General features: G+C 34.6%; 59 protein-coding genes, 3 pseudogenes and 3 other annotated features (2 of these 65 cut by a window edge). Of the genes and pseudogenes, 6 read left to right on the top strand and 56 right to left on the bottom strand.

Features of this window, described 5'->3' with window-relative positions:
* The 13 genes from sdhA to zapA form a co-directional block, all read right to left on the bottom strand.
* On the bottom strand, window positions 1-484 hold the 5' end (the start) of the coding sequence (sdhA, locus tag ACTWQB_RS02215; protein ID WP_443137552.1) for a succinate dehydrogenase flavoprotein subunit. Its footprint begins 1274 nt before the window's first position; the window shows 484 of its 1758 coding nt (coding positions 1-484); the start codon lies at window positions 482-484; its stop codon lies beyond the left edge, outside the window.
* 49 nt (window positions 485-533) lie between these two features.
* Window positions 534-1154, bottom strand: a complete 621-nt coding sequence (locus tag ACTWQB_RS02210; RefSeq protein ID WP_443137551.1) for a succinate dehydrogenase cytochrome b558 subunit — start codon at window positions 1152-1154, stop codon at window positions 534-536.
* 156 nt (window positions 1155-1310) lie between these two features.
* Complete coding sequence (gene uvrC / locus ACTWQB_RS02205) at window positions 1311-3107, bottom strand: excinuclease ABC subunit UvrC (RefSeq protein ID WP_443137550.1); 1797 nt, start codon at window positions 3105-3107, stop codon at window positions 1311-1313.
* A 94-nt stretch (window positions 3108-3201) separates the two neighbouring features.
* The gene (trxA, locus tag ACTWQB_RS02200) at window positions 3202-3516 is read right to left on the bottom strand and encodes a thioredoxin (protein ID WP_443137549.1); all 315 of its coding nucleotides are present in this window, start codon (window positions 3514-3516) and stop codon (window positions 3202-3204) included.
* Between the two features lie 320 nt (window positions 3517-3836).
* The gene (locus ACTWQB_RS02195) at window positions 3837-4799 is read right to left on the bottom strand and encodes an electron transfer flavoprotein subunit alpha/FixB family protein (protein ID WP_443137548.1); all 963 of its coding nucleotides are present in this window, start codon (window positions 4797-4799) and stop codon (window positions 3837-3839) included.
* A gap of 29 nt (window positions 4800-4828) precedes the next feature.
* On the bottom strand, window positions 4829-5602 hold the full coding sequence (locus ACTWQB_RS02190; RefSeq protein ID WP_443137547.1) for an electron transfer flavoprotein subunit beta/FixA family protein: 774 nt from the start codon (window positions 5600-5602) through the stop codon (window positions 4829-4831).
* Window positions 5603-5621: 19 nt separating this feature from the next.
* A complete protein-coding gene (locus ACTWQB_RS02185) occupies window positions 5622-6395 on the bottom strand; it encodes an enoyl-CoA hydratase (protein ID WP_443137546.1) in 774 nt (257 codons plus the stop codon).
* Between the two features lie 12 nt (window positions 6396-6407).
* The gene (locus ACTWQB_RS02180) at window positions 6408-6998 is read right to left on the bottom strand and encodes a TetR/AcrR family transcriptional regulator (RefSeq protein WP_443137545.1); all 591 of its coding nucleotides are present in this window, start codon (window positions 6996-6998) and stop codon (window positions 6408-6410) included.
* 72 nt (window positions 6999-7070) lie between these two features.
* On the bottom strand, window positions 7071-8780 hold the full coding sequence (locus ACTWQB_RS02175; protein ID WP_443137544.1) for a long-chain-fatty-acid--CoA ligase: 1710 nt from the start codon (window positions 8778-8780) through the stop codon (window positions 7071-7073).
* A 283-nt stretch (window positions 8781-9063) separates the two neighbouring features.
* Entirely contained in the window at window positions 9064-11406 is a 2343-nt protein-coding gene (locus ACTWQB_RS02170; RefSeq protein WP_443137543.1) for an endonuclease MutS2, read from the bottom strand.
* 1 nt (window position 11407) lies between these two features.
* Window positions 11408-13123: a DNA polymerase/3'-5' exonuclease PolX gene (gene polX / locus ACTWQB_RS02165; RefSeq protein WP_443137542.1), complete on the bottom strand. Its 1716-nt coding sequence runs from the start codon at window positions 13121-13123 to the stop codon at window positions 11408-11410.
* Window positions 13124-13201: 78 nt separating this feature from the next.
* Entirely contained in the window at window positions 13202-13741 is a 540-nt protein-coding gene (locus ACTWQB_RS02160; RefSeq protein ID WP_443137541.1) for a CvpA family protein, read from the bottom strand.
* A 1-nt stretch (window position 13742) separates the two neighbouring features.
* A complete protein-coding gene (zapA, locus tag ACTWQB_RS02155; protein WP_443137540.1) occupies window positions 13743-14006 on the bottom strand; it encodes a cell division protein ZapA in 264 nt (87 codons plus the stop codon).
* A gap of 134 nt (window positions 14007-14140) precedes the next feature.
* Between zapA and rnhC the strand changes: the two genes are divergently transcribed.
* Window positions 14141-15064, top strand: coding sequence for a ribonuclease HIII (rnhC, locus tag ACTWQB_RS02150; RefSeq protein ID WP_443137539.1), 924 nt, complete (start codon window positions 14141-14143; stop codon window positions 15062-15064).
* Between the two features lie 127 nt (window positions 15065-15191).
* Here rnhC and pheT read toward each other — a convergent pair whose 3' ends face one another.
* From pheT to ACTWQB_RS02135, 3 genes are all read right to left on the bottom strand, one after another.
* On the bottom strand, window positions 15192-17618 hold the full coding sequence (pheT, locus tag ACTWQB_RS02145; RefSeq protein ID WP_443137538.1) for a phenylalanine--tRNA ligase subunit beta: 2427 nt from the start codon (window positions 17616-17618) through the stop codon (window positions 15192-15194).
* Between the two features lie 18 nt (window positions 17619-17636).
* The gene (gene pheS / locus ACTWQB_RS02140) at window positions 17637-18671 is read right to left on the bottom strand and encodes a phenylalanine--tRNA ligase subunit alpha (protein ID WP_443137537.1); all 1035 of its coding nucleotides are present in this window, start codon (window positions 18669-18671) and stop codon (window positions 17637-17639) included.
* Window positions 18672-18721: 50 nt separating this feature from the next.
* Window positions 18722-18952, bottom strand: a binding site (T-box leader).
* Between the two features lie 48 nt (window positions 18953-19000).
* Window positions 19001-19747 carry a TrmH family RNA methyltransferase gene (locus tag ACTWQB_RS02135; RefSeq protein ID WP_443137536.1) on the bottom strand — a complete coding sequence of 249 codons (747 nt, stop codon included), beginning with the start codon at window positions 19745-19747 and terminating at the stop codon, window positions 19001-19003.
* Window positions 19748-19845: 98 nt separating this feature from the next.
* Between ACTWQB_RS02135 and sspI the strand changes: the two genes are divergently transcribed.
* The gene (sspI, locus tag ACTWQB_RS02130; RefSeq protein WP_443137535.1) at window positions 19846-20058 is read left to right on the top strand and encodes a small acid-soluble spore protein SspI; all 213 of its coding nucleotides are present in this window, start codon (window positions 19846-19848) and stop codon (window positions 20056-20058) included.
* Between the two features lie 267 nt (window positions 20059-20325).
* Here the strand turns inward: sspI and ACTWQB_RS02125 are convergent, their stop codons facing one another.
* From ACTWQB_RS02125 to ACTWQB_RS02015, 23 genes and pseudogenes are all read right to left on the bottom strand, one after another.
* Window positions 20326-21411, bottom strand: coding sequence for a M42 family metallopeptidase (locus ACTWQB_RS02125; protein ID WP_443137534.1), 1086 nt, complete (start codon window positions 21409-21411; stop codon window positions 20326-20328).
* 79 nt (window positions 21412-21490) lie between these two features.
* On the bottom strand, window positions 21491-21976 hold the full coding sequence (locus ACTWQB_RS02120) for a dUTP diphosphatase (protein ID WP_443137533.1): 486 nt from the start codon (window positions 21974-21976) through the stop codon (window positions 21491-21493).
* Between the two features lie 50 nt (window positions 21977-22026).
* Window positions 22027-22605 (bottom strand): TVP38/TMEM64 family protein, encoded by a 579-nt coding sequence (locus ACTWQB_RS02115; protein ID WP_443137532.1) that lies wholly within the window; start codon window positions 22603-22605, stop codon window positions 22027-22029.
* A 53-nt stretch (window positions 22606-22658) separates the two neighbouring features.
* Entirely contained in the window at window positions 22659-22919 is a 261-nt protein-coding gene (locus tag ACTWQB_RS02110; RefSeq protein WP_443137531.1) for a DUF1294 domain-containing protein, read from the bottom strand.
* 67 nt (window positions 22920-22986) lie between these two features.
* Complete coding sequence (gene rplT, locus ACTWQB_RS02105) at window positions 22987-23343, bottom strand: 50S ribosomal protein L20 (protein WP_443137530.1); 357 nt, start codon at window positions 23341-23343, stop codon at window positions 22987-22989.
* 34 nt (window positions 23344-23377) lie between these two features.
* On the bottom strand, window positions 23378-23575 hold the full coding sequence (gene rpmI / locus ACTWQB_RS02100) for a 50S ribosomal protein L35 (RefSeq protein ID WP_091774501.1): 198 nt from the start codon (window positions 23573-23575) through the stop codon (window positions 23378-23380).
* A gap of 27 nt (window positions 23576-23602) precedes the next feature.
* The gene (gene infC, locus ACTWQB_RS02095) at window positions 23603-24106 is read right to left on the bottom strand and encodes a translation initiation factor IF-3 (RefSeq protein WP_443137529.1); all 504 of its coding nucleotides are present in this window, start codon (window positions 24104-24106) and stop codon (window positions 23603-23605) included.
* A gap of 112 nt (window positions 24107-24218) precedes the next feature.
* Window positions 24219-24364: a sequence feature (ribosomal protein L20 leader region), on the bottom strand.
* 122 nt (window positions 24365-24486) lie between these two features.
* Window positions 24487-26427 carry a threonine--tRNA ligase gene (gene thrS / locus ACTWQB_RS02090; RefSeq protein ID WP_443137528.1) on the bottom strand — a complete coding sequence of 647 codons (1941 nt, stop codon included), beginning with the start codon at window positions 26425-26427 and terminating at the stop codon, window positions 24487-24489.
* A 249-nt stretch (window positions 26428-26676) separates the two neighbouring features.
* Window positions 26677-26899, bottom strand: a binding site (T-box leader).
* Window positions 26900-26947: 48 nt separating this feature from the next.
* Entirely contained in the window at window positions 26948-27760 is an 813-nt protein-coding gene (gene ytxC / locus ACTWQB_RS02085) for a sporulation protein YtxC (protein WP_443137527.1), read from the bottom strand.
* Window positions 27761-27877: 117 nt separating this feature from the next.
* On the bottom strand, window positions 27878-28810 hold the full coding sequence (gene dnaI / locus ACTWQB_RS02080; RefSeq protein ID WP_443137526.1) for a primosomal protein DnaI: 933 nt from the start codon (window positions 28808-28810) through the stop codon (window positions 27878-27880).
* A gap of 11 nt (window positions 28811-28821) precedes the next feature.
* Entirely contained in the window at window positions 28822-30201 is a 1380-nt protein-coding gene (locus tag ACTWQB_RS02075; protein ID WP_443137525.1) for a replication initiation and membrane attachment family protein, read from the bottom strand.
* Between the two features lie 22 nt (window positions 30202-30223).
* On the bottom strand, window positions 30224-30685 hold the full coding sequence (gene nrdR, locus ACTWQB_RS02070) for a transcriptional regulator NrdR (RefSeq protein WP_443137524.1): 462 nt from the start codon (window positions 30683-30685) through the stop codon (window positions 30224-30226).
* Window positions 30686-30776: 91 nt separating this feature from the next.
* A complete protein-coding gene (locus tag ACTWQB_RS02065) occupies window positions 30777-31517 on the bottom strand; it encodes a hypothetical protein (protein ID WP_443137523.1) in 741 nt (246 codons plus the stop codon).
* Between the two features lie 394 nt (window positions 31518-31911).
* The gene (locus tag ACTWQB_RS02060; RefSeq protein WP_443137522.1) at window positions 31912-32937 is read right to left on the bottom strand and encodes a glyceraldehyde-3-phosphate dehydrogenase; all 1026 of its coding nucleotides are present in this window, start codon (window positions 32935-32937) and stop codon (window positions 31912-31914) included.
* 112 nt (window positions 32938-33049) lie between these two features.
* Window positions 33050-33661: a dephospho-CoA kinase gene (gene coaE, locus ACTWQB_RS02055; RefSeq protein WP_443137521.1), complete on the bottom strand. Its 612-nt coding sequence runs from the start codon at window positions 33659-33661 to the stop codon at window positions 33050-33052.
* A gap of 9 nt (window positions 33662-33670) precedes the next feature.
* Window positions 33671-34303 carry a sporulation membrane protein YtaF gene (gene ytaF, locus ACTWQB_RS02050; RefSeq protein ID WP_443137520.1) on the bottom strand — a complete coding sequence of 211 codons (633 nt, stop codon included), beginning with the start codon at window positions 34301-34303 and terminating at the stop codon, window positions 33671-33673.
* A gap of 60 nt (window positions 34304-34363) precedes the next feature.
* Window positions 34364-35197 (bottom strand): DNA-formamidopyrimidine glycosylase, encoded by an 834-nt coding sequence (gene mutM / locus ACTWQB_RS02045; RefSeq protein ID WP_443137519.1) that lies wholly within the window; start codon window positions 35195-35197, stop codon window positions 34364-34366.
* A gap of 15 nt (window positions 35198-35212) precedes the next feature.
* On the bottom strand, window positions 35213-37843 hold the full coding sequence (gene polA / locus ACTWQB_RS02040) for a DNA polymerase I (RefSeq protein ID WP_443137518.1): 2631 nt from the start codon (window positions 37841-37843) through the stop codon (window positions 35213-35215).
* Window positions 37844-37885: 42 nt separating this feature from the next.
* Window positions 37886-39511, bottom strand: coding sequence for a two-component system histidine kinase PnpS (gene pnpS / locus ACTWQB_RS02035; RefSeq protein WP_443137517.1), 1626 nt, complete (start codon window positions 39509-39511; stop codon window positions 37886-37888).
* Window positions 39512-39591: 80 nt separating this feature from the next.
* Window positions 39592-40281 carry a response regulator transcription factor gene (locus tag ACTWQB_RS02030; RefSeq protein ID WP_443137516.1) on the bottom strand — a complete coding sequence of 230 codons (690 nt, stop codon included), beginning with the start codon at window positions 40279-40281 and terminating at the stop codon, window positions 39592-39594.
* 73 nt (window positions 40282-40354) lie between these two features.
* Window positions 40355-42433 (bottom strand): annotated as a pseudogene (locus ACTWQB_RS02025) (thioredoxin domain-containing protein).
* Between the two features lie 191 nt (window positions 42434-42624).
* Entirely contained in the window at window positions 42625-43212 is a 588-nt protein-coding gene (locus ACTWQB_RS02020; protein ID WP_443137515.1) for a BglII/BstYI family type II restriction endonuclease, read from the bottom strand.
* Window positions 43213-43314: 102 nt separating this feature from the next.
* Window positions 43315-44259, bottom strand: coding sequence for a DNA-methyltransferase (locus tag ACTWQB_RS02015; RefSeq protein ID WP_443137514.1), 945 nt, complete (start codon window positions 44257-44259; stop codon window positions 43315-43317).
* A 193-nt stretch (window positions 44260-44452) separates the two neighbouring features.
* Here ACTWQB_RS02015 and ACTWQB_RS02010 point away from each other — a divergent pair, with 193 nt between their 5' ends.
* Window positions 44453-44773, top strand: coding sequence for a hypothetical protein (locus ACTWQB_RS02010; protein WP_443137513.1), 321 nt, complete (start codon window positions 44453-44455; stop codon window positions 44771-44773).
* 29 nt (window positions 44774-44802) lie between these two features.
* On the opposite strand, the gene ACTWQB_RS02005 is transcribed toward ACTWQB_RS02010, so the two are convergent.
* The 10 genes from ACTWQB_RS02005 to ACTWQB_RS01960 all read right to left on the bottom strand — a co-directional run bounded on the left by ACTWQB_RS02005 (window position 44803) and on the right by ACTWQB_RS01960 (window position 51080).
* On the bottom strand, window positions 44803-45207 hold the full coding sequence (locus ACTWQB_RS02005; RefSeq protein ID WP_443137512.1) for a hypothetical protein: 405 nt from the start codon (window positions 45205-45207) through the stop codon (window positions 44803-44805).
* 99 nt (window positions 45208-45306) lie between these two features.
* Window positions 45307-46026: a hypothetical protein gene (locus ACTWQB_RS02000; RefSeq protein ID WP_443137511.1), complete on the bottom strand. Its 720-nt coding sequence runs from the start codon at window positions 46024-46026 to the stop codon at window positions 45307-45309.
* Window positions 46020-46250, bottom strand: coding sequence for a hypothetical protein (locus ACTWQB_RS01995; RefSeq protein ID WP_443137510.1), 231 nt, complete (start codon window positions 46248-46250; stop codon window positions 46020-46022). The genes ACTWQB_RS02000 and ACTWQB_RS01995 overlap by 7 nt, the downstream gene beginning before the upstream one ends.
* A 57-nt stretch (window positions 46251-46307) precedes the next feature.
* Complete coding sequence (locus tag ACTWQB_RS01990; protein ID WP_443137509.1) at window positions 46308-46568, bottom strand: hypothetical protein; 261 nt, start codon at window positions 46566-46568, stop codon at window positions 46308-46310.
* Window positions 46569-46641: 73 nt separating this feature from the next.
* On the bottom strand, window positions 46642-47304 hold the full coding sequence (locus ACTWQB_RS01985) for a hypothetical protein (RefSeq protein ID WP_443137508.1): 663 nt from the start codon (window positions 47302-47304) through the stop codon (window positions 46642-46644).
* Window positions 47304-47459, bottom strand: a complete 156-nt coding sequence (locus tag ACTWQB_RS01980) for a hypothetical protein (protein ID WP_443137507.1) — start codon at window positions 47457-47459, stop codon at window positions 47304-47306. The genes ACTWQB_RS01985 and ACTWQB_RS01980 overlap by 1 nt, the downstream gene beginning before the upstream one ends.
* 3 nt (window positions 47460-47462) lie before the next feature.
* Entirely contained in the window at window positions 47463-47966 is a 504-nt protein-coding gene (locus ACTWQB_RS01975; protein WP_443137506.1) for a phBC6A51 family helix-turn-helix protein, read from the bottom strand.
* Window positions 47967-47988: 22 nt separating this feature from the next.
* The gene (locus ACTWQB_RS01970; RefSeq protein ID WP_443137505.1) at window positions 47989-48390 is read right to left on the bottom strand and encodes a hypothetical protein; all 402 of its coding nucleotides are present in this window, start codon (window positions 48388-48390) and stop codon (window positions 47989-47991) included.
* A gap of 20 nt (window positions 48391-48410) precedes the next feature.
* Complete coding sequence (locus ACTWQB_RS01965) at window positions 48411-48626, bottom strand: helix-turn-helix domain-containing protein (protein ID WP_443137504.1); 216 nt, start codon at window positions 48624-48626, stop codon at window positions 48411-48413.
* A 1671-nt stretch (window positions 48627-50297) separates the two neighbouring features.
* Window positions 50298-51080, bottom strand: a complete 783-nt coding sequence (locus ACTWQB_RS01960; protein WP_443137503.1) for a hypothetical protein — start codon at window positions 51078-51080, stop codon at window positions 50298-50300.
* A gap of 339 nt (window positions 51081-51419) precedes the next feature.
* Here ACTWQB_RS01960 and ACTWQB_RS01955 point away from each other — a divergent pair, with 339 nt between their 5' ends.
* Entirely contained in the window at window positions 51420-52148 is a 729-nt protein-coding gene (locus ACTWQB_RS01955; RefSeq protein ID WP_443137502.1) for a hypothetical protein, read from the top strand.
* Window positions 52149-52368: 220 nt separating this feature from the next.
* Here the strand turns inward: ACTWQB_RS01955 and ACTWQB_RS01950 are convergent, their stop codons facing one another.
* Genes ACTWQB_RS01950 through ACTWQB_RS01940 form a run of 3 tightly spaced genes read right to left on the bottom strand, consistent with a single transcriptional unit; the run spans window position 52369 to window position 54031 of the window.
* Window positions 52369-52833 carry a hypothetical protein gene (locus ACTWQB_RS01950; RefSeq protein ID WP_443137501.1) on the bottom strand — a complete coding sequence of 155 codons (465 nt, stop codon included), beginning with the start codon at window positions 52831-52833 and terminating at the stop codon, window positions 52369-52371.
* A gap of 15 nt (window positions 52834-52848) precedes the next feature.
* Entirely contained in the window at window positions 52849-53148 is a 300-nt protein-coding gene (locus ACTWQB_RS01945) for a YjcQ family protein (RefSeq protein WP_443137500.1), read from the bottom strand.
* A gap of 19 nt (window positions 53149-53167) precedes the next feature.
* Complete coding sequence (locus ACTWQB_RS01940) at window positions 53168-54031, bottom strand: hypothetical protein (protein WP_443137499.1); 864 nt, start codon at window positions 54029-54031, stop codon at window positions 53168-53170.
* Between the two features lie 147 nt (window positions 54032-54178).
* On the opposite strand from ACTWQB_RS01940, the gene ACTWQB_RS01935 reads away from it, so the two are divergent.
* On the top strand, window positions 54179-54328 hold the full coding sequence (locus ACTWQB_RS01935; RefSeq protein ID WP_443137498.1) for a hypothetical protein: 150 nt from the start codon (window positions 54179-54181) through the stop codon (window positions 54326-54328).
* An 18-nt stretch (window positions 54329-54346) separates the two neighbouring features.
* Here the strand turns inward: ACTWQB_RS01935 and ACTWQB_RS01930 are convergent, their stop codons facing one another.
* From ACTWQB_RS01930 to ACTWQB_RS01920, 3 genes and pseudogenes are all read right to left on the bottom strand, one after another.
* Window positions 54347-55852: a recombinase family protein gene (locus ACTWQB_RS01930; protein WP_443137497.1), complete on the bottom strand. Its 1506-nt coding sequence runs from the start codon at window positions 55850-55852 to the stop codon at window positions 54347-54349.
* A gap of 78 nt (window positions 55853-55930) precedes the next feature.
* Window positions 55931-56098 (bottom strand): annotated as a pseudogene (locus tag ACTWQB_RS01925) (DUF255 domain-containing protein); the annotation flags it as partial.
* Between the two features lie 104 nt (window positions 56099-56202).
* The gene (locus ACTWQB_RS01920) at window positions 56203-56430 is read right to left on the bottom strand and encodes a DUF3892 domain-containing protein (protein ID WP_175614938.1); all 228 of its coding nucleotides are present in this window, start codon (window positions 56428-56430) and stop codon (window positions 56203-56205) included.
* Between the two features lie 115 nt (window positions 56431-56545).
* Between ACTWQB_RS01920 and ACTWQB_RS01915 the strand changes: the two genes are divergently transcribed.
* Window positions 56546-57391, top strand: a complete 846-nt coding sequence (locus tag ACTWQB_RS01915; protein ID WP_443137496.1) for a protein-glutamine gamma-glutamyltransferase — start codon at window positions 56546-56548, stop codon at window positions 57389-57391.
* Between the two features lie 27 nt (window positions 57392-57418).
* Here ACTWQB_RS01915 and splB read toward each other — a convergent pair.
* Window positions 57419-57671 (bottom strand): annotated as a pseudogene (gene splB / locus ACTWQB_RS01910) (spore photoproduct lyase); it runs 775 nt beyond the window's last position.

Raw genomic sequence — 57671 nt, 5'->3', positions numbered from 1 at the left:
TAAATTCCCAACCTTCATACTTTGTAACTAATCCGTTCGCTTCTTGACGACGAACTTGTTCGTCTAATGCATATAGAAGCTGCTGTCCAGTTGTTGCTCCGGCGAAAGCCGTACGGTGGTGTTGTGTACCTCCGAAACGACGGAAATCTAATAAACCTTCAGGTGTACGGTTAAACATAACACCCATTCGTTCTAACATATGAATAATGCCAGGAGCCGCTTCACACATAGCTTTAACTGGAGGTTGGTTAGCTAAGAAGTCTCCTCCATATACCGTATCATCAAAGTGTTCCCAAGGTGAGTCACCTTCACCTTTTGTATTAACGGCACCGTTAATACCACCCTGTGCACAAACGGAGTGAGAACGCTTAACTGGTACAAGTGAAATTAAATCGACGTGTACACCAGCTTGAGCAACCTCGATTGTTGCCATAAGACCAGCTAATCCGCCGCCCACAATCACGACATTTTTGTTACTACTCATTATGTTGTTTCACTCCCTTATCAATCCGAAATACATAATTAAATCATTATTATGATGCTGATACAAATGCGATTAACGATGCAATTCCCATGTAAGTGAAAATCGCAAATACACCAATAGTAATGTAAGTCATAATAACTTGTGATCTTGGTGTAACAGTAATACCCCAAGTTACAAAGAATGACCATAGACCATTAGCAAAGTGGAATACTGTAGAAATAACACCAACAATGTAGAACCAGAACATAAATGGTTCTTCTAAGATTGTTACCATTAAGTCAAAGTTGATTTCAGTTCCATAAATCGCATTAGCTAAACGGGTTTCCCATACGTGCCATACAACGAAAATTAGTGTAATAATACCTGTTATACGTTGTAATACGAACATCCAATTACGGAAATAACCAAATTTAAAAGAGTTTGGTGAAGCCGTAAAAGCGATATAAACCCCATAGATTGCGTGGAATAATAGAGGTAAATAAATTACAAAGATCTCTAATCCTAAACGCAATGGTAGGCTTTCCATAAAGTGTGCTGCAGCATTAAATGCTTCTGGACCATATGTAGAAAAGTGGTTTACAACCAGGTGCTGCATTAAAAATAAACCAATAGGTATGACACCTAATAGAGAATGTAGCCTACGATAAAAGAACTCACGGTTTTCCGCCATGTGTTACCCCCCTCGTTTTGTGTAAAATAAATCTTTCTTAAAGACATTCATAAAAAGTAAACATGACATGTTATATTGTACTTCTAACGGATTAAAGCGTCAAGAAATCCTTACCAACATCCTAGTTGTTTTTCTACATTTTTCTACAATTTTGCTTTAGTTTTCATCATCACTGTTCTTTTCATTCAAAAAATAAGCTTGAATATTCTCTGCAATATTTGCAGGGATCCCTAATTTAGCCATTTCATCTGGGCTAGCCTTTTGGATTTGTTCAATAGACCCAAAATGTTGTACTAATAACCTTTTTCTTTTTGGACCAATTCCTTCTATTTCATCTAAACTAGATTGAATAGCACTCTTACCTCTTAGTTGTCTATGAAAAGTAATAGCAAAACGGTGGACTTCATCTTGAATCCTTTGAATTAAGTAAAAGGATTGATCATTCCTTTTTAATGGGACGGGGTGTGGTGGGTCCCCATAAAGTAATTCACTTGTTTTATGTTTATCATCTTTAGCCAATCCACATATTGGTATATCTAAGCCTAATTCATTTTCCAAAACATCTTGAGCTGCTGACATTTGCCCTTTTGAACCATCCACCATAATCAAATCCGGTAATGGTTGTTGCTCTTTAAGTACCCTTTTATACCGCCTTCTAATCACTTCTCTCATCGTTTCGTAATCATCTGGAGATTCAACCGTTTTAATTTTATATTTTCGATAATCATTTTTCTTTGGTTTTCCATCTACAAATGTCACCATAGCTGATACAGGATGTGTTCCTTGAATATTGGAGTTGTCAAAAGCCTCTATACGGTGTGGTGTTTCAATATTTAGGATTTCACCTAATGTCTCAACCGCTTTTATAGTCCTTTCTTCATCTTGCTCAATTAATGAGAACTTTTCATTTAGAGAAATTTGAGCATTCTCCATTGCTAATTCAACAAGGTCTTTTTTCTTACCTCTTAATGGTGTCTTTACCCTTACATCTAATACTTCAGATAATATTTCACGGTCACTGCCTATAGGTATATAAATTTCTTTAGGTTTAATGTGGTTAGAATGCTGATAAAAACGGGCGATGTAACTCGTAAATGATTCTTGAGGATCGTTATAAAACGGAAATAACGACACATCCCTTTCTATCAGTTTACCTTGTCTAATAAAGAATACTTGTACACACATCCACCCTTTGTCATAAGCAAAACCAAAGACATCTCTATCAGTTAAATCTTGAAGGTCCATTTTTTGTTTTTCCATTACACTCTCTATGTGTTCTATCATATCGCGATATTCTTTAGCCTTTTCAAAATCAAGATTCTCTGCAAAATTATGCATCTTATCTGTCAGTTCTTGCTTAATCTCTCGATGTCCACCACTTAAGAATGATGTAATCTTTTGGACTAGTTGTTCATTCGTTTCTTTAGTAACTGTGTATTCACATGGCCCTAAACATTGATTAATATGATAATATAAGCAAACTCTCTTAGGCATCACATTACATTTTCTTAAAGGATACAATCTGTCTAATAATTTTTTCGTTTCTCTTGCTGAATAGACATTTGTATAAGGACCGAAATATTTACCCTTATCTTTCTTCACTTTTCTTGTCACAATAAGTCTCGGATGTTCTTCATTTGTAATTTTCAAGAACGGATAACTTTTGTCATCTTTTAGCATGACATTATATTTAGGGTCATACTTTTTGATTAAATTCATCTCTAAAATTAATGCTTCCATCTCAGAAGACGTAACAATATATTCAAAATCAGTAATTTCATTTACTAAACGTTGAGTTTTTAAATCATTAGCACTAGTAAAATACGATCTTACTCGGTTTTTTAATAATTTTGATTTCCCGACGTAGATTACTTCACCTTTTTTATTTTTCATCAAATAGCAACCAGGTTTATCTGGTAAGATCGCTAACTTCTCTTTAATTTGATCAGCCATCAAAAACACCTCAAGTTATAGGGGATTACTTTATTTTACCATGAGTGTATGCTGACATAAAAAGAAGAGCCAACCGAAGTTAGCTCTTTCTTTACTATGCATGTTTTTGTACAAATTGTTCTAGTGCATCTTTTGGCTGGAAGCCCATTGTTTGGTCAACTTTTTCGCCATCTTTAAATAGGATAAGAGTTGGGATACTCATTACACCATATTTTTGTGCTGTTTCTTGGTTTTCATCAACGTCAAGTTTTACAATTTTAACTTGATCGCTCATTTCAGCGTCTAATTCCTCTAATACAGGAGCGATCATTTTACAAGGGCCACACCAAGCTGCCCAGAAATCTACTAGTACTAGACCATCTGATACTTCTTCATTAAAGTTTTGATCTGTTGCATTTACAATTGCCATAATTTAGCCTCCTCAATTTCAATTGTAAAGTAAGTATATCACGGTAATTCTTATCTTTGCCAATACTTTGTTTCTCATTACATTTATATTAATACACAATGATCAAGCGTGAATAAATTCATGTTGGTGGAAGGCTCTTCGCTTTACATGGGCAACGCTTCAGCCTCCTCGTGAGTCAATCTCACTGCGGGGTCTTCAGTTGTTGCTTTTCCTGCTAAAGTCTACGAGCACCCACCAACTTTCGTTTGCAAATAGATATAAATATATGACTTAAATAAAGAGTTCTTCACCTAACTTGAGGCAAAGAACTCTGTCACGTCTTACTTAACTTGTAATGCTTTTAGTTCTTCAGTCAGTTTCGGTACAACATCGAATAGGTCACCTACGATACCGTAGTCAGCAACATTAAAGATGTTTGCTTCTGGGTCTTTGTTGATAGCTACAATAACTTTAGAGTTAGACATACCTGCTAAGTGCTGAATAGCACCTGAAATACCACAAGCGATATAAAGGTCAGGTGTTACTACTTTACCTGTTTGACCAATCTGTAATGAATAGTCACAGTACCCTGCGTCACAAGCACCACGAGATGCCCCAACCGCTGCACCTAGTACATCAGCTAATTCGAAAAGTGGTTCAAAACCTTCTTCACTTTTAACGCCACGGCCACCTGCAACGATAATATTTGCTTCTGATAAGTCAACACCATCTGAAGCTTTACGTACAACATCTTTAATAATTGTACGTAAGTCTTTTACATCAACATCTAATGATGTCACATCACCTGAGCGACTTTCATCTTTCTCAAGTGGAGCAATGTTATTTGGACGGATTGTAATAAACGTCTTTCCATCCTTAATTGCTTTCTTTTCAAAAGCTTTACCAGAATAGATAGGACGAACATAGTTCTCCCCTTCAATTCCAGTAATATCTGATACTAGACCATTATCTAGTTTACTAGCAAGGCGAGGTGATAAGTCTTTCCCTGCAGAAGTATGACCCATTACAAGGCCATCCGGATTTTCTTGATCTATAACAGCCATAGCAGCTTGAGTATATCCATCAGATGTATAGTTAGTTAAATTTTCATGTGCTACTGTTACTGCTCGATCTGCACCATATTGAATCATTTCGTTAGCAGCATCTTCCAAGTTTTCATTTCCTAAAACAACAGCAACTACTTCTGCGCTTTCGTCGATTTGACGAGCAGCAGCTACTGTTTCAAATGAAACGTTACGAATTTCACCGTCTTTTAATTCTGCAAATGCTAATAATTTTGTCATTTTTCATTCTCCTTTCTACACCTGTCAAATTAAAGTACTTTTGCTTCAGATCTTAGTAATGACACAAGTTCCTTAACTTGTTCGTCTGTCTCGCCTTCTAACACCTTGCCAGCTTCTTTTTCAGGTGGAAGGAAAACTTCAACTGTCTCTGTTTTCGCTTCGACATCGTCTTCATCAAGATCTAGATCATCGATTTCTAACTCTTCAAGAGGCTTCTTCTTCGCCTTCATAATTCCTGGTAATGATGGATAACGTGGCTCATTTAAACCTTGCTGACACGTTACTAGAAGTGGTAATGACGTTTCAATTTTTTCTTCGTCACCTTCTACGTCACGTACAATACTGACCGTATCACCATCAATATTTAATTCCGTGATTGTAGTTACATAAGGAATGTCTAAACGATCTGCTAGTCTTGGACCAACTTGACCACTAGCTTCATCAATGGCAACATTACCCGCTAAAATAATGTCTACTTCCTTATCTTCAAAATATGCTTCAAGAATACGAGCAGTTGTGTACTGATCGCCTTCTTCTAAATCTTCTTCAGTATTAATTAATACCGCTTTGTCTGCTCCCATAGCTAATGCCGTACGTAGTTGTTTTTCTGACTCCTCATCACCTACAGTTACGACTGTTACTTCGCCACCATGGTCATCACGGATTTTAATCGCTTCTTCAATTGCGTATTCATCATAAGGGTTAATGATAAATTCTGCACCTTCTTCTTCAATAACCCCTCCGTTAATTTGAATTTTCTCTTCTGTGTCAAATGTCTTTTTCATTAGTACATAAATGTTCATAGGATTACCTCCTTCAAGTCTATTGATCTTTAAAGTTTGGTTTTCGCTTTTCTATAAAAGCAGCAATTCCTTCTTTTGCATCGGAATTCCCAAACACTTTACCAAATTCGACAGCTTCCGCCTCAACACCTTCTTTAAATTGAGAAGTTTGTGCAAATGGTAGTAATTTCATAACTGCATTAATTGAAGGGCCACTCTTACTAGCAAATTTATTTGCTAGTTTCATAGAAAATGCCTCTAGTTCTTCATCACTAACAGCGTGATTTGCTAGACCTAATCTAGCGGCTTCTTCACCACTAATTGGTTCACCTGTTAACACCATTTCATACGCTTTAGGTAAACCAACATAACGCGGTAACCTTTGAGTTCCTGCAAAACCAGGAATTATACCTAAGTTTAACTCAGGTAAACCTAATTTAGCGTTTTTTGTAACCACTCTTACGTGACAAGACATCGCTAGTTCAAGGCCGCCACCTAATGCAGCTCCGTGGATAGAAGCAATAACAGGCACATGGAACGTTTCAATTCTATTGAATAGATCTTGTCCCTTTTTGGCTAAACCTGCGTAATCGCTTTCACCTTGAAGTGTCGTAAACTCTTTAATGTCTGCACCCGCAGAGAAAAACTTACCTTCACCTCTTAAAACAACCGCTTTAATAGACGAACCTTTCTCAATTTCGTCTAATACAGTTGATAGGTCTTGAAGGATGCCTGATGATAAGGCGTTTGCTGGAGGGCTTTGAATTGTAACAGATGCTACATTTCCTTCTTGTTTCCAAGTTAGATGCTCCATCAAGACAACTCCTTATGATTGATGTATTTTAAGGCCATTCGCAATAATGAAATGAACCTCTTTAGCTTGATTGACTAAATCATACTTTTGTTCTTTCATAACCCAGTTAGTCACGACTTCATCAAGAGTTCCAAAAATAACTTGTCGCACGAGTTTAACATTTAAGTGAGAATGAAAAGTTCCCTCTTCCATGCCTTCTTTTAATATTTGATCAACCACCCTTAAATAGCCCTTTAAGACATCATTAATCTTCATGCGTAACTCTTTCTTAGATTGTCTTAATTCTAACTGTGTCACGATGGCTAGCGACGGATCTTCAGACAGCTGACGGAAGTGCATCTCAATTAAATTATACAACTTCTCATCAGCTGATTGATGATCTACAATGACTTCCTCTATGCGAGAAATGAATTGACCCATCTTCTCTTGAAAGACTGATACGAGGATGTCTTCTTTATTTTGAAAATATAAATATATTGTACCATCAGCCACACCAGCTCGCTTGGCAATTTTAGATACTTGTGATGCATGGTAACCATTTTCAGCAATTACTTCTACAGCTGCATCAATAATTTTCTTATATTTCGGCTTATTACTCTTCATAATGTACTCCTTAGAAAACTGAATGAATGGTCATTCACTTATCATAATATAAGCAAAATTAAAAACTGTCAACTAAGATGTCGAATTTGCCTCTTCTGTTTTCATTTTTTCTTTTTCTTCATCCACTAATTTTCTGCGTAAAATTTTTCCTACGGCTGTTTTTGGTAACTCAGCTCTAAATTCATATAACTTAGGCACTTTAAATGCTGCTAAGTTTTCACGGCAATATTGATCTAACTCTTCTTCTGTTAAGTTTGCACCGTCTTTTAATACTATATACGCTTTAACTGTTTCACCACGGTATGGATCTGGTATTCCAGCAACAACAGCTTCTGCAATAGATTCATGTTCATAAAGAACTTCTTCAACTTCACGTGGATAAATATTAAAACCACCTGCAATAATCATGTCTTTCTTACGATCAACTACATAGAAATAACCATCTTCATCCATATACCCCATATCACCAGTCAATAACCAACCGTCTTTAATTGTATTAGCAGTTTCTTCTGGTTTATTCCAATAGCCTTTCATAATTTGAGGTCCTTTTACGGCGATTTCTCCGACTTCACCTACAGGTAATTCTTCTAGTGTATCAGGTTTGAAGATTTTCGAATCAGTATCTGGCCAAGGTAACCCGATTGTTCCTGCTCTTCTGTTCTCATAAATTAAATTAGAATGTGTCACTGGTGATGATTCAGTTAACCCGTAACCTTCAACTAACTTACCTCCTGTTACCTTTTCAAAGCGCTGTTGGACCTCCTCTGGTAATGGTGCAGAGCCACTTAAGCAAGCCTCGATGGATGATAGATCATAGTTCTTTAATTTAGGGTGATTTAACAATCCAATATAAATGGTTGGTGCGCCAGGGAATAATGTTGGCTTTTGTTTATCAATTAATTTAAGAACTGTATCAACATCAAACTTCGGTACTAATACCATTTTTTGCGCCATCATTACGGACAAGTTCATTACAGCTGTCATACCGTAGACGTGGAAAAACGGTAAAATTCCTAACACAATTTCATTAGCGTATTCTGCTTTATACACCCAATGACGACTCATTTGAGTATTGGCAACTAAGTTACGGTGCGTAAGCATAACACCTTTTGGAAAACCTGTAGTGCCACCTGTATATTGAAGCAATGCGAGATCTTCTTGAGGGTCAATTTCATAGGCTGTATAGTCTGTACTCGCTTCTTCTAACATTTTGGTCCAAACATGTGTGTCACCTTTATGTTCAGGTTTGACCACGATGTTGTACTCTCTTTTCTGTATAATTGGATAGATTAAATTCTTAGGGAATGGTAAATAATCCTTGATACCGGTTACAATAATGTGTTCTAAATCAGTATCACCTTTTACATTATTCGCTCTTGGTAACAAAATGTCCAAACATACTAAGAATTTTGCTCCTGAGTCCTTTAACTGGTATTCAAGTTCTCTTTCTGTGTACAGTGGATTTGTCTGAACAACAATTGCACCACCAAGTAAAGCACCATAGTATGTGATCACGGATTGTGGTGTATTAGGTAGCATAATTGCTACTCTGTCACCCTTTTCAAGACCTAATCCTTGTAGATAACTTGCGAATTTCTTGGCAGAATCAAATACTTCTTGATATGTGATTTCTTTCCCCATAAAATGTACAGCACACTTATCAGGGAATTTCTCTGCCGCGTCTTGCAAAAAGTCCTGTAAAGGTCTATCGTCATACTCAATCGTTCTTGGTACTTCCTCAGGATAATGCTTATACCACGGTTTAGTTAAATCTACCCCCACTATTAACAGCCTCCTTTAATATATATTAATTAATATTATAAACAACATTTGGACAAAATTAAAACAATTATTCTAATTATCAGACAAAATCGACAAAAAAAGTAGTTCACAAGACCTATATAACATTACTTTGCGTCGTGAACTACTTTATTATTAGCTATATATTAGAAAAATGACCCCTACGATGACGAATAAGATCGCAACCACCATTAACACCTTAGCTAATGTTTCCATAATTTTATTAACCTCTCTTCATACATATGCATGTAAACACGCTGTTATACTACTTTAGTTCTAAAATTGTCACTCCACTGCCGCCCTCATTAGGGTGACCAAACCGTTTGTTCTTAACGGCTCTGTGTTCATCTGCGAATTGTTGAACAGCCTTCATTAATGCTCCTGTACCTTTACCATGAATAATTGACACCTGATGATAATTCGCTAATAATGCTTCATCAAGATATTTTTCTAACCTCTGAAGTGCATCTTCATAACGTTCGCCTCTAAGGTCTAGTTCAGGCTTTACATGATAAGCACTACCTTTAACAGATGCCATAGGCTTTGTTTTTAATGGATTAGGTCTTTTTATAAACTCAAGCTGTTTTGCCGGAACCTTCATTTTTAAAATACCAAGTTGCACTTCATATTCTTTATCACTAATCTGATCAACGATATGACCATTTTGATTAAATGATAAGACATGTACTTCATCACCTGGTTTGAAGTTTTGAACCTTTTTAACTTCTTTCTTTGGCTGGTGATCTTGATCTTTAAATTGTTCTTTCTGATCCGATAATCTTTTCTTAGCGTCAATAAGTTTGTGTTCTTTAATGTGAGCTTGATCTTTCATTTCACGAATTTCTTGTAACACTTGTTCTGCTTCTTTTTCTGCTTTATCAACAATTGTATTTGCTTTTTCTTTTGCCTTATCCATGTGTTTGTCTTTATGTTTCAAATATTGTTCGTATTCATGTTTTAGATCACTATACAGTTCAGAAGCTTCCTGTAATAATTGATCAGCTTCTTCATATCGATCTTCAGCTTGTCTCCTTGATTGGTCTAATGATGCAATCATATTCTCAACAGATCTAGAATCTTCACTCACCATTGATTTGGCTTTATCAATAATGGTGTCATTTAACCCTAAGCGTTTAGAAATATCAAATGCATTACTGCGACCAGGAACACCTAATAATAAACGATATGTTGGTTGTAACGTTTGTACATCAAATTCAACTGAAGCATTGATGACTTCATCACGATTATATCCATAAGCTTTTAATTCTGGGTAATGAGTTGTAGCTATAACACGAGACTTTCGCTCAACAACAAAATCTAATATCGCCATAGCCAACCCTGCACCTTCTTGTGGGTCTGTACCGGCACCTAACTCATCAAATAACACTAATGAATTATGATTAACATCTTCTAATATTTGTACGATGTTACTCATATGTGATGAAAAAGTACTTAAACTTTGCTCAATCGATTGCTCATCACCTATATCAGCAAAGACATGGTCAAATACAGCTAGTTCACATCCATCTAACGCAGGAACTTGCAAACCCGATTGTGCCATTAATGTGCAAAGACCAACCATCTTTAAAGTGACTGTTTTACCACCAGTATTTGGTCCTGTAATCACAATGGCTGTATAATCTTTCCCAATTTCAACATCATTGCTTACCACTTCATCGTCAGAAATTAAGGGGTGTCTAGCCTGACGCATATGAATAAACCCATCTTGATTCATCTTAGGCTTTACTGCTCTCAGTTGTCTAGATAGCTTACCTTTCGCAACGATAAAGTCAATTTTTTGTAAAAGATCAACATCGTATCTTAACTCTTCTACGTCAGCTTGAACATAACTTGATAATTCACGTAAAATCTTCTCAATCTCTTGTTCTTCTTCTAAACGTGCTTCTTGAAGTTTGTTGTTTAAATCAACCACTGCTTGTGGTTCGATAAATAGCGTTTGTCCAGAAGATGACTGATCATGAACGATTCCACCAAATGTAGAACGATATTCATGTTTAACAGGTAACACATATCGGTCATTACGAATCGTTACAATGGAGTCTGATAACATATTACTTTTGGATTTTGTAAAAGAATCTAATTGATCACGCACACGACTTTCATACGTTCTAATTTGATTACGAATAGTTCGAAGTTTACTGGAGGCACCATCCATAATATGACCATGGTCATCAATACAGTTCTTAATAGATCGTTCTAGTTGATTTAAAACGACCAGTTCTTCAATATAACTTTTAAATATCGGTAAAGTCTCTTCTTCTAAACTTTCAATAAAGGTCTTTAATTGCTTAACACCATACAAAGTACTAGCAATACTCATTAGTTCACTTGCTGTTAAGATACCACCAATAGTAGCACGTTTAATAGCTGGTCGAATGTCACTAATTCCGCCTAACGGTACATGACCTTTCAATCTTAAAATGGTTACAGCTTCATCCGTTTCTTCCTGCCAAGCTTTAACCTCTTCTAGTTCAGTGGAGGGAAACGTTTTAAGAGCTAATTCTTTACCTAAACTCGTGGCTGCGTGCCCCTCTAACCATTCTTTTATTTTATAAAATTCTAATTGATTAAGAATTTTTTCGTTCATTTTAATCACCTTTTTTCTTCTTTAAAAAACCTAACAAATCCTCTATACTCCAAGTATTCACAACTGTATCCTTAAGAATCAGCCCTTTGCGTGCCGCTTGTACTCCAATTTTCATATCATCGAGCATTCTAAAGTTGTGAGCATCTGTATTGATTGCGATTTTAGCACCTTGATCTTGAGCCACTTGTAACCACTCCCACGTTAAGTCTAAACGATTGGGATTAGCATTTAATTCAATAATTGTGTTCGTCTGAACTGCCTTATCAATAAACTCTTCTAAGTTTACTGGATATCCTTCTCTTTTGCCAATTAACCTGCCTGTTGGATGGGCAATCATATCAACATATGGCGATTCCAGCGCAGCTGTTAAGCGCGCCATAATCTTCTCTTCAGATTGATTAAAACTTGAATGAATAGACGCAATGACGAAATCTAATTCTCCTAGGAACGTTTCATCAAAATCTAACTCTCCATTTGGTAATATGTCCATTTCAACACCAGATAAAATGGTTAATTCAGAATGGACATCATTCCATTCTTTAATTTTCTGTTGCTGCTCCCTTAAACGCTTTTCATTTAACCCATTCGCAACGCGCAAAAACTTAGAGTGATCTGTAATAATAATGTGCTCGTACCCTTTTTCAATAGCCTTCTCAGCCATTTCATCTATTGATTGTGCTCCATCACTCCACGTCGTGTGCATGTGTAAATCACCGCGAATGTGATGTAAATCAACTAATTCAGGAAGCACCTCATATGAACACTCTTCTCCTGTTTCCCGTACTTCTGGCGGGAGATAAGGGAGGTCTAAGAAATTAAAGAACTCTTCCTCCGTTGTAAATGTATGGACTTCACCAGATTCAACGTCTTCAATTCCATACTCGCTTATTTTATAGCCTTTTTCTTTTGCGAGACGTCTCATTTCCACATTATGGTCTTTAGAACCTGTAAAATGATGTAATGTCGTTATGAAATGCTCAGGTTCAATTAATCTAAAATCAACAGAAAGATTCCATTCACCATCTACCAGTACCGTTACTTTCGTCAAACCTTTTGAAACAACTTCAAACACATTTGGTAGTTGGACAAGTTGTTCTGCAACTTCTTCTGGGTGTTCAGTAGCTATGATAAAATCAAGGTCTTTAACGGTTTCTTGCAAGCGACGTAATGAACCAGCTATTGAGAAATCTAATACATGTTTAACTTGTCTAAGCTGGGCTTCGACTTCTTCTTTTATTGGTATAACATACGAGACTGGTAAACGTTCTGGTCGTGAGCCTGCATCATCTAAAGCCTTTAAGATTTTTTCTACAGACTTTTTGCCGAACCCGCTCATAGATTCAACTTCACCATTTTCACACGCTTTTCTAAGAGTGGCTTCATCAATCACTCCTAGTTCTTGATATAGTCTAGAAAGTTTTTTACCACCTAGCCCTTGAATCTTTAGTAAAGGGATTAATCCTTTTGGCACCTCTTCTGCTAACTCATTTAGAGTATTCGTTTCACCATGTTCTATATATTCTTCGATAATTGCTTTAGTACCTTTTCCAATCCCTGATAATGCACCAAAGTCATCAATTTCATTTAACGATCGATCATTTCTTTCTAAAGCTTGTGCAGCCTTTCGATAAGCAGATATTTTAAATGCATTCTCACCTTTTAGTTCTAAATATGTTGCAATGGTCTCTAAATGTTTAATCACTTGTTTTTTATCCATGAATAAACCACCTTTACAGAATGTAATAACTACATACAAAAGAGAGGTTGACTCAGTTGTTGAGTAACCTCTCAAAGTTTAATTTAAAGTTGTAAACCATTTATCCTTTAATTGTTCTGAAATAACAGGCGTCTTCTCTATTATAAATGTAGCCAGGGTAGAGTCATTAATTAAATCTTGCACCGTATCCATTGGCACTAGAGATGCAAAGAAAAGAATGACAAATAAGATCACATACATCTCTATCAATCCAAAAATTGCTCCTAGCAAATTGTTGATACTATTTAACACTGGTAAATGAGCAACAAAATCTAGTAAATTAGCTACAATCTGCATAATAATTTTTATAACAATAAAAATAACAAAGAATGCAATAGCATTGTAAAACGCATGTTCTAAATCTACAGAATTAGACAAATCTCCCCAAAACGAATCTTCACTAAGTTGTGGATATGGAATCCAAAGCTCTAAGTGTTCAGCTAAGTCTCTGAAATACAAGATCGCTATGACGAAAGCTACTATAAATCCTGTCAGGTGTAATATTTGTAGTATAAAACCACGTTTTAAACCGATTAAAAATCCTAATATTAGTAGTATAAAGAGTATTAAACTAACCATTTTATCGTCTATTCTTCTTCCTTTCTTTCTGCACTAGTGCATTGTATTCGTCTTTTAATTTTAAGTAATCACTCATAGTATTTAGAGCAGTTAGTACAGCGAGCTGTGATGTATCTAAAGAAGGCTTAGCATAGCGAAATTCTTCCATCTTTTGGTCAACTAAGCTTGCTACCATTTTTATATGTTCAGTAGACTCTTCACCAACAACGGTGAATTTACGGTTATTTATTTCGACTGTGATTCTGTTTTTACTTGACTCTGACATCACGAGTCCTCCTCAAATACATTTCTAAACCATATAGTAACACGTTTTAATAGAATTGGGAAAGTAGATATTTTGGATTCATAGTTTTTAACAGCATGATATAATAATTATAGTATAAAAAAAGGAGCCTAATTATGGGACAATCTGTCATAAAACTTAAACCTGATGAAATGAAAAAATTAGTTAACTATTACTCACCCTATCGTGAGTCCAATAAACCACCGTACTCAATATTAGCTGCCACGATGAATGGTTGCAAAATAACTGCATACGAATCTGGTAAAGTTATGTTCCAAGGTCCTCAACACACTGAAGAAGCTAATAAATGGGATACTAGCACCGCATCAAACTCCAGCTCTAAATCGACAAAAACAGATGAACAGTTACCGAGTTTTCTTAAGAAGGATCACATTGGGTCGGACGAAGCAGGAACGGGCGATTATTTTGGGCCAATTACGGTCGCTGCAGTGTATGCCACTGAAAAACAACAAGCATTATTACGGGAATTAGGGGTCAAAGATTCAAAAACGATGAAGGACCCAACAATAAAGTCTATTGTTAAAGACGTCCTTAAAACCGATATCGTTTATAGTTCATTAACTTTAAGTAATGAAAAATATAACAAACTACAACGTAGCGGCTGGACTCAAGGTCGTATGAAAGCTTGGATGCATCACCATGCGATTAAGAATGTGTTAATTAAGATGGACAATACCATTAAACCAAGCGGTATTTTGGTGGACCAATTTTGTAAACCTGAAATCTTTTACAATCATGTTAAAGCAACAGGTGAGACATCACATTCAGAGCTAACATTTATGACTAAGGCAGAAAGCTATTCAACCTCCGTTGCAGCAGCTTCAATGATTGCAAGGTATCGTTTTATATACGAAATCAATCGATTATCGAAGGACATAGGTTTCGACTTACAAAAAGGCGCTTCTAAAATTGTCGATCAGCAAATTAAAAAGATCATCAGTATGAAGGGTCACGATTATTTAGACAAAGTGGCAAAAGTACATTTTGCCAATACAAAGAAGGCACAGGGAAAAGCTTAAGTTGCCATTACAGACATTCTGGAGAGCCTTATTCGACGAAACCTCGCCTTAATATGGTGAGAACTTAGCGATACAAGAAGTAAAAAAGCCGATGTTAGGTATTATAACCTAACATCGGCTATTTCAATTATCCTCTTAATACAGCACTGTATTCTTTTTCAAGATGTTTAACAATTGTGTGTCTTGCTTCCTCTATTTCTTCATCTTTCAATGTGCGTTCGTCATTTTGGAATAACAGGTTGAATGCAATGGATTTCTTACCTTCTTCCATATGCTCACCTTGATAAACATCAAATACACGTACTGACTCTAAATGAGGTTGACCCTGTTCTAAAATCGCTTTTTCTAATTGTTTTGCAGGTAAATCACGGTCTACCACAAATGCTAAATCTTGTGCAGTTGCAGGGTACTTCGAAATCATACGGTATGACTCATTATTCGTAACAGCATCTAAAACTTGATCTAAGTTTAGATCAAATACATAAGTCTCTTGTAAGTCATATTCTTTCTGCACTAAAGGATGCAGCTGGCCAACGTAACCAATCACGTCATTTTTCAACTTCATAACAGCTGTACGGCCAGGATGTAATCTGTCTAAATCAGCCTTTTCAAACACAACTTCTTCGTCTAATAAATGATCAAATAACCCCTCTAAAATCCCTTTAACGGTAAAGAAATCAACAGGTTTCTTCTCTCCTTGCCATGGATGGTTTTCCCATAGACCTGTTACGGCTGCAGCAACTCGAACATTTTCTGATGGTTGTTCATCTTTTTGTTCTTGCAAGTAAATTGAACCAATTTCATATAAAGCAACATTGTACTGATTGCGTGCGACATTATGTTGAACACTAGATAATAGTTCAGGTATAGCACTTAACCGCAGGTGGCTGTGCAAGTCTGTCATAGGCAATGCTAATCCAACTGGTTCATAGTTTTGCTCTTTAATCTCAGGACTAACGAATTGATTTGACCATTCTTGTTTTGTTAAGGAGTAAGTTAAGGATTCATTTAATCCAGCTTTTTGTAAATAGTGATTAACTTCTCTATGAAGCTTCTGGCGTTTGGTTAAACCTCCTTGATTCATGACACCTACAGGTAATGTATATGGAATTCGGTCGTAACCATACATACGCGCTATTTCTTCCACCATATCTTCTTTTATAGCAATATCTTGCCTGCGAGCTGGTGCTTTTACTGTAAATGTTTCACCATTTAATTCATAGTCGAAACGTAAACGCTCAATGATATTCTTCATTTCATCAACTGTAATCTCAGTTCCAATTTTTTGATTAATTTCTCTAGCGTTAAACGTTACTGATGTTGGTGTCCATTCAGTTGATCCAGCCTCAACCATTTCACCAAGTACTTTTCCACCAGCAATACCTACTAATAATTCAGCTGCTCTTGCTGCTGCCTCTTTTACTCTTGTAATATCGATACCTTTCTCAAAGCGCGCGCTAGCTTCACTACGAAGCCCGTGGTCTTTAGAACCTTGACGTACGACACCAGGGTTGAAGTAAGCCGCTTCAAGTAAAATTGTTGTCGTATCATTTTGAACTTCCGATTCTTCTCCACCCATCACACCAGCAATGGCATGTGCTTCTTTTCCATTCGTAATGACTAAATGTTGAGGTGTTAGAACACGTTCTTCTCCATCTAATGTTTTAATCGTTTCACCTTCATGCGCCATACGGGTTACAACTTCTTTTGAATCAAAACGGTCATAATCGAATGCGTGTAATGGCTGACCATACTCGATTAAAACATAGTTCGTCACGTCAACTACATTATTGATAGGACGAATCCCTGCACTGATTAATCGATTTTGTAACCACTGAGGTGATGATTGAACCTTAAGATCTTTAATAACCCATGCACCATAATAAGGGTTAGCCTCTTGATCTTGAATTTTTACTGAGATATAGTCACTTGAAGGTTCTTGAGCAATTAGAACATCTGGTTCAGGTAACTTAATCTCTTTTTCATAAATAGCCGCTACTTCATAAGCGACTCCGATCATGCTTAAACAATCAGAACGATTAGCCGTAAGCTCAATTTCAATAATTTCATCATCAAGGTTTAATAAAGGGCAAGCTGGTTCTCCAACTGTCACCTCTTGATGAATCACATATATACCATCTTTATATTCTTCAGGAACGTTTTTCTCATCATAACCTAATTCTTGTAATGAGCAGATCATCCCTTCCGATGCTTCTCCACGTAGTTTTGCTTTTTTAATTTTCAAGCCACCCGGAAGACGAGCACCTGGTTTTGCAACAATAACGTGTTGGCCTTCAGCTACATTCGGAGCTCCACATACAATTTGTGCTAACTCACCTTCTCCAACATCTACTTGGCATAAATTTAATTTATCCGCATTCGGATGTTGCACACATTCTTTGACATAACCTACAACAATCTTGTCATCATTTAAAATAGGGCCTCTAACCTCTTCAACTTCAAGACCACTCTTTGTCATGTCTTCTGCTAAATCATTTGTATGAATTCCGTCTAAATCAACGTATTGTTCTAACCATTTCCTTGATACTAACATCGTTTATTCACTCCTCCCTTATACACCGTGGAATTGCTTTAAGAATCGAATGTCGTTTGTGTAGAAATGACGAATGTCTTCAACACCGTATTTCAACATCGCAATTCGCTCTGGACCCATTCCAAAAGCAAATCCTGAATATTTCTTCGAATCGAAACCTGCCATTTCAAGGACGTTCGGGTGAACCATTCCTGCACCTAGAATTTCAATCCAGCCCGATCCTTTACAAACCGAACAACCATCGCCATTACAAATTTTACAAGAGATATCCATCTCAACTGATGGTTCAGTAAACGGGAAGAAACTTGGACGTAAACGAATCGCACGGTCTTCACCAAACATGTGCTTTGCAAATGTGTTTAATGTCCCTTTTAAATCACTCATACGGATATTCTCATCTACATATAGCCCTTCAATTTGTGTAAATTGGTGTGAGTGTGTTGCGTCATCTGTGTCACGACGGTAAACCTTACCCGGGCAAATGATTTTTACAGGCCCTTTACCTTCATGTTTTCTTAACGTACGAGCCTGAACTGGTGAGGTTTGCGTACGCATTAATAATTCTTCCGTAATGAAAAAGGTGTCTTGCATATCACGAGCTGGGTGATTTTTTGGTAAGTTTAACGACTCAAAGTTGTAAAAATCTGTTTCAACTTCTGGTCCTTCTGCAACCGCATATCCCATGCTTGTGAAGAGATCTTCAATATTTCGGATGACTTTTCTTAATAAATGGGGTCCACCTTCTTGCACCGGACGACCAGGTAACGTCACATCAATCGATTCTTCTTTAAGTTGTTGTTCTAAAGCAGCTTGCTCTAACTTCGCTTGCTTGCTTTCTAATGCCTCTGTAATTTCATCGCGAACTTCATTTGCTAATTGACCAATAACAGGGCGTTCTTCTTTAGAGAGTTTACCCATGCCTTTTAGCACTTCTGTAATCTGACCTTTTTTTCCTAAAAAGTAGACTCTAACATCTTGAAGCTTCTTCTCATCTACAGCTGATTGAATTTGTTCCAACGCTTCTGCTTTAATTTCTTTTAAACGTTCTTTCACCCTTGATCCTCCTCAAAAAATTTTACAAAATAAAAAACTCCTCCCTATAACAAAGGGACGAGTTTGATTCCGTGTTACCACCCTAATTGATTACATGCTTCGTAATCCACTTCATTTCGATAACGGACGAACTGCCGGGAAACCTTTACGCTCTAACGGTCCAAGTTCCAGCTCCTGAGTGAAATTCGGCTTTTCAATTGATAGAGTACTTTCAGTCTGAGGTACTCTTCCCTGTTAATCAATAAACAAAAAAGCTTACTTGTCTCATTCACAGCTTTTAAACATTCAATTGTATCTAAAATGTATTATAGATAATATTTCAAATTTTATCAAGTCAGAAGTGTAAAGTGATATAGCACTATACTAGTTGCTACACCCACGTTTAATGATTCGCTGTTTTCATTAATCGGAATATAAATCGTTTCTGTTACTTGATCCAGAATATCTTGATTAACTCCATTTCCTTCATTCCCTACTATAACAGCAAAATCATTTGTTTTAATGCTATTCAATGGCTTCGCGTTTTGTTCTAAGGCAGTTCCATATACAGGGATATCTTTTTGGTTAAGCTCTTCAATCCAATGAAATAAATTACCACGTACGACGGGAATATGGAATATCGCACCTTGTGTCGCTCTAACCACTTTATCATGAAACAGGTCGACTGTACCTTTTCCTAAAATCACGGCATCTATATTAAATGCTAGAGCGCTTCTAATAATTGTTCCCACATTACCAGGGTCCTGAACCGCATCTAATAATAAAACTTTTCGAAACGCTTCTTTTGGGAGCTCCTCTTTTTGATGAACAACTGCCATGATCCCTTGTGGTGTTTCGGTTTGTGATAAGTCTTTAAACACATCATCGCTGACCAACGTCACGTTATTCTGACTCCACGAAATTGGTATTTCTTCATTTTCAGTAACAATAATGTTTTCAATCATCCAGTTGCTCTTTATAGCCTCTTCAACTAAATGCCAACCTTCAACTAGAAATTGACCATGATCGTCACGATATTTCTTTTTATGTAATTTTTTCCATTCTTTAATGTTTTTATTCTGTTTTGATTCAATCATGACAGTTCTCCTAATTTGTTTTTGATACCATCATACATAGTTTAGTATGAAATGGTCAAACTACACGTAAAATGTATAATTAAAAAGAGGTGACCATATTGGATTTAAATTTAAGAAAAGCCATTAAAAGTAATATTGCTGGAAATAATGAAGAAGAATTAGAAGCAACCATTTTAGACGCAATTAAAAGTGGAGAAGAGAAAATGCTCCCGGGTCTAGGTGTGCTATTCGAGATGATTTGGCAAAGTGCAAATGAAGATGAAAAAGATCAAATGCTAACGATTTTAGAACAAGAGGCACAAAAACTTTAATACCTATTATGTAACGCACCAATCACATCCGGTTGGTGCTATTTATATCATGAGGTTATTTCCCTTAACGCGGATCGATATATATTCGGGAAAAGGGACCGATAAATTCCGAAAAGGGACCGATAAATTCCGAAAAGGGACCGATAAATTCCGAAAAGGGACCGATAAATTCCGAAAAGGGACCGATAAATTCCGAAAAGGGACCGATAAATTCCGAAAAGGGACCGATAAAAAAGCTGTCCAATTTGTTTGGACAGCTTTTTCACTTTAGTTAAAAGTTAGGTTTTCAACTGTTTCACGATCTAATTTTTTAATGACGTGAACAAGTAGATTAACTGTATTCTCAAAATCATCACGATGTAGCATAGCTGCATGTGAATGAATGTAACGAGTCGGTACTGTAATAGATAATGATGGAACACCGTCACCAGTTAAGTGAATCTTACCTGAGTCAGTTCCACCACCAGGCATAGACTCGTATTGGAATGGAATATTATGCTCTTCTGCTGTATCGATGACTAAGTCGCGGACGCCTTTATGTGAAACCATTGATGCATCGTAAAGAACAATTTGAGGCCCTTTACCTAATTCACTTGCTGCATCTTTATCATCCACACCTGGCATATCCCCAGCAATTCCTACATCTACACCAAAGCCGATGTCCGGCTGTACAGCATGTGCAGAAGTACCTGCACCACGTAAACCAATTTCCTCTTGAACTGTTCCTACACCATAAACAACGTTAGGGTGTGATTCATTTTTCAGACGCTTAAGGACTTCAATGGCAATTGCGCAACCAATACGGTTGTCCCATGCCTTAGCAAGAAGCACCTTATCGTTTTTCATCGGAGTGAATTCAAAATAAGGAACAATTGAATCGCCTGGGCGGACACCAAATTCTTCTGCTTCTTCCTTGTCTGCAGCCCCGATATCAATAAACATATCTTTAATTTCAACCGGTTTCTTACGTGCTTCAGCTGATAAGATATGTGGTGGTTTAGAACCAATTACACCTGTTACGTCACCTTTGCGCGTCATAATAGTAACGCGTTGAGCTAACATAACTTGGTTCCACCAACCACCAACTGGTTGGAAAAAGATAAAGCCATTTTTATCGATGCGAGTCACCATGAAACCAACTTCATCTAAGTGACCTGCGACCATAACTTTTGGTCCATTCTCCTCACCAGTTTTCTTCGCGATTAAGCTACCCAAATGATCCTGAGTCACTTCATCCGCATGTGGCGTTATGTACTTATTCATGACATCACGCGGTTCCTTTTCATTCCCAGGAATCCCTTTGGCATCTGTTAGATCTTTCAGCATAGTAAGTGTTTCATCTAATTTAGCCATGCTCTACCTCCTATATAAATTAACTAATATAAAGTTTACACCTTTTCCATTATAAAGGTTTTTCAAACATTTCACAAAACTAATAACCAGATTGTTGTCGCTCGTGATTAACTTTATTTTTATCTAAATAAGCTTGATGTATATCTTCTTCAGTAAAATTAAGCTTTAGACCAATTTCTAAGTATGTACTAAACATTTTTTGATAATGCATGTTTGTAGGATTTAATTTAAACCGATTAATTTTTCCATATAATTTATGAAATAGATCAGTTAATGAATAATCTTGTGTTGAGATTTGCGAGCCATTGAATAGATAGCCATAATCAATACCAATTGAAAGCAAGAAATGAATTCCGTCTACAAATTCTTCTAGAATGACGGACGTTTCACTAGGGCCTTTTTGTGACCAATATTTAAAGCAACGTGTTTCATTTGCTAGTTCGCTAACTTCAACAATTAGCGCTAAGATCTTATCATCCATCACTTCTTCTCTTGTTAAATCATTACGTTCTAAAATGTCGTTATCTAATTTCCTTTGTAGTTCATAAAGGCTGTCCCACTTCATAATAAAACCTCCTTAAAAGATAGTATAACATGTGACAAAACACATGTTCACTACTTTTGGAGGTCAGGTGCAAAGAAGTCTTCCCATTTCAAGACAATCTCTTTTTTCCTTAATAAATAAAACGTTAATAAAATGATCCCCATTAGTATCAGTACATGATGGAAATGAAGAGTTTGAAACCACTGTCCGAATGACGTATACATGACCGCCAGCGGTACATTGGATAAAATAGATAGCTTAGCATACTCTTTAAAATTACGAGTCATTTCTATCAGTAAAATAGATACTAAATGAAAGTGAATAAATGGTGTTACACGTAATAACAACACTTGCGGAATGGTTAACTCACGATGTTTTCCAAACATTTTCTCACGAAGCCTGTGAAAACGATTAAATAGTTTTGGCATAGATTTAATGAAAAAGTAGAATATAAGACTTGATAACGTCACGCCAATTAATGAATAAACTGCTCCATAGGTTAGCCCAAACAGTAAGCCGCCTGTGATACAAATAAATGCTACCGGAATAAATAAGAAAGGACGAATGATATGAAAAAGGATAAATAGCATAGGTGCCACATACGTTGTTGATGTCATTGTATCCTGTGCCCATACCAAAGCATTATTCATAACTACCCCTCCTTTTATCCCTCTTGTATAACTATATGACATAAGACGAGCTATTATGACAAGTAAAGAGCGACTCCCAAAACAAGAACACTTAATATAGGCAACCCAAATTTAAAAGTCGAGTGATGTGTTTTATGTCGAAAAACACTCATGCCGACCCACATACCAGGCGCACCACCGAAGATGGCCAAAAGCCACAATGTCTTCTCAGGTATTCTCCATTGATGCAGTCTTGCTTTCCGTTTATCTAGACCCATGCAAACAAATCCAATTAGGCTAAGGATGATGATTAAATAAAACCAAATATAATCCATGTAATGTTCTCCTTTTCAGATACAATAAAACCCTGAAAGGACTAATCCTTTCAGGGCATTGTGTTCATTATTTAAGAGCTGATTTAGCTTGTTCTGCTAATTCAGAGAAAGCTTTCTCATCGTTAACAGCTAAGTCAGCTAGCATTTTACGGTTAACTTCAACACCAGCTAGCTTTAAACCGTGCATTAAACGGCTGTAAGAAATGTCATTCATACGAGCTGCCGCATTAATACGTGCAATCCATAATTTACGGAAGTCACGTTTTTTCTGACGGCGGTCACGGTAAGCATACTGACCTGACTTCATTACTTGTTGTTTTGCTGTTTTAAATAACGTTCTTTTCGAACCATAATAACCTTTAGCTAATTTCAATACACGTTTACGTCTTCTACGTGTAACTGTTCCACCTTTAACACGTGGCATTGTAATCCCTCCTAAATCTATCCGTTAATAAGTCTTATTTGTAAGGTAATAATTTGCTTAGACGACCTTCGTCCGCTTTAGAAACCATTGCACTTTTACGTAGTTTACGCTTCTGTTTAGTCGATTTATTTGCAAATAAGTGACTAGTGAAAGCATGTGAACGTTTAAATTTTCCAGTTCCTGTTTTCTTAAAACGCTTTTGTGAACCTTTATGCGACTTCATTTTTGGCATCGTAAAGTCCTCCTTCTGTAATAACTTTTACTTCTCTGCTTTTGGAGCAAGCATCATAAACATGTTACGGCCTTCCATTTTAGGCTTCGTTTCAAGTGTTGCCAATTCGCTACATTGATCAGCGAATCGGTCTAATACTTCACGACCTAACTCTTTGTGCGTAATTGCACGACCGCGGAAACGAACGCTTACTTTAACTTTATCGCCCTTTTTAAGAAACTTATGAGCATTACGTAATTTCGTATTAAAGTCATGTTCCTCAATAGCAGGTGTTAAACGAACCTCTTTGATGTTAATAACTTTTTGATTCTTACGTTGCTCTTTTTCTTTCTTCTGTTGTTCGAAGCGATATTTACCGTAGTCCATAATACGACATACCGGTGGTTTAGCGTTTGGTGCTACCAACACTAGATCGAGATTAGCACGATCAGCAATCTCTAAAGCTTCTTGACGAGATTTAATTCCTAATTGTTCGCCATTTGAGTCAATGAGTCGGACTTCTTTAGCTCGAATTCCCTCATTAACGTTCATATCTTTGCTAATAGTGAGCCACCTCCACAAAATTGTAAGAAAAACGATCGTTCGTTTTTCATTAACTCTTAACAAAGTTACATTGAATAAGGCATCCTCGACAAGTGTTTTGACCATAAAAAAAGTGTCGGTACACAGTTGCACCCACACATTATTTCATCAAAAAACATACTCATTCCGTATGTGTCAGAAATATGATGACCTGCCAACTACTCAAGGCGTCGATCAGGTGAGAAGCGGGTGCTTCTACTTGTCTATCAAATGACCTTATTTAATTCACTTTTAAAAGTATATAATGACTGAACAAAATTGTCAAGAGAAGTTCCTGACAACATAAAACAAAAAAAGCAGTTGTACTGTAAAAGCACAACTGCTAAACATTATAACTTATGATGTTTCACTTCATCAACCATTTGTTGCACAAAATCTTCTAAACCAATTGTGTCACTATCTTTTTCCCCGTATTTACGGACGTTAACTGCTTCATCATTCATTTCCTTATCACCTAATACTAAAGAATAAGGAATTTTCTGTGTCTGCGATTCACGGATTTTATAACCAAGTTTTTCATCGCGTACATCTAATTCAACTCGGATTCCTTCACGACGTAAACGATCTTCAACTTTCTTAGCATAATCCATATGAACATCTAATGAGACTGGAATTATCTTTGCTTGTACTGGTGCTAACCAAGTTGGGAATGCACCCTTATATTCTTCAATTAAGAATGCAACAAATCGTTCCATTGTCGATACCACACCACGGTGGATAACAACTGGTCGATGTTCTTTACCATCTTCACCAATATAAGTTAAATCAAAACGTTCTGGTAAATGGAAGTCTAATTGAACAGTCGATAATGTTTCGTCTTTCCCTAACGCTGTTTTCACTTGTACGTCTAATTTTGGACCGTAGAATGCCGCTTCACCTTTAGCTTCAACAAACTCCACATTCATCTCTTCCATTGTTTCTTTTAATAAAGCTTCTGCTTTATTCCACATCTCATCATTATCCACATATTTATCTGTATCTTCTGGATCGCGATATGATAAACGGAAGTAATAGTCGTTAATACCAAAGTCTTTATACACATTTTGGATTAACTCAACAACACGGATAAATTCTTCTTTTAATTGGTCAGGACGTGCAAAAATATGAGCATCATTTAACGTCATACCACGTACACGTTGCAATCCAGCTAGTGCACCTGACATTTCATGACGGTGCATTGTACCAAGTTCAGCAATACGAACTGGTAAATTACGATAACTATGAAGTTCATTCTTATAAACCATCATGTGGTGTGGACAGTTCATTGGACGAAGTACTAAATCTTCATTATCCATTTCCATTGTCGGGAACATGTCATCTTGATAATGATCCCAGTGACCACTTGTTTTGTATAAATCGACACTACCTAATACAGGAGTATAAACGTGATCATAGCCGAGCTTAGTTTCTAAATCGACAATATAACGCTCAATTGTACGGCGGATTGTCGCCCCTTTAGGTAACCAAAGCGGTAAGCCTTGACCTACCTTTTGTGAAACGGTAAAAATGTCTAACTCTTTACCAAGTTTACGATGGTCGCGTTCTTTTGCTTCTTCTAGTAGGCGTAAATGTTCCTCAAGTTGGCCCTTCTTCTCGAATGCTGTACCGTAAATTCGTTGAAGCATTTTGTTATTACTGTCTCCACGCCAGTAAGCACCTGAAATGTTCAATAGCTTAAACACTTTAATTTTTCCAGTGTGAGGTACGTGAACACCACGGCATAAATCAAAAAACTCACCTTGTTCATAAATCGAAATAGACTGACCTTCTGGAATATCGTCAATTAGTTCTAGTTTAAGGTCGTCGCCAATTTCTTTGTAGCGTTCTTTTGCTTCTTCACGAGAAACGTCAACACGACGAATTTCTAATGCTTCATCGACGATCTTCTTCATTTCTTTTTCAATTTTAGGAAGGTCTTCTGGAGTAATCGTTTCCTCCATATCAAGATCGTAATAGAACCCACCTTCAATAACTGGGCCTACTCCTAGTTTCACATTTGGATATAGGCGTTTAATTGCTTGGGCCATTAAGTGTGCAGTTGAGTGTCTTAACACTTCTAAACCTTCTTCATCACGGTAAGTAATGATTTGGATGTCGCCGTCTTCATTTAATGGCGTACGTAAATCGACCATTTCATCATTGTATTTACCAGCTAATGCTTGCTTCTTTAAGCCTGAGCTAATCGAAGCTGCAATATCTTCAGTCGTTGTTCCTTTAGGAAACTCCTTAACATTGCCATCTGGGAATTTGACTTGAATCATCTCTGACATGTGATCCACTCCTTTGTGATTTATTAAAATTTGATTCGCTTTCGGCGGACGCTTTCCTGGGGCACGGCCTCAACTTCTCTGAACTCATTTAGAAGTTGAAGGATGTTCGGCTAAGTTCGCAACGTCCTGTTGCAACGCCGAACTGACCCACATCCTGTGGCCCCTCGGCTCGTGCTGTTCCCCTAAGAGTCGCCGCCTTCACTCATCAAATTCAACTTTTAGATAAACAAAAAAACACTCATCCCTAATAAAAGGGACGAGTGTTATACCCGTGGTTCCACCCTGATTCTGTTTAATAAAACAGCTCTCTCAGACATCGTTAACGCCGATGGTACGTCAATCGCTAACTTCATAGCTTCACGATCGATGCTCTGAGGTGGTAAACAAGCAGTCATACTAGAAAGCTCTCAGCCACGACTTCCCTCTCTGTAAAGCTGTGTCGACTTGTTCATGTCCTCTTCTACGCACGTTCATAATATTTTATGTACGTATTATAACCATCTCAGAGAAAGAAATCAAGCTATTCCACAATTTTGTACGGAAACTGCTCCACCGGGAATAATTTAATACGCTCTTGAAAAATATTCATCATCCAATATAATGTATGCATATGATCATTTGATGCATACACATCAATTTGTTGAGGAGCAATTGACATTAGCGTAGAAATTAATTTTGTTTGATCATACTCCTCAATCACGCTAGTTCCAGACACTTTTCGAAAATGTGCTAACACCTCTTCTCGAATAGGTTGTCCGTGTGAGTCAAAGAACCGAATTCGATCCTTAATATTCACAATGACTTTAGGGAGCTTAGGCTTTTTTTTAAACACATAATGTCTAATGTCATTCATTTGTTCTTGAAAGTTTAACTCAAACTGCCATTCCTCAATACCGTAACCGACAATCTCTAACCAAGCGTCTTCATTTTGGAATAACGTTAAATATAAATGCTCCATATCGACGACGCCACGTGTTTCATGAGTGTATAAGTAATAAATCAGCCTTTCATATAAGGAAAAGGATAAATCCGTGTGTAACTCTTTAGAAATCGAACTGACTGATAATACAAACGGAACAATTTGTTCAATTTCTTCTTCGTGATAGTAATAGGCATTTCTTAATAAGTAATTAGAGACCCTCGGCACATAAAAGTTAACGATAAAAGGAAATATTAAATCAACTAAGCTTGTCTGCTTTAACTTGTTGTAACCAGATAGACGTACTTCGCTCCCTTTGATTCGTACGTCACCATTAAATGTCGATGCTAAAACAAATAGATAAAATTGATTAGCATCCTTCTCATCTTGAAACAGAAATAACGTCTCTTTCATGTTTCATCCCTCTTTCCACATCATTCACAGTAGTACAGTTTATGAAAGAGAAATGTAAAACATGAAAATTCGGACAAACTTTATTAAAAAAAGAGAGTTGAACTTGAGTCCAACCCTCTAGTTACGGTAATTCTCACCGATTACTTCTACTGGCTTACTGACTTGATTAATCCGTTCCATAATACGAGCAGCTTTTAATTGCTCGTAATCACCCTTACCTGATTTAGATAGAATCGATTCTAGTTCTTCTGGTGAATAGTTTGATGTAAAGAAAACTGGAAGACGCTCCATCATACGGTATTGTAGTATGGCTCCAAGCACCTCATCTCTAAACCAAGCAGATGAAAACTCAGCCCCAATATCATCTAAAATTAAAACTGAAGCATTTTTGAAGCGATCAATTTTTTGATTAATCGTCGAGTCATTAATAGATGCTTTCATTTCACGAACTAATTCTGGCATATAAATAAAATAAGTATCTACTTTTAATTCTGCCAATGCATTAGCCAATGCCGCTAACATATATGTTTTTCCAACACCAAATTTACCGTATAAAAATAATCCTTTGCTTGGAAGATCGTTTTGCGCTTGATCGAAAAACGACTTAACTTGAGCAAAAACATCTAACCTAGCTTCTTCGTTTAAATAAATCTGATCAAATGTTGCCTCATGAATTTCACGTGGCATATGAAGACTTTGTACAAATTTATGTTTTTCTAAATCTTCTAAATGTTTCTCTTGACGCGGGCATTCGTGATACCTTAGCTTAATTCGTTTATTCTCCAAACTAATCTCAGGTACATAACCTTGTACAACGTTTCGGCACTGTTCTAAAGAAGTGCACTTCTCACATGCCTTAGACGAAACATCATATTCATATAATTTGATTAATTGTTTATTAATTTGTTCTTCGGTAATTTCAGGATGTTCTTTTAAGAAAGCTTGTACATCCTTTGAAGATAGCACTTCTTTACGCATTTGTTGCATAGAATGCTGGAAGCTTTCTTTACCTTTCATCCATCGACTTAACGCTGATTGAATAGATTCCATGGAATTCACCCTTAATGCTTCGTTTTAGAATAATTTTTAATAAACGCTTCTAACTCTTCACGTTTTTTCTTAGTATCATGTTGGTTTACTGGCTTTTTGGTTGGTTCTGATGTTTGTTTCTTTTGTTTTCGCTCATCTTGAAACCATTTAGGTAACACTTCTTTAGAACGTTGTTGCCTTTTTTGGTTCTGGTTTTGATTTTTCTTTTGTTTCCATGTTTCATACATATGATGTTCACGTTTAGCAATCTGCATGGCTTCTTTTGCTTGTGAAATTCCCTCACGACTCCAGTGAGCTGCAATTGTCTCAATATAATTTTTAGATAGTTTATTTTGATTACGCTTTAACACATAGTCAACTAACACATTCATGACAGGCTGAGACAAACCATGCTCTTCCATAATGGTCGTGAGCATATCTACTTCTTTCATTGACGCACGTCCAGAAGCAGAAAGGTCTTCTAACAGCTCACGATGTGAGATTGAGTTAAACCTCTGAATTAGCTGCTCTTCTTTTGTTTTAGGTTCTTCATTTTGTGCCTTCTGTTCAGGTTGTTTTTCTGACTGGACTTGTCCTTTTGAATAAAGCCTAGGTGGTACACTACCATGTTTTTTATAAAAAATATCCTTACACATATCTTGAAATTCTTTACGATCAAACTGTTGCTTCTCATTAACTGCCCAGATAACGGCTTTTTCAAGCTCTAAAAAATCCACATCATAAATCTTAATCATTTTTTCCATAAAATCAAGGTTTGATTGGGTCAAAATTGATTGAGCTTTAATTTGCTGTTGGGTTAACATTTTATGAAGCCATTCTAAGGGAAGTTTAGTTTCAATTGCACTTGGATCTGTTTCTTCAACAACAGGTTCTTGTGGCATTTGGTCCGGGTTAATCGTCGTAAATACATCATCAAATGAATGAGTCACACTTTGAGCATTTGATGGTAGGATGACATCGCTTAGTAGTCTCTTTTTCAGTCGTTGATAAGCGTCTCGGCCAATGTGATGCTCCAATAAAGCAGATAACATCGGATCACCAAAAAAGCCTTGAGCCGAGTACGGTTTCTGCAATATATAATATAAAGTTCGATAAGTGCCTTCTTCTTTATAAGATTGGAGTAGACCGATCGCTTCCAACTTTTTCCTAGCTTCATAAAAATCATCTAGAGTCATATTCAGTGTATTCATCATTTGATGATGGGAAATAGAGGTTTGCGGTTGTTGATACGCCGATTCTTTCCATAGTGCTTGGTAAACGGCGATTCCTTTAATAGAAATCAGAGGTTGATACAACAGTGTTAAAACTGTTTCAGCATCTTCATAAAAAGGTTCTTTTTGAAATATCTTCAAGCGGTCGTTAGGCAACAGATGCCGAATCCGTTCGTTCATAGAATTACACCCCATACTCCCATTACTTTTTATTTTTATTAATCATTTCATTTAGTTCACTCATAAACACATTAATATCTTTAAACTGACGGTATACCGAAGCAAAGCGTACATAAGCCACTTCATCTACTTCAGCTAACCGATCCATAATTAATTCCCCAATATCATCACTTAAGATTTCAGAGTTCCCTTGGTTTCTTAAATCTTTTTCAACATCAAATGCAATACGCTCAATTTCTTCAATTGAAACCGGGCGTTTTTCGCAAGCTTTAATTAATCCTCGCTTTAATTTCTCTCGATTAAACTCTTCTCGGGTACCTTCTTTTTTCACAACGATTAAAGGAATTTCTTCTACTCGCTCAAATGTTGTAAAGCGATACTGACACGACTCGCACTCTCTTCTTCGTCTAATTGAACGACCTTCATCAATCGGTCTTGAATCTAATACTCTTGTGTTTTTTGCATCACAGTTCGGGCAACGCATCTTTTTTCCTCCGTAAACATACCGTAGTCTATACCTTTTTACTAGTATAACAAATTTTACAGTTAATTGAGAATAAAATATAGAAGGGGATTTAGATGTCATTGGGTCTAGAAGTTATATTATCTAAATATAATTGTTCTAATCTCAATACGGAAGAGAACATATGCATAAATTGATCGAGCTTGTGATCTTTGCCATCTAGTTCTTGATAAAGAAAGTTGATGTTGGGAGCAATTTCTCGTTTGACTTTGTCATCAAACACATAGTAATCACATAACGGAAAATACAATGAATCACAGTAAGGAAGTAATATAGCCACTATTATAGAGTACTTTTTCGGGGGTTGAATCATCGGATGGGGAAATAGAATTTCGGTAATTGTTTGTTTCTCACAATCTACAGCAAACGAACCATTTAGTGCAAACTGGTCGGAAACATAATAAAATTTAGGATAAATCTTATACCACTCTTTTAACCAAGAGGATAGTATGGGTCGTTTATTTAAGAAAGCTTGATGAGAAACCTTATATTGATAAACTTCATCAAAATCTTCATCATGTTGCATTTCGTATAGAATCTTCCACCAAAACACTAAATCAATGACCTTCTCTTGTTTTGTATTAGGAACCTCGTGTTCACGAACAAATCTTAACAATCTGTCTTTGGCATTTTCATAGTGATGAAAATAAGTCTGTTTATAAATTGGCAAATAAACCTCGCCTAATAATTCATCCATTAATTCTTCAGTCATTGGATAATCGTGACGATACGTTTTGGTACTAGTTGAATTCTGCATAAATTCATACACATTATTTGAATATTCTTCTGACATTCGCAACTCTCCTTTATCACATTGAATATAGTTACGAGAAAAGTATTCGACATTGCCCCTCAATTTCCTTCAAAATATTTTATTTTTTGCTCTGTTAAATTTTAAAGTTAATTTTATAATATTGATGCCCATAAAGTTGTTGAATTTTATTATAATGCACCAGTTCGGCGTTACAACACATGCTTCTTGCTTCACATTTAATTTCTAAATTTAAAACCGTGCTCTTTATCGACCCCACTTTACGATTTATCGACCCCTTATCAAAAAATATCAGCCACGAATTTTGTCGACTCGGTAAAAAAGTCTTTTTTATCGATCCCTATCGATAATTTATCGACCTTTAGCCACAAAAAAGCCAATCGAACTCTCGAGTACGATTGGCTTTTTAGCTTATTTACATAGTCACTTGACCATTTTTAATATTTTGGGAAACATACTTTGCTAAATCGACGATACGGCAGGAATAGCCCCACTCGTTATCATACCAAGCTAATACTTTCACTTTACGAGTACCCATTACCATTGTCGATAAACCATCAACAATTGAAGAATATGGTGACGTCGTGTAGTCAACTGAAACTAATGGCTCGTCATTAATAGATAAGATTCCAGCCATTTGTTTTTCCATAGCACTATAGAATGCTTGGTTCACTTCTTCAGCTGTCACATCCTGTTTAACATCTACTACTAAATCTACTAATGACACGTTTGGTGTCGGTACACGTAATGCCATACCATGTAGACGGCCTTTTAATTCTGGTAAAACTTCATTAATGGCTTTCGCAGCACCAGTCGAAGTTGGAATAATTGATTGTGTTAAACCACGCGCACGACGCAAGTCTTTATGCGGGTTATCTAAGTTTTTCTGATCATTTGTAAATGAATGAACAGTTGTCATTAATCCTTCTTCAATACCGAACTCATCATTTAACACCTTAACCACAGGAGCTAAGCAGTTAGTCGTACAAGATGCATTTGAAATTACTTCGTCTGTATCAGGATTAAAGTCGTCTTCATTAACACCCATAACAATAGTACGATCAACTTCTTTTCCAGGAGCAGAAATAATCACGCGCTTTGCTCCAGCTGTAATGTGTTGTGAAGCTGTTTCTTTAGTTTTAAATTTACCTGTTGCTTCAATTACAATATCTACGTTTAAATCTGCCCATGGTAATTCTAATGGGTTACGATTTGAAACCTTAGCGACATGCTTTCCATCTACGATCATTTCGTCATCTGTATGCGTAACCTCTCCATCAAACCGTCCATGTACAGAATCATATTTAATTAAATGTGCTAATGTTTCTGTTGGGTAACTTGCGTTAATTGCTACAACCTCTAAAGCTTCGTCTTTGATCGCTTTACGAAAAACCATACGACCAATTCTGCCAAATCCATTAATTGCAATACGTGTTGTCATTTAAATAACCTCCCAAGCTCTATATATGTTACACTTAACATTATTTTTTACGACAATAGTATAACACATTTATTATATTATAGGGGAGTTTTATAAAAAAATGTTACTACTTTTATAGATTTTTATTTTCAATTCCCCATTTTTGGAGAATTTCCTTTAATTGTTCCTTGCTTTTTTCAACTGAACCCGTATTATCAATAATCGCATCAGCTCGATCTTTCTTTTCCGTAATAGAAATCTGAGATTGGATTCGACTTAACGCTTCTTCTTGTCCAGTTTCATCGCGTTCCATTAGCCTTTCAAGTTGGGTATCAGGATCAACATACACTACAAGGACTTTATCAACGTAATCAAATAATTTATTTTCAAACAATAAAGGGATGTCCAACACAACGGCAGACTCTCCTGCCGCAACATATTCCTCTCGTTGTCTAATCATTTCTTTTCGAATCTCTGGGTGAATAAAACCATTCAGTGTCTTGCGCTCTTCTTCATCACCAAAAACTATTTCACCAAGCTTTTTTCGATTTAATGTACCATTATCGTATAACACTTTTTCACCAAAGTGTTTCACTATTTTATTATAAGCTGGCTCACCTGGTTCAACGACATTTCGCGCAATTTGATCCGCGTCAACGACTGGAATCTCCCATTCTTTAAACATTTTAGATACTGTGGATTTACCCGTTGCTATACTTCCTGTCAAACCAATGATTACTGACATACTGATCACCTACTTCGTTATATTCCATATTCCTAACATAATAAAAATTAAGCCTGGCAGAAAAGATAATTGATGCATCCAATTATACTTTGTTAAGACGCGGCCTGTTAAAGTACCGAATCCTAAGAAAAACATCGAACATAATCCTATTAAAAATGCTGTTAACATATATGGAAGGATACTAAATGCGGCTCCAACTCCACCACCAAAAGAATCTAACGATAGCGCAAGGGCTACGACAAAAGATTCTTTCCCTGAAATGGTACCGGATTGATCTAAGTCTGCCATTTGTGGATTTTTTAAGATCATCCAAATCGTTTTTATATTAAAACGAACCGCTTCTTTTTGGTAATAATGACGGAACTTCTCACGTTGCTCATCAAACCATTGCCATAAAACATAACAACCTATTAATACAAACACAAAACCGCCCAAATATTCCGCCAATCTCGGGATAAAAAGAGCTAACAAGTCACCTAATAAGTAACCTATTAAAAAACTCACTGATGTAACCAGTCCAATAACTAAATAGGTTGTTTTCTTTACTTTAATTGATTTCAAACTATAAGTAAATCCAAAAAAGTAACTATCAAAACTAACGGCTAAGCTTAATAATAAAATGATAACCAAGATGTGATCCAAATTAAAAAGCTCCTTCCATAAGGACTCAACCTATCTTATGAAAGAAGCTAATAACGTGTGTTAGTTCGGGGTTGGTTGACATTGCGGACAGAAATGCGTCCCTCTTCCTCCGACCTTTATTTTTTCTATAACAGTGTGACAATTCGGGCAAGTCTCACCTTCTTTGCCATAAACAGAAATCTGAAGCTGAAACATGCCAACTTCACCTAAACTATTTAAATAAGAGCGAATGGATGAACCCCCATGATCAACGGCTTCTTGTAAAACCTGAACAGTGTTTTGTTGTATGGTTTCAGCCTCTTTAATTGTAATAGTGTTCGCAATCCGTTCAGGGTGAATTTGACTTCTATACAAAACTTCATCCACGTATATATTACCCAACCCTGTCACTATCGCTTGATCTAACAAAGCCGGTTTTATTTTACGTGATGTTTTTCGAAGTCGTTCATACAAATAATTTGTTGTAAATTGTTCGCTAAAAGGCTCAACCCCCAGCTTATTTAAAGGGGCAGTTGTTAAAAGATGTTTTGGTTCTTTTAAATGCATCGTTCCGAATTTCCTAACATCTCGATACCTTAACTCATTTCCATCGTTTAGTTTAAACACGATATGTGTATGTGGCTCTAATGGCTCATCATTATCATAAATCCCATACTTACCTTCCATTCGAAGGTGAGACACTAAACGGTCATCCGTTAAATGAAAAATTAAAAATTTGCCTAATCGATCAATTTTCTTAAATTGTTGTCCCATCATTTGATGTTTAAATGCCACTGAATCTTCAGGCTCTTTAATAATTCCTGAGTAATAAATGACAATATCTTCAATTTCTTTTCCCTGAATAATTGGCTCTAATGTTCTTCTAACTGTTTCTACCTCTGGTAATTCTGGCATCAGTATATCCTTCCCTTACTTTGCATCGTACCAAGTTGTGCCATGATCCGCTTCAACAAGCAATGGCACATTTAATTCAACTGTATTCTCCATTGCTTCTTTAACTAATTTGTTCAACTCATCAAGGTCACTTTTAGCCACTTCAAAAATTAATTCATCGTGAACTTGCAGTAACATATTAGCTTTAATATCAGATGCTTTAAGTTTCTCCATAACATCAATCATAGCTTTCTTGATAATATCAGCTGCACTTCCTTGAATAGGTGTATTCATAGCTGTACGTTCTGCAAAACTTCTTTTATTAAAGTTGCGACTCGTAATATCAGGCAGGTAGCGGCGACGCTTCATAATGGTTTCCACATAGCCATCATGCTTAGCCTGTTGAACAATTTCATCCATATACGCCTTAACACCAGGATAACTTTCAAAATACTTCTCTATAAATTGACCAGCTTCTTTTCTATTAATCCCTAAACTTTGACTTAAGCCATAGTCGCTAATACCATATACGATTCCAAAGTTAACTGCTTTGGCGTGGCGCCTCATGAGTGAGTCAACTTCATCTTCTTTTACATTAAATACATCCATAGCCGTTTGAGTATGAATATCCTTATCATCTCTAAATGCAGAAATAAGCTTTTCATCATTCGCAATATGAGCTAATACACGTAATTCAATTTGCGAATAGTCTGCAGCCATGATGACGTAATCTTCTTTAGACGGAACAAAGGCTTGTCTAATTTTACGTCCTTCTTCTAGACGAATCGGGATGTTTTGTAAGTTTGGATCTGTCGAACTTAAGCGTCCCGTTTGGGTTAATACTTGGTTAAATCGAGTATGAATCTTATGCGTATCATCATGTACAACTTTTAATAGTCCTTCAATATAAGTAGATTGTAATTTACCTAACTGACGGTAGAGCAAAATTTTATCCACAATTTCATGTTCAGGCTGTAATTTTTCTAAAACATCAGCGGATGTGGAATAACCCGTCTTAGTCTTTTTGATGACAGGTAACTCTAACTCCTCAAATAAAATTTTACCTAATTGTTTAGGTGAATTAATATTAAAAGACTGTCCTGCTAATTCATAGATTTCATCTTCAATTTTATCGAGACGTTCACTAAGGTCTTGCTGCATCTCTTCTAGACGATCTACATCAACTTTAACACCCAAATATTCCATATCAGCTAGAATCAAGGAAAGTGGCATTTCTAACTCATATATGAGCTTTTCTTGTTCGTTTTTCTTTACTTCTTCATCTAATATTGGGTACAGCTTCCTCGCAACAATACCTTTTCTAACAATATGTTCACTTAACACATCTTCTTCAGGAACCTTCTGCTTGGCGCCTTTGCCATAAACCTCTTCGTCATACGACACATCGACAAGACCATTTCCTTGTGCAATAGATGGTAAGTCGTGATTGCTATTAGATGGGTTCACAATATAAGATGCTAATATCAAATCAAACTGAATTCCTTTTAAGTCAAGGCCTTTCCACTGCAGAGCGACTTTTACACGTTTAGCATCTGCAACAATTTTAGGGCTTTGTTCATCTTCTAGCCACTCTTTAAAATCTCCAGAAGTTAGTGCAACATCAGTTGGAATAAAATATTGACCTTTTTCATTTACTAATGAGAAACCTAGAATTTCACCGTTATGATAATTATCCTCTAACATTTCCATAATAAAATAGTTTTCTTGATCACTAACTAGATTCTTTGTAAACTCATCTACTTTTTCGAATGAAACGTCTTCACGTTCGACTTCTTCCTCTTCACCATCTATACGTCCCATGAGCGACTTAAAACCGTATTGTTTGAACAGCTCAATGACATCACGAGATTGGTAACCATTGTAGTCAAGGTCTTCTACTTTGATTTCGACTGGTGATTCACGATTAATCGTCACTAGCTCTCTTGACATGAACGCTTCATCTTTATGGTTAATTAAATTCTCTTTTAATTTTTTACCGCTTACCTCATCAATATTTTCGTATATATTTTCAAGTGTACCGAACTGATTTAGAAGCTTTACAGCCGTCTTCTCTCCAACTCCAGGAACACCTGGAATATTATCCGACTTATCACCCATTAACGCTTTTAAGTCAATAATTTGATCAATCGTAACACCCATCTTCTCTTTTACTTGATCAGGTGTATACTCATCAATGTCAGTGATCCCTTTACGCGTTACACCAACTGTCACATGATCTGAGGCTAACTGGAGTAAGTCTTTATCACCTGAGTAGATGAATGTTTTCTTTTTATCAACTTGTGCTTGTTTTGAAATCGTACCAATAATGTCATCCGCTTCATATTGTGGAAGTTCATAATGCTTAACACCTAATGCATCTAAAATCTCACGCATGACAGGGAATTGTTCCGACAGCTCTGGAGGTGTTTTTTGACGTCCACCTTTATATTCCTTATACGTTTCATGTCTAAATGTTGTTTTGCCAGCATCAAAAGCCACTAAAATGTGGCTAGGATCTTTATCTTCTAATACTTTTAACAACATATTCGTAAATCCATATACCGCATTTGTATGCACACCGCTATCGTTACTGAGTAGTGGTAATGCGAAGAATGCTCGATATAGAACACTATTTCCATCGATCAGAACAATCTCATCTTTTGACAAGAAAAACACCTCTTTAACTAACTTTTTATCTATTATAACAAATTATATTTTCTGAGGGATTGACACCGTGATTGTCGTTCCTTCTCCTTCTTCACTTTCAAGTTCAATCATACCTTCATGCGCTTCAACGATATGTTTAACGATTGAAAGCCCAAGTCCAGTACCACCTGTTTGACGACTGCGATCTTGATCCACTCGGTAAAAACGTTCGAAAATACGTCCTTGATTTTTCTTAGGAATCCCAATTCCATTATCTTTAATTCGAAACCTAACAAACCCTTCATTAGACACTACAGACCACTGAATGTAGCCGCCTTCAGGTGTGTATTGTATCGCATTAGAGTATAAATTTAAGACCAATTGGTACAATCGATTGTAATCAGCATAGAGTTGCAGATCACCTTCAACCTGTATAGTGCGAGTTAAATCTTTTAACTCTAATTGCTTCTCAACGACTTGATCCACATCCTCCATTAAATCAGATACATTGAATTGAGTCTTTGTCAAACTGAAATCATCCTTTTCAATGGTTGATAGCTCTAGCAAATCCTCAATTAAAGCATTTAAACGACGAGATTCTTTGTCGATAATTCTTAAAAACTTCTTCACAATTTCTTCATCATGCTCATTTCCGTCTAGTAATGTCTCAACAAAACCTTGAATCGACGTAATCGGTGTTCTTAACTCATGTGAGACATTAGCAACAAAATCTTTTCGGATATTTTCAAGCTGTTTAATCTTTGTAATATCATGACAAACAACTACGACACCTTTCCACGTATCATAATTATTTCGGATTGGTGCTAGATAAACCTCAAAGTAATCCCCATCGTTCGTCTCAATCGTCAATTGTTTTTTTCTTTCCATAAAAACAACTTCTTGTAATGCATCGTTTAAAGCTTTATTCTCGATTACATCATAATAGATCTCGCCTAAAACTGATGATTGGTTAGTGAAATTTCTTATAAACGGTTCGTTAGCAAGACGGGTTAATCCCTTTTCATTAATTAATAACAAACCACTTTCCATGTTATTGACAACCGTTTTTAGACGATCATTTTGATTACGATATTTAGATGTAATATACTCTAAATTTCTCGCTAGTGTATTAATCGACTGGCTTAGTTCAGACACAATTCCATATGGAGCATCATGAATTCTCGCGCTATAATTACCTTCCGCAAGTGATTTAGCCGTATCAGAAGCTTTTCTAATTGGGTTAACGTAATTTTCATAAAGACGATTACCAAATCCCCATATAAAAAAGCCTACTAATAACGATAATAATATGACGATAAACCAGAGTGTCGTTTGTAAATATTGAATTGGTAACTCTTCTGATACAACGATAACCTGAATATCATCATTAACATTTTTGACTATAGCTAACCTAGAATCTAAAGTAATAGCCTGGTCTGAGGTAAGTGATTGATCAAGAAGTTGATTTAATGTTAATGTCTCGTTACGACTAAATGTATGTAAATATTCTTGAGTATCGGTTTGATATAATACCAACTCAATTGGAAAGGATTCCGAATACCGCTCAAGCTGTTTTTGTCTCTCCATATTAGAAACAGCATTCACATTAAAATCTTCCGCAACAAAATTAGCGTCATATTCTAGCTGTTCTTCGTAAGCATTAATGACATAGTGTTTCGCAATTTGCACGAAAAGAACTCCAAGAAAGAGTATGAATACCACACCAATAAGCGTATAGATTATTAATGATTTCCGGTTACTAATTCCCTTCATACCTGACCCTCTAATTTATATCCGATTCCTCTAACTGTTTTGATTAAAGCAGGTTTTTTAGGTTCGTCTTCCAGTTTTTCTCTTAAATGGCTAATATGCACGTCCACAATTCTAGTATCACCAATAAAATCAAAATCCCAAACGTCTTGTAAGAGGACCTCGCGTTTAACAGGTTTATTAATGCGTTCTGCTAAGTATAAAAGAAGTTCAAACTCCTTCTTAGTGAACTCAATCGGTTGATTATTTTTGAAAACCTGATAAGTTTCAACATTAATTTTTATATCATTAAAGCTAATAATGTCTTCATTTGACTCATGATTGCCAGCCCTTCTCATAACGGCACGAATTCTCGCACTTAATTCTTTAGGACTAAATGGTTTCGTAATATAATCATCTGCCCCTACATCAAGACCTGTAATCTTATCATCTTCTTCACTTTTGGCTGTCAACATAATTATAGGTACTTTATGCCCTTTTTCACGTAATTTCTCACATACTTCAAGCCCACTCATATTAGGTAGCATGAGATCAAGCAAAATCAAATCAAATTGTTCTTTCTCAGCTAACCTCAGCGCTGTTTCCCCATCATGTACGACCGCTGTTTGATAACCTTCTTGCATGAGGTTATAGTCAATTAATGTTGAAATCGATTCTTCATCATCAACGATTAAAATACGGAATTCCAAACTCCCCAACTCCTATTTATAAGTTTGTCTTAATCATAACTAAAAACCAATTACTTTACTACTGAAGATATTGCTAATCCTTAAGAAGTTTTAATACTTTATTAATGTCAGTTGTTGGAGTCTGACATGAGAAATTTTCACAAACGTATACCGTTGTTTGGTTGTCTTTTGAATCATAACCTACCACAAATGGTGCAATGTTCCCCAATTCCTTAGGATCATCAGTCATTAACCAAATATGGTTCGGTTTGAATTCTTCTCGTTTTAACTTAACAAGCTCATTATACATAGCATCTTTTTCTGAAATAACCACCACTTCTTTTGATGGATATTCTGTAAGCATTATACTAGTTAAAAAGAATGTACTGCCTTCAGGAATTCGTGATAACGCCGGATAAAAAACTTTATACTGATCCTCTAATAGATCTGCATAATTCGTTTCTGCTGTGAGTGATGTGAGCCTAGACAACACCACTGTCGCAACGCTATTCCCTGAAGGGGTAGCTCCATCATGTATATCTTTTTCATTCGAAATCAATGTTTCACTATCATGACCTGCAAACAGAAAACCTCCATTCTCCTTGTCCCAGAATAACTCATACATCTTGTCAGTTAATGCTTTAGCAGCCTCTAAATCGTCTGGTTGAAATTCTGCATCATATAACTCTAGATAAGCCCAAGCAAGATAAGCATAGTCATCTAAATAACCTTTGTATTTAACCTCACCATCTCGATAACGTGCCATAAGTCGATTACCAATTTTAAGGTGTTCTTCGATAAACTGAGCTGCTTCCCTAGCCATATCAATGTAAGACTGTTCTTGAAAAACTTGCCCAGCCTTAGCTAATGCCGCAACCATCATCGCATTCCAGGAAGTCAGAACCTTATCGTCTAAATGAGGATAGATTCGCTGTTGGCGTGCATCAAATAATTTTAGCCTTGCTTTTTCTAGCTTTTCCTCTAATTGTTGTAAAGAAAGGTTAAACTCTTTAGCAACCGTATCAAAATGAGTATTAATAAGATTTGGTATATTCTTACCCTCGAAGTTTCCTTCTGTAGTGATGTTATAAGTTGTTGTATAAAGTTCAGCTAATTCATCACCTAGAATGCGCTCAACTTCACCTTTTCCCCAAACGTAATATGCACCCTCTTTGCCCTCAGAATCAGCATCAATAGCTGAATAAAATGCTCCCTCTGGACTCCTCATTTCTCTGTTCACGAATTCAATAACTTGTTCACTAATTGTTTTATAAAATTCGTTACCTGTTAACTGATAAGCTTCAGTGTAAGCAATTAAAAGCAAAGCCTGGTCATAGAGCATCTTCTCAAAGTGTGGAACTAACCACTCTTCATCAGTTGAATATCTCGTAAAACCAAAGCCTATATGATCATAAAGGCCACCTTTAGCCATAGAATTTAATGTTTTTTCGACCATTTGACGAGCCATTAATTTACCTGTTTGTTGATAATACCTAAGTAAAAATATTAAATTATGAGGTGCTGGAAATTTCGGTGCACCTTCAAAACCGCCATGTAAGGTATCAAACGTTTTACCAAGCTCGTGAAAAGCCTGATCCACCGCTTCTTTAGTAACTCTTTCCTCACCTTTTTTAAAAATAACTTGGTTGAGTGACTTTTTAACACTCTCTGTCACATCTTCAATTTGCTTAGGGTCATTGTGATAAGTTTCAGCTAAGTAACCGATGACCTGCTTAATACCTGGTAAGCCATGCTTACTTTCTTTTGGAAAATAAGTACCCGCATAGAAAGGAATCTGATCTGGCGTCATAAAGACACTAAGTGGCCAACCACCGTGACCGTTCATCCTTTGACACACTTTCATATAAACAGCATCTACATCTGGACGCTCTTCACGATCTACTTTTATAGCTATAAATTTATCATTAATCTCTTTTGCAACTTCTTCGTCCTCGAATGATTCATGAGCCATGACATGACACCAATGGCAAGTGCTTTAGAATAACCAACGTCAGCTATACCCAATAGATAAGAAGATAGGTTTACCTTCCCGTTTCGCTTTATCAAAAGCTTCATCACCCCATGCATACCAATCCACTGGATTATAAGCATGTTGCAATAGATAAGGTGATTTTTCAGCGATTAATCTATTGGGCTTTCTGTTTGTTGGCATATGACCACCACCTTTATTTATAAAATTTGTATTCATAATTAATTTTACCTTAATAACAATTCCAATTCTAAATAACAGTACTTTCATTTATAGGTTATTCTTTTAAACGAATAATAAAATCCATCAAATTAATATTACTATAAAGAAACAACCAGTACTTAAATAGCACTGGTTGTACAATTATTCAAAGTTTAAGGTGCAATTCCAATGACAACTAGCGGAACTGCTGGAATACCCCTACCTTGTCTTATAACATTATATACTTCACCTTCATAATAACTAATCCCTGATGACATTTCACTTTGCATATCTTTAACTGGTAATATTTCAATGCCTACATCTATTTGATTAGCAACATAGAACGCCATATGTTTTACAAATAAATCATAAGCAACAAAGCTATATTTTCCAAATTGAACTTCAATTGCTACACGTTCTTTAACAAAATCAGTTTGATTATATGAATATAGTGCTTTATCACCATTGAGTTCAATTATTTTCTTTTGTTCACTAGGTTCTTCTAAAAACACAGTTTTCCTCATTAATTCAATATCTGTTGGTACATAATACTGTGTTCGGCTTTCTTTCCAGTTCTCATCCTCCAACTTCTCTTTAAAATCCTTATTTAGTTCTACTGGACTATATAATAAGTTACCTTTCTTTGTCTTTTCTCTTGATTTTTTTGTTTTAAATTTACTCGCATCAATAGAAGATACTACTTTTTCTATTTCTTCCCATATATGTGGTTTATGAACCATAATGTGTTCATAACCATTCAAGTGGGAATAAAAATTAACTATTCTCATAAATTCACCTTTCCCATCTAAATAATTTTGGTACTGGTGATTAATCAAGTTGATTTAAATCTTTACCATATATTTTTATTTCTTATAATTGTCTTTCCATTCTTCTGGGATTTGAGAAACTTTGTCTTTACCACTTGGTTTATGTACACCTTTTCCTAACGGTCTAATTTTTAAATCACCGTTATAAAAATCTTGTATTCTTTGTTTACCAAGTTCAATATAATCTTTTTCTTTATCAACACCCATTGCTTTTCTATTGTGCTTTAAAGCACCAATTAATGCTGAACCCACACCTGCATATGGGTCTAGTACCCAATCATCTTCATTAGTTAAAGCTAAAACACATCTTTCCACTAATTCTATTGGATACTGGCAAGGATGAATTGTTTTTTCAGGATGATTTGCTTTTACATTAGGTATGTTCCATAATTCTTCATCCCATTCTTTTGCTACAAATTCCCATATATCAGATGGATTTTTACCTTTAGGATTTCCAGATAATTGCCCTTTTTTATCTCCCTTATAGTGTCTTTTACCTGGATATTTTGAAGGTACTCGAACAGAATCAAGATTAAAGGTATATTCATCTGACTTTGTAAACCAAAGTATTGTTTCGTACCTTCCTGAAAAACGTTTTTGTGCATGTAAACCGTGTCCAAAATGCCAAACAATTCTATTTCTTAATTTTAATCCATGTTTTTTAAAAATCTGATAATAATACATATCCAAAGGAAATACTTCTTTATCTTCTACGTAATTACCCACTTGCCAACAAATACTTCCATCTTCTGATACAACTCTAATCAGTTCTTCTATTACCTTTTCTTGAGTTGCTAAATAATTTTCAATAGAAGTTTTCACTTCATAATCTTTACCAACATTATAAGGTGGTGAAGTAATTGCTAGTTTTATAGTACCAGTAGGAATTGTTTTTAAGTATTCTAAAGTATCTCCATTGTTTAATATAATGTTACTGTCAGAATTATATTCATTATCTATTCTTATATCAGTTAAACTCATTGTTTCAACTCCCCTATCAAAATTTTACCGTTAAATAATTTTATCATAAATCGACATTTTTCTATAAAAGAATGTTTACCAAAATTCATTAAATATTATATTTAATACGATTAAAATATTCAATTCTCTACTAAATTATGGTATATAATAATATTGATAAACTACTACCTTAATTAAAAAGGAGAAATGTAAATTGAATAAGCATGAAGTAGTTAGCGAATTACTAGATATGATTTATCTTCAATTGGATTACATCAAAAGACTTAAAGATGTTAATATCACTTTGGACATCCTAGAAAATTTTAAACTTGTAGATTTACTAAATAAGGTATCTGGAAAATATACGTACTCAATACCCTTTGATTACTACTTTCATGTTATTACAAAAGAAGAAGCTTTAACTATGATATTATCAGATAAAACTTCAGAAAAAGAAATGTATGAATTAATAGGTAGAAAAAATCATATTAACTATGATGATATTGAATGGATTCAAGAATTAGAAGAAGTGTAGCCATATTGGTTACACTTCTTTTACTAGAATCAACTATCAAGTTTTTCTAAATCAATAGCCCAATCTATTAATTCTTGTTTTAGTTGATTGATATCTTTGTTCTCAACTGAATCATAACAGTAATCAGATATAATATCATATGCAACTTCATCATTTTCATCAAATCCAATATACCTTAAAAGTTCTTTACGAAAAAAACCACCATATTTAGAATTAATATGTGTAAGGGAAATCATTTCCCCAAAATCTATAATTTCTTCATTAAGTATTTCATCTAACTTTTCATCACCAATACCTTCATATTTTTTTATTTCATTGTCAATCAATTTGTCAACAAACCAAAAATATTCTAAAGCTTTCAGTAAGGTAATTGGAATATTATCCACATCTAATTTATTAATTTTTTTGATGCGATTTTTAGTAAAACTAATCAAATTAATCACCCCCTAAAGCAAATTATAAAGGAAAAATCAGTAAACAGAATTGCTTAATTTTATAACACAAAAAAAGAAGCTTCCCAGCCAGTGATTAAACTAGTAGGGAAGCTTTTTATTTATATAACCTTCATTGTGAATCATGATTTTATTCTTTTTTAGATTATCTGTTTCTAGTCGTAACCTTCCAGCCATTTCTTGATTCCAGCCATAACCTAACATCTTAAAACCGTTATTTAATAGCGTGTCTATTTCTTCAGTTTCATTGTGAATGGATGATATATTATTTAAACCTTTTTCGTATTGTTTTAGTAGTACTTCTATTAAGTCGGCTTCGTGGTTAATCCTTTGTGATTGTTCCTGAATGTATTCAAGCTTTAAGGATTTCATATGATTCAGGATTGTTAGAAGTTCATCTTCTTTAAATCCTTTAACTGTTTGTAATTCTTGTTTAATATTTTCAAGTTCTTCTTTAGCTGGTTCTAGTTCCTTTTGTCGTTCTAATAAGTCAGGATAGCTTAAACCTTCAGCCATTAAATCATTAGAAGCTTTTTCTAGTTCTTTAGCTTTTGAATCATGACTAACTTCAAGCTTTTCAATCTGTTTGTTATAACCTGATTCAAGCTTTAATATCTTATCTTTTAATTCCTGCATCTGTTCCACTGTTTCATAACGGTTAATATCTACTTTCCCGATTCCTTCAGGTGCTTTAGTGTTAGCTTCAGGATTCTTCCTGAACTTCTTCACTAATCCACTAAACCAGCTTTTAACTTGAATATTAATTTTCAAAATGAATCTATTTAATTTATTTATCAGCATCTAACAATTCCCCCCAGCTTTTCCGTACTATGAATTAAAGCACCTAATACAGATATAAAACCATATTTTTCTTTATCACTTCTAAAGAATTTAGTGTAACTTTTTACAGTGCCTTTATGTTCAACCGTTATTTTAATTGAAGGTGCTTGTTCTTCAGGTTCTACAATGTAACTTTTATAGCTTTTATGTGTTCCTAGTCTGTTTTCTTTTGAATTTTTAGCCATATTATAACCCCCTATATAAATAAAAAAGCTGATGCAGTAAGCACCAGCTAGAATTAATTATTCATTTTCTAAAATATCTTCTTCAGCAACTTCTTTAAATTTGTGATTTTCTTGAAGTTCATTAAATCTGCTAACATCTATTACTAAATGTTCAATTAATCCATTTTCATCCGTTTCTGCTATGACTGGATATAAACCATCTGCACCAGTACTAAATTTAACCCCTTCATCAGTGTTAGAATCTTCTAATTTAATTTCTGCGGTATCAACTGGAATCCAGCCATAAATAAAAGCACCGTTTATAATATTTGTTTTCATAATCTAAAACCACCCTTTTTGTGTTTGTTCTTTCAATCCTTCAACAATTTAAAAGGTGGTTTCAGACTGGTTTTTATTCTTCTTTTTTCATCTTGTTATAATTCACTTCAAAAGAAGGATTCATTTTACGTCTTTTGTAAGTATTGAAAAGTTCGCCATTTCCTATATCTTGTTCGCTTCCTTCTTCATGTGAAAACCATAGGATGTAAGGTGGTATAAAATCATTGTAATTTCTACCTTTTTTCAACCCAGCTTCAATCTGCAAGTCAGTTATATGACGTTCGGCTTTATAAAATTCAAAATCATCTTTTGCTATTTCTACGATTTCAGACAAGAACTTATGTTTAGCTTCCATTACTTTCTGTTTAGAATCTTTTCTTGCCTGATGTTTTTCAGTGTTAAAATCTTGTTTTACAGTCTGTTCATATTTGTTATAAAGCTTTTCTAATTCATACTGCATCATATCACTAATATTATTAATCTTGCTTTGAACCGTTTGTAATTCCTTCTGTTTAGCTTCTACCTTTTCCCTAGAATCATTAAAAGCTGAAGCTTCCACTTCATCCAGTACAAACATACTGTAAATTTCTTTCTGTTCTGCCTGAAGTTCCTGAAGTTCTTCTTTCAGTTTTTCAGCTTGTTGTTTTGCGTTTTCTTCAGATTGCCTGAAGCGTTCCTTGATTGATTCTGCTTGTTCTAAAATTTCATTAACTTGTTCTAATGGTTTTGTAGTCATTATTGATTCATCCCTTTTTGTCTTTCTGCTAGTTCTTTCTTTTGTGCTTCTAATTGTTCTTCTTGCCATGCCTTTTGTTTCTTTTCACGTTCTATCCGTTCTTGTTCAAGTTGTTTTGAACCTTCCACTAAATCCTGATATATACTTAATTTCATTATCTATTCATTCCCTTCTAGTTCTTCAGTTTCTTCTTGTGGTTCTGCTGGTTTTAATCTATCTAGTAAACCTAGTTTCTTTTGTTCTAGTGTTCTAGCATCTGAACTGTTGTTAGTATCAGGATTAATCCCCAGCTTCTTCATAGCTTCCATTTTTTCAGCTTGTACAACATATTCAAAAGTATCTAAAAACTGTTCAATTTCTTTTGGTGAAGCATCCCTTTTTGTAGCGTTTGCCATGATTTTCTTTTTAACTATGTGGTAAGCTTCCTTTTCATCATCTGAAATAATGTGTCCTTTTAAATCGTTTATATAGCGTTCAAACTTTGGATTCTTTAGCCATTCATACCATGTTTTAGTACTAACATTATATTTTTTGGTGAAGTCTGTAACACCTAAACCCAATTCATGAGTATCTTTTACAAAAGCTTTTGCCAGTCTGATTTGTCTTTCTTTTAAGCTTGAATCAGGTTCAATCTTTTCTATTCTTTCATCAATTTCAGCCATTATCTAACACCCCTTTAAATTCTTATACTTCAATAGCTTCATGCTGGATTTTCATATTATTAAAAAGTGGTCTAAACTTGCTTATATATTTTTTAGTATCATTCAGATAGAATCTAGTTCTAATCAGCTTATTAATGATTCTGTTAATGTTGTTATAATCTGTATAGTTTCTAGCTTTCTTCAGTTCTATTTCAATATCTTCTAAATCAGCTAGAACCTTGTTTTTATTCTGTTTTGCCCTATGCGTGTATGTTACTATGTGGTCTTTTTCTTTAGGATTAACGAATCCTACATAATAGGTTAATCCATTATCTACAAAATGATTATAGATATAACGAACCTGATTAAGTAACACTTTCTTATTAACCGTGTTTAAATTATCCTGAAGTTCTTCTAATTCTGTTAATTGATTATTAATATTCAACATAACACCCCTTTAGATTTCTACCGTTTTAAATCCCCTAATAAATAAATATCTTCTTGTCCTAAACCATGTTCAGCCAGTACCTGAATTAGTTTAGTTTTGATTTCTGATGAAATATTTAACTTCCCTTGTTCATAGCGTGATAAAGTCGCTTGATTAATTCCCAGCTTTTCAGCCAGTTCTAATTGACTAAACCCCACTAGAACCCTAGCAAGTTTTAACGTGTTTTGATTCAACCTTAAACACCTTCCTTTTATCTAATAGCATTTTTCATGCTTAATACGTAAATAAAAAAGCAGGATGCTAAAAGAAGCACCCTGCAAGGATTAACTATCCTATTTTCAAACATCTTTCATTCAGTGCCTTTGATAAGCACAATCACAATAGAAAAAACAACATCAAAAAAGTTTTAAAATGAAACAATGAACACCTTCAACCAATACATGATTAAGCAAAATGTAATATTATTATTGGAACTAGTTAAAAGCTTAACTAACCTATGCCACAAAATTAGTTAAAGCTTTCTCACTTATATATTGCATGAACTATGCTAAAAGTAAGACGTTATACGAAGGATTTTTAATGTTTTATTAGAACCTATTGTCAGTAAAATATTTAAGCTTAAGAAATTTTCGGTATTTATTAAAAGCGATTTTCAATAATTAGAAATAGTGAAATTCTTATGTACCCCTGAAGCTATTCAGTTAGATTCTGGATTCTAAAAGTTAGGTGCTTAAAAATATAGCGTGTATTGTATAAGTGCAAGATAAGATAGCACCTATCCCCCATCCCCCATATGCCACCCTTAACGATTTTTGAATATTATCTTTCAAGTTCTTCAATCTTTATCAATCAGCAACAAAACAACAAAACAAAAGAACTTTAATTAAATGATTGAATGATAGATAGATGCTAGTATGTACTACCAGCACCAACAAAAAAGAAAAGCTTCAGCACCTTCACAAAATCACACAGTACCCCCACATTTAAAAATAAAACTGTATCATGTGCTATCAGAATATATAAGCTTCACACAGTCCACATATAAACTTTATATAGCACCCCTTCTAAATCGTTACATAGTACCCCCTATTTGCTTTTAAAATAGCTTCAGGATGTAAAACCCTAGTAAGCTTTTAAAACATACCCCTATCCCTTTTAAAATTGCTATATAGTACCCCCCCTATATGTTTTTTAAATTAACCCCCTATCCCAGAATAAAATCAGGATAAGGGAACACGAATAATTAAAAAGATTCCAGCAGTAAGGGAACACGAAAAAACCAGCTATAAATTAACCTGATTCACCTATTAAAATATCGTGTTTCCTAATGGAATATGCAGTTTTTTATACATTCAAGTTTACATAATAAAAACATATGTTTACTTACAAAACGTCAAAACCCCTGATATAATAGGATTTCACAAACAAGCTGATATTCATAAAATATACAGTTTCATTGTGTAAATTCTTTAATCCCTTGTATGCCAACGGTTCAAGCTAGTTTATTTATGCATCTAAAAAGTTTGTGAAAAAGTTTTAAAATGAATAATATATACAGTTTTGATTAAGTACTTGAATAATAATTTTCAATAAAAGATTAAGAACCTGAACTAACTAATTGAAAAACATTCTCAATTAAATTCCCTTTCCTTCCAGCAGATTCGTTTCATGTATTAGAAACTGCTTATTTAACCACTATTAAACTAGAACATTTCACAAAAGAACTATTAGTTTAAAACCCTGATTTCACTGTAATAACTGATACAACAATATTTAGTAGTGATAAAAACTTTAAATTATATAAACTGATTTTGTCTTACTTACTACACATTTTAATTTACTCAATATATAAAACTGGTGCTATCAATGACAAATAGTTCACTAATAACACCAGTTCTTTTACATTAATATTTTGCTTCTTCAAATAGTTGTTCAATACTATTTCTTGTTGGATTGTAATCTGCTATATGTTCATGTGTATCAGGATGAATCCCAAAATGAATTAAAGTTCTTCTGTTCACTGCTTTAGATTCAGCATGTGCCTTTTGTGATTCTATCTTTAATTGTTCATCTTCCCTACCAACATCTAATGCCTGATTACCTACCCAATTAATAAGATTAAATATTGTTGGTCTTGGGTATTTATCTGTTTTCCACCTTAAATCATATTTACTAATTAAGGTATCAATCATAGTTTTAATATCTGTTGAACTATGTTTATAAAGAACTTTTCCAGCAGTAGTTAAATCCTGATTACTTGCATTATAAGATTGATTGTAATGTTGGTGATATTTACTGCTGAAATATGCAATTATATCTTGTGCAGTACTTAAATCTTTAAAATTAATCGCTTCACCATCATCTTCACCATTATCTTCACTTTCATTTTCACCTAATGCCTTTATGACTTCACCATTCACAGTATAAATAAATGGATTTCCTACTGTACCTTGAACTGCTTTTCTTGTAATAATAGGTTCGCCATTTATTTCATATTCCATTAAACGTTTAATAGCATTAATGATAGTACGTGAACTTACACCTACATCTTCAGCAAGTTCTTTTTGTTTTGTAACATAGTTTCCTTCACTATCTACATTTTCACAGAACACCTGAAGAACTTTAAATTGTGTTTTGTTTAAATCCTTCTTCAAAACTTCTTCCATTTTCATCTGTAAATTTTTCATCTTACATCCATCCTTTGTTTTATATTTTTGCTGAAAGTTTCTTACACCCCTATAACATTGGATGGTGCAATTTCAGACTGAAAGCTTCAACATTATTTATATTTTTTCACCAATATGTTGAAGTTCTTCATCTACTACCTTCACCATGCTTTCTTATAACATAGAAGCTTTTATTCTTTACTTAACTTACTTCATCTAATAGTGTCTGTTTTTCTGCGTGGTGGTGTTTATAGTGTAGTACAGTATTTATCCCCGTTATGATGTTTCATTATATAACAACGACAACTTTATACAGTTTGTTACAAGAATACAGAAAAAATTATAAAGGAAGGTTTATTTATGGCTAGTGAGAATCTATATAAACGAATTAATAGTTTTGAAGAAGTTGTTCAAGCAAATTACAACAACAAATATCAATATATTCGCTTTTCAAAAAACATAGATGCAATTGTAAAACTTGAACAACAATTTATTGACTACCACTTTAATAAGAAATTAACATTAAATGATTTACTAACTAAAGAACCTGAAGAAGATGCTGAAGATGTTCCAGCGTATTTACTGATAAATAAAGTTGCTTCAGGTTTTTATAAGCAGAACAAACATAATTCACGTGTAACTTTTGAAGATTTTTTATCTGCTTGTTACATCAAAGCTTGGAAGGTTATAAGCAATTATAAATATCAGCTAAATTACTGGTTATACCCACTTTTACAGAATCACCTTAAAAATGCATGTATTGATTTTTTAAGATTGGAAGGTTTAACTTCCGATAGAAACACTAAACCAATACATATGGCAACATCATTATCAGATTCCTTATATGAAGTACCTGATGCTTCAAATATGGAACAAAATATTCTTTTAAAGGAATTACTTCATGAAACAGTAAAAACATTAACACAAGAAGAATATGAAGCTTTTATGGTTTATGTAGAAGCTGATAATATTGAGAAAGTAACACTTGATGATATAAGGAAGAAATTGAACCTGAAGCACAGAACACAAGCTAAAAGGTTAATAGATAAAGTTAGAGAAAAATTTAAAAATGTTTATAAATATGTTTGACTTTTAGTTGTTCTCACACCCCTATAATTAAGGGATTCCCTTATTTTATTCATGACATATTAATTCCCTTTCAACTTGCTTCTGAAGTAGTTATAATATCTTAAGTTGGTATATACCTTATTTGTTCGGATGAATAAAGAAAACCCACTGGTTATTAGTTATCTTTTTAGCTAGAAGATTTCTAATAGTCAGTGGGATTTTTTTTGTTTAATATTAATATTCAACTTTCAGGAAACATAAGTTTAATAAGTACTCTGCCATAGTTCATTAAATTTGACATAGCATTTAATGAATCATTTGTATTTTTAGCTTTTTCAACTACATCCATTACCATGTTTTCTGCTTCTTCTTTGCTTTCGGCTTTCATCACATTCATCATTTCTTTATACAAATCTAGCATTTCTTCATTTAGTTCATTGTTCTTCCTAATTAACCCTACCATTTCAGGTAAAAATGCAGTATTATCAGCTATTTGTTCTATCATTTGATTTAACTGAATTTCCCTTTGTTCTCTAGCTTGTTCCTTAGCAATCCTTTCTGAATTATATTTATCTAGTACTTTATTTGCGTGTTCTAAAGATTTATAAGTACTATCATGAAGATTCAATCTTTCTCTGGCTAGTTCATTTTCTTTAATTAGTTTACTTCCTATTGATTCAATCTGTTTTTTAAACTTTTCATCCATGATATATCACCTGTTCTATAATCTAATCCAATCACGAATTTCCTTTAAACCTTTATAAGTCTTTGCCCAACCGTTATTTTCTTCTAAAAACTCTATACCTTTCATTGTCAGTTTAGATTGTTTAAACATTACTATTAACACTTTGTTACCTTGTCCACCACGTGTAATAGTAATTTCTGTAACATAACCTTCATTTTTTATTAGTTCAGCTATTTCACCCCACTGTTCTAGTTCCAGTTCGTAATTTTCACGTTTTGGTTCGTTACCTTGTTCAAGTTCCTTTAGAATACTGTAAATTAACTTTTTTCTATTCATTATTATTCCCCTTTCAAATTTAGTTATCTTTATAGTAATTACGAATTTTGTAATAAGCATTAACACTTGAAAGCAAAAGATAGAACATCCATTCATAATAAATTTCACTCGGGTAATTATCTTTTTGTTTAAAATCACTATGCCTTATGTTATAACCATTAAGAATTTCAAATAAATCTTTTTCATCGCTACTAGTTAATTTCCTTTTAACATCCTTTCTATTATTTTCTAATACTTCCCCTAGAATTATTAATGCATACTTTTTATCTCTATCAGTTGCATCACGCTTAAAGAAATATGATTTAGCTAATTCAACTTTATCTGCATTAACTTTATCCCTATCATTGCTTTCGGAAACTTCTATCTCATTATCTATAAGAGAATCCATTTCATTTATAGGTTTTCTTCGTAGTTCACCTGAATCAGATAAATAGAATCCTTCTTGATATAGTTTCAGGACTCTATTGACTTCTTTTCTAAATGACTCCTTTATATTAAAATTTGCCTCTTTGTATTGATTATATATTTCAAAATCAATATCAAATTTATTCAACTTCTTACCATTCTTTTCTACTATTCTTGGTTTGTTATAAAAATAATCTAGTGAATAACCAATCTTCTCATAAAGTAATTCTATCAAATCAAATATATCATCTTCAGAGTAATTATTATTAGAGTTGAAAGGTAATAATGCTGGTTTACCAAAGTTTTCAATAAAATATAATTCAAATTCATCACCTATTTCAGAGAAAAAATTGTTAAATGCATTCATTTCAAAATACTTAAAGTATATTTTTTGAAAATAACCTATTAAATCGTTCAAACCTAGTCTATGATAATTATTTATTATTCCGTTTCTGTATGAATAGTAATTATTACTCAAAACAACTCCCCCTTTATAAGTAAAATATTTCTAATATTCCTAATAAATAATATACCATAAACAAACTAAATTTTTTATGTCTGAATAACTTCTTTCTGTTGTTTCAGGTGTGTAAGACAAAACACACGATTAGGAAGGTATTACAGAATGCAAAATTCAATTAATTATGTAAAGAATAAACAAGTAAAACAAAATGTAAATGGTAAGGAAATAACAGTAGAAATTAATCAAATTAATCAACCTAACATAGAATTAATTGCAAAAGGTATATTAAGTGCAACGAAAAAAGGATGCTGATAAGAACCAGCACCCTTTTTAATTAGCTTTCCATACTATATTTAATTGTGGATTTTCTGCATTTTTAGGATATTGCCAAACTGCTTTATCTATAAATGTTCTTAAACCCAGATTTAGCTTTTCATCATCTAGTTTATCCCACTCATTTAAAAACACTTCCAGTCTGCTTGTATAATTTTGTAAAGCGTTTATTTCATCTTCTTTAGTTGTATCAGCTAATTTATTATATTCTTCTTCTAGCTGATTCAATTGTTCCATTCTTTCCCTTTTACGTTCCTTAAATCCAGGTATATCAATTAATTCTTCTTCAAGTTGAATCTGAAGCATCTTTAGTGCTTTTTTGACTTTGTTTATTTGTGCTTCAAGCTGGTTTAATTTTTCATCTTTAGCATCAATCACACCATTATCTTCTTTGTAGTCTGATAAGTAGGATTTAACTTGTTCTTTGTGTTCTTTAACTTCATTTATAATTAGTTCCAACATTTTATAATAATTGTAACCTTTATTTTTACATGTAACGCCAAGACTATTTTTCTTTTTACATGGTTGAAGTACTTTAACATTCCCCCTATCTTTACGGTTACTAACTGCATGTGCTTTACCACAATTAGCACACTTAATTATCCCTGATAATCCGTGCCTTCTTTGTTTAGCACGTGGTGAAAGTTGCTTTCTAGCTTCTAAAGATTCATTAGCTTTATCCCATGTATCTTCATCAATTATTGGTTCATGTGCATCCTTAACAATTATCCATTCATCTTCAGGTCTTAACTTTCCTTCAGTTTTATTTCTACCTTTTATTTTGTTCGACACTATCCATCCTTTATATATTTCAGCTTCAATCATTCTTTTAATTGTATGACCATGAAAATATTTGCCTTTATTAGTACGATAACCTAACTTGTTTAACTCAATTGCTACATTATCTACACCCATACCATCAATAACCCATTGATAAGCTAACCTTACAACTTTAGCTTTTTGTTCATCTATTTCTAATTTCTTTTCAAGCTTATTATAAACATATCCATAATTAGGTGTACCATTTGACCACTTTCCAAGCTTCGCACTATCTTTTTTACCTTTTCTTAACTGTGCTTTAATGTTTTCATATTCCATGTTATCCATAAAGCCATGAAATTTAAGTATTTTCCAATCATCCTGATTTTCTAAATCATAAATTTTTTCACTATCAGTAACAAATAATATATCTTCATTTCTTATTAAATTCATAAATTTAGGTGCTTCTGCATCATCACGTGTAACACGTGCAAGATTTACTGATAATACTGCATCGAATAATCCTTCTTTAAGTGCTTCTAACATTCTGGAATATTCAGGTCTATTTTCATTCATACTACTTCCTACTTCTTGGAATAGTTGATATTTCCAATTGTTTTTAGTAGCAATTTCTAATAATCTTTGCTTATGCTTTTGTAAAGTTTCTTCGGTTTCTTCACCTTCATTATTACGGGATTTACGTAAATATATAGCCACATTTTTAATTTTGTCTTTGTATTCCATCAATAACCACCCTATAAATTAAGTAATTACTGATAAGATAGCATTTTTGTTATGTGTAGTCAAACGAACATGTTATCAATGACAAGTTGAATAGCCAATGCTTAGAAAAATTGGCTTGTTTTCTTCTTTTGCTTTTTCAAATACCTCATCACTCCACGGATACCAATCGACTGGGTTATATGCGTGTTGTAATAGATAGGGCGATTTTTCATAAATCAATCGGTTAGGAGTTGTGCCTTTAGTCATCTTATGACCACCTTTAAATAAATTTTCTACTTTCAATATTAACAAAGTTTCTTTAATTACGATAAAGGAAAAGCACCAACCGCTTTTGGCTGGTGCTTCATATATTAAAACGTTTCAAGATTATCTAAATTGTTCGTCGGATCCCCGTCTGCGTTGCCACGGATGACAGGTCTCCCATTTCTAGCTTCTCCAATATTGACACCCTCAATGGTGCCATTTTGTATCTCTGCTAATGCTTGTTCATAATCCAACTCACGCCCACTTGACGTTTTGAAATGAGTGATGTCACCATCTTTGTCTTTTCTAACAGCAACGAAAGTTTCTTGATTCATGTGATCATCCTCCTTTATCTATAGTTTGCGAGAATAATCAAATTTTATTCATCACCGACCTCGTTCTTATTGAGTAATATACACTAACACCCAATTTTGTATAGGAGCGGTTGGTATGATTAGAGTTGCTGGTAACAACCTTCAAAATGCTAACTATTTATCACTTGACCCGATTGAAAGGGTTATCTTTAACAGTTTATTAAGTGATCCATTAACCTACGCTTATCAATCTATGTATGAACTTGAATTCGAAATCACGTTAAGAAAAAATATTATGAATAGCGCAAGGTTAATGAACCAGAGTCAAGCTGAATTTGAAGTGTTTGCGAACTCTCGTTGTAATCCAGAGTTTTGGACTAGAACGATTTTAGGAGGTTTCAAACTTAAGTCAAACGTAGAACCTGCTGATGCGATAGAAGATATATATTTAAACAGCCATTTGTACGGTTTTGAATGTGCAACAGCTATGTTAATTATTTACTATCACTCAGTATTAAACACGATTGACAAACAACAGTTCAATCGACTTTTTAAAAACTTATATCTATATAGCTGGCATGCAGATTCTGATCTGCGTCTACAAAATATTGATACAGAACATTTAATTCCAGGAGACATCGTTTATTTTAAAAATCCTGATGTAAATCCTCGAACACCTTGGTGGCAAGGCGAAAATGCTGTTGTCATGGAAGATGGCAGTTACTTCGGTCATGGAATAGGCATAACTTCAGCAGACCAAATCTTAAATTTTTTAAATCAAAATAGAAGGTCCGGTAGTACTCGTTCTGCTTATCTGGTCAAAACATTGACGCGTCCTCACTTCAGATATTTAGCTAACGTCACATCAATGAGAACAATTATTTCTAATAAGCCACAGTTAGAAGTTATTCACCATGATGAACCTTCAATACCAAGTAGTAAGTATCTTTACTACTTAAATATGTTTTATCTTAAAAAATAAGGTGGTTGAATGATCCCAACCACCTTATTACGTAAAATATTCAAACTTAGCTTCAGGAAAATAATCATCTAAATATTTTCCTAGCGTGTTTTTCATATCCTCTTGTTCTTCATCAGTGTAAACGTATTTCCAAATCCCATATTTACCCCATTTAGGTTTACGCTTTTCTTCATCTAACTCTAACTTAGTCATGGGATAGTTTTTCTCAATTGTTTTCTTTGCTGGCTTTGTAAAACGATGCTGAATGAATTCAAAAGTTAGATCTTGTCGAGCGTAATGT

The sequence above is a fragment of the Piscibacillus sp. B03 genome, from assembly GCF_052246295.1.
GTDB lineage: Bacteria > Bacillota > Bacilli > Bacillales > Alkalibacillaceae > Piscibacillus.
The sequence above is the reverse complement of the archived record's forward strand: the minus strand, read 5'-3'. Positions and strand labels throughout refer to the sequence as shown.

Excerpts from the sequence above, each read along its gene's own strand:
- trxA (WP_443137549.1), bottom strand. The coding sequence starts at position 3,516 with ATGGCAATTGTAAATGCAACAGATCAAAACTTTAATGAAGAAGTATCA.
- ACTWQB_RS02125 (WP_443137534.1), bottom strand. The coding sequence starts at position 21,411 with ATGGCTAAATTAGATGAAACACTTACTATGCTGAAAGATCTAACAGAT.
- ACTWQB_RS02160 (WP_443137541.1), bottom strand. The coding sequence starts at position 13,741 with ATGGTTAGTTTAATACTCTTTATACTACTAATATTAGGATTTTTAATC.
- ACTWQB_RS02000 (WP_443137511.1), bottom strand. The coding sequence starts at position 46,026 with ATGCTGATAAATAAATTAAATAGATTCATTTTGAAAATTAATATTCAA.
- ACTWQB_RS02210 (WP_443137551.1), bottom strand. The coding sequence starts at position 1,154 with ATGGCGGAAAACCGTGAGTTCTTTTATCGTAGGCTACATTCTCTATTA.
- pheT (WP_443137538.1), bottom strand. The coding sequence starts at position 17,618 with ATGTTAGTATCAAGGAAATGGTTAGAACAATACGTTGATTTAGACGGA.
- ACTWQB_RS01950 (WP_443137501.1), bottom strand. The coding sequence starts at position 52,833 with ATGGATGAAAAGTTTAAAAAACAGATTGAATCAATAGGAAGTAAACTA.
- ACTWQB_RS01930 (WP_443137497.1), bottom strand. The coding sequence starts at position 55,852 with ATGGAATACAAAGACAAAATTAAAAATGTGGCTATATATTTACGTAAA.
- ACTWQB_RS01960 (WP_443137503.1), bottom strand. The coding sequence starts at position 51,080 with ATGAAAAATTTACAGATGAAAATGGAAGAAGTTTTGAAGAAGGATTTA.
- ACTWQB_RS01985 (WP_443137508.1), bottom strand. The coding sequence starts at position 47,304 with ATGACTACAAAACCATTAGAACAAGTTAATGAAATTTTAGAACAAGCA.
- ACTWQB_RS01980 (WP_443137507.1), bottom strand. The coding sequence starts at position 47,459 with ATGAAATTAAGTATATATCAGGATTTAGTGGAAGGTTCAAAACAACTT.
- ACTWQB_RS02170 (WP_443137543.1), bottom strand. The coding sequence starts at position 11,406 with ATGAACGAAAAAATTCTTAATCAATTAGAATTTTATAAAATAAAAGAA.
- ACTWQB_RS01935 (WP_443137498.1), top strand. The coding sequence starts at position 54,179 with ATGCAAAATTCAATTAATTATGTAAAGAATAAACAAGTAAAACAAAAT.
- ACTWQB_RS01955 (WP_443137502.1), top strand. The coding sequence starts at position 51,420 with ATGGCTAGTGAGAATCTATATAAACGAATTAATAGTTTTGAAGAAGTT.
- ACTWQB_RS01995 (WP_443137510.1), bottom strand. The coding sequence starts at position 46,250 with ATGGCTAAAAATTCAAAAGAAAACAGACTAGGAACACATAAAAGCTAT.
- ACTWQB_RS01920 (WP_175614938.1), bottom strand. The coding sequence starts at position 56,430 with ATGAATCAAGAAACTTTCGTTGCTGTTAGAAAAGACAAAGATGGTGAC.
- thrS (WP_443137528.1), bottom strand. The coding sequence starts at position 26,427 with ATGTCAGAGATGATTCAAGTCAAATTCCCAGATGGCAATGTTAAGGAG.
- ACTWQB_RS02115 (WP_443137532.1), bottom strand. The coding sequence starts at position 22,605 with ATGAATAATGCTTTGGTATGGGCACAGGATACAATGACATCAACAACG.
- ACTWQB_RS02195 (WP_443137548.1), bottom strand. The coding sequence starts at position 4,799 with ATGACAAAATTATTAGCATTTGCAGAATTAAAAGACGGTGAAATTCGT.
- infC (WP_443137529.1), bottom strand. The coding sequence starts at position 24,106 with ATGAACGTTAATGAGGGAATTCGAGCTAAAGAAGTCCGACTCATTGAC.
- polX (WP_443137542.1), bottom strand. The coding sequence starts at position 13,123 with ATGGATAAAAAACAAGTGATTAAACATTTAGAGACCATTGCAACATAT.
- ACTWQB_RS02065 (WP_443137523.1), bottom strand. The coding sequence starts at position 31,517 with ATGTCAGAAGAATATTCAAATAATGTGTATGAATTTATGCAGAATTCA.
- ACTWQB_RS01975 (WP_443137506.1), bottom strand. The coding sequence starts at position 47,966 with ATGGCTGAAATTGATGAAAGAATAGAAAAGATTGAACCTGATTCAAGC.
- dnaI (WP_443137526.1), bottom strand. The coding sequence starts at position 28,810 with ATGGAATCTATTCAATCAGCGTTAAGTCGATGGATGAAAGGTAAAGAA.
- ACTWQB_RS02135 (WP_443137536.1), bottom strand. The coding sequence starts at position 19,747 with ATGATTGAATCAAAACAGAATAAAAACATTAAAGAATGGAAAAAATTA.
- nrdR (WP_443137524.1), bottom strand. The coding sequence starts at position 30,685 with ATGCGTTGCCCGAACTGTGATGCAAAAAACACAAGAGTATTAGATTCA.
- ACTWQB_RS01915 (WP_443137496.1), top strand. The coding sequence starts at position 56,546 with ATGATTAGAGTTGCTGGTAACAACCTTCAAAATGCTAACTATTTATCA.
- ytxC (WP_443137527.1), bottom strand. The coding sequence starts at position 27,760 with ATGAAAGAGACGTTATTTCTGTTTCAAGATGAGAAGGATGCTAATCAA.
- coaE (WP_443137521.1), bottom strand. The coding sequence starts at position 33,661 with ATGTCAGTAATCATTGGTTTGACAGGAAGTATAGCAACGGGTAAATCC.
- ACTWQB_RS02060 (WP_443137522.1), bottom strand. The coding sequence starts at position 32,937 with ATGACAACACGTATTGCAATTAATGGATTTGGCAGAATTGGTCGTATG.
- ACTWQB_RS02185 (WP_443137546.1), bottom strand. The coding sequence starts at position 6,395 with ATGGAGCATCTAACTTGGAAACAAGAAGGAAATGTAGCATCTGTTACA.
- ACTWQB_RS02120 (WP_443137533.1), bottom strand. The coding sequence starts at position 21,976 with ATGAAGTGGGACAGCCTTTATGAACTACAAAGGAAATTAGATAACGAC.
- ACTWQB_RS02190 (WP_443137547.1), bottom strand. The coding sequence starts at position 5,602 with ATGAACATTTATGTACTAATGAAAAAGACATTTGACACAGAAGAGAAA.
- ACTWQB_RS02110 (WP_443137531.1), bottom strand. The coding sequence starts at position 22,919 with ATGGATTATATTTGGTTTTATTTAATCATCATCCTTAGCCTAATTGGA.
- ACTWQB_RS02075 (WP_443137525.1), bottom strand. The coding sequence starts at position 30,201 with ATGAACGAACGGATTCGGCATCTGTTGCCTAACGACCGCTTGAAGATA.
- rplT (WP_443137530.1), bottom strand. The coding sequence starts at position 23,343 with ATGCCACGTGTTAAAGGTGGAACAGTTACACGTAGAAGACGTAAACGT.
- ACTWQB_RS02015 (WP_443137514.1), bottom strand. The coding sequence starts at position 44,259 with ATGAGTTTAACTGATATAAGAATAGATAATGAATATAATTCTGACAGT.
- ACTWQB_RS01945 (WP_443137500.1), bottom strand. The coding sequence starts at position 53,148 with ATGAATAGAAAAAAGTTAATTTACAGTATTCTAAAGGAACTTGAACAA.
- uvrC (WP_443137550.1), bottom strand. The coding sequence starts at position 3,107 with ATGGCTGATCAAATTAAAGAGAAGTTAGCGATCTTACCAGATAAACCT.
- rnhC (WP_443137539.1), top strand. The coding sequence starts at position 14,141 with ATGGGACAATCTGTCATAAAACTTAAACCTGATGAAATGAAAAAATTA.
- ACTWQB_RS01990 (WP_443137509.1), bottom strand. The coding sequence starts at position 46,568 with ATGAAAACAAATATTATAAACGGTGCTTTTATTTATGGCTGGATTCCA.
- ACTWQB_RS02180 (WP_443137545.1), bottom strand. The coding sequence starts at position 6,998 with ATGAAGAGTAATAAGCCGAAATATAAGAAAATTATTGATGCAGCTGTA.
- zapA (WP_443137540.1), bottom strand. The coding sequence starts at position 14,006 with ATGTCAGAGTCAAGTAAAAACAGAATCACAGTCGAAATAAATAACCGT.
- mutM (WP_443137519.1), bottom strand. The coding sequence starts at position 35,197 with ATGCCAGAATTACCAGAGGTAGAAACAGTTAGAAGAACATTAGAGCCA.
- rpmI (WP_091774501.1), bottom strand. The coding sequence starts at position 23,575 with ATGCCAAAAATGAAGTCGCATAAAGGTTCACAAAAGCGTTTTAAGAAA.